The following is a 56893-nucleotide window of genomic DNA, read 5'->3' as shown; positions in this document are numbered from 1 at the left end:
CTCGCACCTCAGGATGACGGGACTAATAGCAACGCTGCTCAGGGAAGGATTTAGGGCTCGCGCGTCTTCACCGCGGCGACAGGAACGGAATGATCATCGGCACGCGGCGGCAATAGGCGCCGTAGGCGTCCTCGCCGAGCTCCTTCGACAGGAACACCTCTTCCATCCGGCCCTTCTGCCACATGCCGAGCGAGATCAGGATGGCGCCCAGGATCGTCGTCACCAAACCGATCGCGACGCCGGTGACGAGCATGCCGAAGATCAGCCCGGTGTAGATCGGGTGACGCACGATGCCGTAGGGGCCGGTGTCGATGACGCGGTGGTCTTCCTTGTGGGTGATGGTGTTGGACCAGAACTTTCCGAGATGAAGCCGTCCCCACCAGGCGAAGGCGATCCCGGCGACCGAGAGGACGGCGGCGATGGTGATGCCGGTGTTGCCGAGCACCCAGAGCGGCTTCCAGCCCATGACCTCCGCAATGAACGGCGTGTACAGGATGCCGCCGACCAGGATCGGCAGGCGGTAGCGCTGCGACTCCAGCGTCATGACCTGCTTCTTGGTCCGCCCCTGCCAGAACGAGGCGCCGACCCAACTGGCGAGAAAGGCGAGCCAGATCAGGGCCAGGAGCTCGGTCGGCCAGGTCGTGGTCCAGCCGCCCCAGGCGACGGACAGAAGCTTGCTGAAATCGAAGGACATGCGGAAAGGTTCTTTGGTTTGGGCGGACAGATCAGCTCGCGCGCGAGGACAGCGCGTGGTGCTCGATGGCGCCGGAGGGCTGCTGGCCGTTGCGGGCGAGCAGATGGGTGATGGTTTCGCGCAGGACCGGCTCGATCGGGCGCGGCGCATAGCCGAGTTCGGTGCGTGCCTTGCCGATCGACAGATCGCTGGCGGCGAGCGCGATGCGCACCCCTTCGGCGGTGCCGTTGGGCGGCTGGCGCGTGAAGTGGTCGGAGATGAACTCGAGCATGATCGCGGAGAACTCGGCGATCTTGCCGGGCACGACGATCGGAAACTGCCGGCGGCCGCTCATCGCCGACATCATCCGCAGGATCCGCCCGAGCGGAACACAGTCGCCGCCGAGAATGTAGCGCTGGCCGATGCGGCCGCGTTCCATGGTGAGCACGAGGCCCATCGCGACGTCGCGCACGTCGACGAGATTGACCAGGAAGTTGAGATGCGGCTGCACCTTCTTCTGCAGGAAGTACCAGAGCATCGCGGTCGGCGGCGTCAGATTGTGGTCGGCTGCGCCAATCGGCATGGTGGGCGTGCCGATGACGAGCGGGAAGCCCGTGGCAGCCGCCTTCGCGGCGTGATGCTCGGCAAGCGACTTCGACCTTGTATAGGCGCCCGGCATGGCATCGGCCGGCTGCAGCGCCTCTTCGGCGGCGATGCCCTTCAGGTCCGAATAGCCGAACAGGATCGATTCCGTCGAGCAGTGAAGGAAGCGCGAGACGCCGCGCCTCATCGCCGCCGCCAGCACGATCTCGGTGCCGCGGAAATTGACGTCGTGAAAGTCCTGCTTGTTGGCGACCCACATCCCGGGGAGGCCGGCGAGGTGATAGACCTGATCGGCGCCGGCGAGCGCAGCATCGACCGCGGCGCCGTCGAGCACCGAGCCTGTCACGTAGTCGACATCGGCATAGGGTGCGGCCGGCGGTCGCACGTCGAGCACGCGCACCCGCTGCCCCCTGCTGCGGAGCGCTTCTACCAGATGATGTCCGATGAAGCCGCTGCCACCGGTAACCAGTACGAGAGCCATGAAGAAGGTTGCTACTATTCCGCTTCGGGAAGCCTATCGGGTTGAAAGGGAGTTGGTCGGAAGAGGCGCGAGAATCGCGGCAAGGTCACGACGAAAACCCAGTGCAATGAATAATTTTGCCATGACGAACATTGGTCCAAGCAAAAGATGCGACGGAAACGTGAACAACGAGGCCTCGCGCCCCTCAAAAACCTTGTGGCCGATGGTCTGCGCGGCGAGCCCGAGCACGACCAGGGCGGCGAAGATGGCCCACATCGTCGAGATGCTGACCTGAGCCGCGATGGTCGACGCGATCGAAAACAACACGATGGAGACGGCCAGAATTCCGGTCCCGAGCGCCACGTCGAGCAGCAGCCAATAGATCAGAACCGGCAAGGCCAGGATCACCGCCAGGCTGACCTCGACACCGAACAGCGGCAGCTTGACCAGCGTCAGTGGCATCACCGCCCCGGTGAACAGCAGCAGGATGCCGACGACGTGCATCGCCGTGTTCCGTGGATCGCGATGGTACTCGACATAAACGGCAAGTTGGCGTTGAAAAAAGCCACCCATCTCGGTCTCATGCAGCACAGGGTCGGGGAAGGACGAACAGAGCCTATAGCACCTGATGGAGCGGTGCACAAACCGGCGCTTTTGTCGCGCAGGACCGTGCTGTCGCGCCCTGGGCCGGACCATAAAACGATCGGGACTTCAAAGGGTTCCCGCAGCGCTTGGGGTGCCCCGCTCAGTGCTTCTTGGCGGGCTTTTTCGCCGCAGGGGCGGGGGCGGCTGCGGGATGCGCCGGCACGTCTTCGGGCAGTTTGGCAAAGGTCAGGATTTGCAACTGGCCGTTGACCGCCGAAGTCGGTTTCGCGCGGTCGAGCAATTGTTCCTCACCGAGGCCGATCGGTTGAAGCCGCTTGGTCGAAATCTTGAACGTGTTGACCAGCACGTCACGGATCGCATCGGCCCGGCGCTGGCTCAGGATCGCGTTGGCCTCGCGCGTCTTTTGATTGGACTCGACATGGCCGACGATCAGGAAGGTGTAGGGCAGCAGCGAGGCGTGAACCAGCGCGTCTGCGATCCGGCCGACAGTTTGATAGGACTCCGGTTGGATGATCGGCGTGTCGGCGTCGAACTGGATCTGCGCGTTGAAGGCGGGCAGCCTGGCGAGGTCAGGTGCGATTGGCGGCCGGTTCACGGGACCCGGATCGTTCTTGATCCTGGCCTTGGCCCGCTCCATCACCTGTTGCTTCAGCGCAGGCAGGTCGACCTCGCCGGCCTCCTCGAAATGATTGAGCTTGCCGACGATGTCGTCGCGGGTCGGTGCCGTCTGCGCAGCCGCAGCGCCTGCGAGCAGAGCGAGGCCGAGCGCAACGCCGAATCCGGCGATGATGTGCCCTGACGCGCGCATCATCGATACCCCGCCTCGTCGACGGCCTTCAGGCAGTTGTTGCTGATGCCCTTGGGCGTCGAGACCAGGCAGGGGATCGACTTGCTGGTCTCCTTGGTCGAGCCGCCGCAGACCTTGACGATCTCGCGCTGGCAGGCGTTCGCGACCGCAACACGGGCCGCCACGCGCTTCTGGATCGCGTCGAACGCGGTGAGATAGTCGCTCTGGCACTGCTGGGAGAGCACGTCCCGGTTGCGCGACAGGCACTCCTTCAGGCGGGTGGAGTCCGGATTGACGCCGCGGCAATTGGCGACGATTTCTGCACTGCAGCTCTTGGCCAAGAGCCCGATCGAATCGCCGAAGCTCATGGTCTCCGCCGTCGCAAGCGACGGCATCCCCAATGCCAGTACGATCAGCGTGATGGAGCCCCGGACCATGGTTGCATCTGATACGGGGAAGTTCGCCATGGTCAAGGGCTGTTGGGGGGAGAACTGTCGAGAGTCCGGCCAGTGCGGCGAACAGTCCTCACTCCGCGGTATCGTCGCTGGGCGGAAATTCGATCAGGACGGCGGTGTGGTTCCGGATCGCGTCGGCAAATTCCGGATCGGCCTTGAGTCGGTCCAGCGTTCTCGGCGGCGGAAGCTGGCGGCCGCCCTCGATCAGCTCCTCCTGGTAGAATGCGATCGCCTCGGGTGCATTCTCCAGGGCCTCGTCGACGTCGTCGCCGCCGGAGATGCAGCCGGGCAGATCGGGAAACCACAAGCTGACGTCGTCAGGGCCTGCGTCCTCGATGATGGCAACGTAGTGAGGCATAACGGCCTCACGCCCGTTGCACAAAACTGTCCACGACCTTCTTCTCGCCGGCCTTGTCGAAATGGATGGTGAGCTTGTTGCCGTCGATCTTGGTGACGTGGCCGTAGCCGAACTTCTGGTGGAAGACCCGGTCGGAGAGCGAAAATTCCGAGGTCGTGCCGGTGGACTTGGCGACCAGCTCGCCTTCGATCGTCATCGGCCCGCGGCGGCGCGAGGAGAAGCTGCCGAAATCGGGACCTGATGACGGAGATGAGGAGAACGTGGCGGCCTCTTCCTCGAAGCCGCCACGCCCGCCGCCATTGCGACCGCCGCCCCTGTTGCGGTTGGCCTGGGCGCGCTGCCAGCCGGGCGTGGAGTAGGTCGATCCAAATGCTTCCATGTCGTCGAAGCGCGAGGCGCCGTAGCCGCCGGTGCCGCCCCAGGCCGAGCCGCCCTTGGATTCCGTGATCTCGACATTGGCCGCCGGCAATTCGTCGAGGAAGCGCGACGGGATCGTGGTCGACCAGGTGCCATGGATGCGCCGGTTGGTCGCGAAATAGATCATGGCGCGGCGGCGTGCGCGGGTCAGGCCGACATGGCCGAGCCGGCGCTCTTCTTCCAGGCCGGCGCGGCCCTGTTCGTCCAGCGTGCGCTGGCTCGGGAACAGGCCTTCTTCCCAGCCGGGCAGGAACACGTTGTCGAATTCGAGGCCCTTGGCCGAGTGCAGCGTCATCAGCGACACCGCGTCGTCCTCAGCGCCGCCCTCGCGATCCATCACCAGCGAGATGTGCTCGAGGAATCCTTGCAGGTTCTCGAACTCCTCCATCGAGCGCACCAGCTCTTTGAGGTTTTCCAGCCGGCCCGCGGCATCGGCCGAACGGTCCTTCTGCCACATCTCGGTATAGCCGCTCTCGTCGAGCACGATCTGGGCGAGATCGGTATGCGCGGTGACCTCGCGCTGGGCGCGCCAGCGATCGAACTGGGCGACGACGTCGCGCAAGGAGCCGCGCGCCTTTGGCTTCAGTTCATCGGTCTCGACCACGGCGCGCGCCGCTTCGAACAAGGGAATGCGCCGCTTGCGGGCATGGTCGTGCAGCAACTGGATGGTGGCATCGCCGAGGCCGCGCTTGGGCACGTTGACGATGCGCTCAAAGGCGAGATCGTCCGCCGGCGAATTGATCACGCGCAAATATGCCAGCGCATCGCGGATCTCGGCGCGCTCATAGAAGCGCGGGCCGCCGATGACGCGATAGGGCAGGCCGAGCGTGACGAAGCGGTCTTCGAACTCGCGCATCTGGTAGGACGCGCGTACCAGGATGGCGATCTCGTTGAGCTTCTCGCCCTGGCGCTGCAGCTGCTCGATCTCCTCGCCGATGCCGCGGGCTTCCTCTTCGGAGTCCCACGAGCCTGTCACCGTGACCTTCTCGCCCTCGACGTCCTCGGTGCGGAGCGTCTTGCCGAGCCGGCCTTCGTTGTGCGCGATCAAATGCGAGGCGGCCGCCAGGATATGGCCGGTCGAGCGGTAATTGCGCTCGAGGCGGATCACCTTGGCGCCCGGAAAATCGTGCTCGAAGCGCAGGATGTTGTCGACCTCGGCGCCGCGCCAGCCATAGATCGACTGGTCGTCGTCGCCGACGCAGCAGATGTTTTTGGTTCTCTCCCTCTCCCCGTCCTTCATGGGGAGAGGGGCGGGGTGAGGGGCTGCTTCCACGAGCTCGGCGCTGGGAGAGTCCCCCTCACCCGCATCGCTTCGCGATGCGACCTCTCCCCGCACGCGGGGAGAGGTGAAAGAGGGCGCCTGCGACAGCAGGCGCAGCCACAAATATTGCGCGACGTTGGTGTCCTGGTACTCGTCGACCAGGATGTATTTGAAGCGCTGCTGGTACTGCCGGAGAATGTCCGGATGCTCGCGGAAGATGCGGATGTTTTCCAGCAAGAGATCGCCGAAATCGGCGGCGTTCAGGATCTTCAGCCGCTCCTGGTAGCTCGCATAGAGCTTGCCGCCCTTGCCGTTGGCAAACATCGCCGCTTCGCCCGACGGTACCTGCGATGGCATCAGTCCGCGGTTCTTCCAGCCGTCGATCAGGCCGGCCAGCATGCGCGCCGGCCAGCGCTTGTCGTCGATGCTCTCGGCCTGCAGGAGCTGCTTGAGCAGCCGCACCTGGTCGTCGACATCGAGCACGGTGAAGTTCGACTTGAGCTGCGCCAGCTCGGCATGGAAACGCAGGATGCGGCCGCCGATGGAGTGGAAGGTGCCGAGCCACGGCATGCCCTCCACGGCGTGGCCGAGCATCTGGCCGAGCCGGTGCTTCATCTCGCGCGCGGCCTTGTTGGTGAAGGTCACCGACAGGATCTCGGCGGGGCGGGCGCGGCCCTGGCTCAGGATGTGAGCGATGCGCGTGGTCAGCACGCGGGTCTTGCCGGTGCCGGCGCCGGCCAGCACCAGGACCGGGCCGTCCAGCGTCTCCACGGCTTCGCGCTGCTCCGGATTGAGCCCGGTCAGATATTTCGGGCCCACCGAGGCGCGCGCACGCGCGGCGATGCCGCCGGCTGCGGGCTGGTGGTCGGGTACGCCTGTGATCTTGCTCGGCTCGGTCATGCGAATCATTTGGCCCCACGATGGCACCGCGGGGTGACGGGAGGGAGCCTTCATAACAGGGATTGTTGCCTATATGGGGCGGCCGGGAGAGGTTTTCCACGTGCGCGGGGGGCCGATTTGTTCCTTCGGCAGGCGCGAATTTCGCCGTTGTGCAGACCGGAACCATCGTTCCCGCGTCGAGATTGTCTGGGCAGGCGGCGCGGCCCAGCCGTGCCGAGTGACATCAAGACGAGGGTTTGACCATGCTGAGCTGGGTTGTGACGTTCCTGATCATCGCACTGATCGCCGGTATCCTGGGCTTTGGCGGCCTCGCCGGCGCGTCGATCGAAATCGCCAAGATCATCTTCTTCATCGCAGTCGTCCTGTTCCTGGTCTCGGCCGTGGTCGGCCTTGCCCGAGGCCGCAGGATCTAGCGTTACTTCTTCGAGGGCATCGCCACGCTGCGGCCGATGCCCTCGGGCCGCGGCACGGCGCTGTGAGCCTGCATCACGGCTGCAATGCGCTGGCTGATATCAGGCGGAAACGCCGCCACTTTTCGCGAGCCCATGTCGATGTGCAGCGACATGTTCTCGGAGGTGGCCGACAGCCAGCCCTCGGTGGCGTGGCGCAGCTCCTGGAACGTGTGCAGCCGCTTCTCGTCCGCTTCCAGCAGCCAGACCGAGACCTGGACGGGATCGCCGAGATGGATCTCGCGCAAATAGCGCACATGGCACTCGGCGGTGAAGGTCGAGCCGCCCCGCTCCTTCATGTAAGCAGGCCCGATCCCGAGCTGCAGCCACATCTGGTCGATCGCCCGATCGAACATCACGTTGTAATAGGCCATGTTGAGATGGCCGTTGTAGTCGATCCATTGCGGCTCGATCTGCATGATCGACGAGCGGAACGGCTCGGCGGGCTTCGAAGCGGCACTCTCCGGCATGTCTCATTCCCTGGCTATGCGTCCGGTCGCTTGACTTGACCGGCTTTATGTCCTTTGCCACGGTTTCTTCTCGTCGGGAGGACGATCCGTGGGTACTGTTATCACCAATAATCCGCCGCGGCCGGCGCCGAAAGCCCTTGCAAGCGCACTGGAGCAGCTTGCCGCACGCTTCGGCAACCGCCTCATCACCTCGCAGGCCGTCCGCGAGCAGCACGGCCATACCACGACGTGGATTCCAAACCAGCCGCCCGACGGCGTCGTCATGGCGCAGGAGACCGCCGACATCCAGGACGTGGTGCGGATCTGCGCCAAGAACGGCGTGCCCGTCATTCCCTTCGGCACCGGCACCTCGCTCGAGGGCCAGGTCAATGCGCCCGCCGGCGGCATCTCGATTGATCTGCGCGACATGAACAAGGTGCTCGCGGTCCATGCCGAGGACCTCGACTGCGTGATTCAGCCCGGCGTCACCCGCAAGGCGCTCAACGAGCATCTGCGCGACCAGGGCCTGTTCTTCCCGATCGATCCCGGCGCGGATGCCTCGCTCGGCGGCATGGCCTCGACCCGCGCCTCCGGCACCAATGCGGTGCGCTACGGCACGATGCGCGACAGCGTGCTGGCGCTGAAAGTGGTGCGCGGCGACGGCGAGATCATCACCACGGGGACGCGCGCCAAGAAATCATCGGCCGGCTACGATTTGACGCATCTGTTCGTCGGCGCCGAAGGCACGCTCGGCATCATCTCGGAGCTGACCATCCGCCTGCGCGGCATCCCTGATACGATCGCGGCCGGCGCGGTGTCGTTCGGGTCAGTGCACGGCGCGTGTCAGGCGGTGATCCTGGCGATCCAGACCGGAATTCCGGTTGCTCGAATCGAGTTGCTCAACGCGGCGCAAGTGAAGGCCTGCAATGCCTATTCCAAGCTGACGCTGCCGGAGACGCCGCTGCTGTTGATGGAGTTCCACGGCAGCGAGATCGAGGTCGCCGAGCAGTCCAAGGCGTTCGGCGAGATCGCAAAGGATTGCGGCGGTGGCGATTTCTCCTGGACCACCAAGCCCGAGGACCGCACCAAGCTGTGGCAGGCGCGCCACGACGCCTATTGGTCCGTGAAGGCGCTGCGGCCCGGCGACAGCATCGGCGTGGTCGCAACCGACGTCTGCGTGCCGATCTCGCGGCTTGCCGATTGCGTCAGCGAGACCGAGGAAGATCTGGAGCGCCTCAATCTGCTGTCGCCGATCGTCGGCCATGTCGGCGACGGCAATTTCCACTGCTCGCTGGTGTGCGACACCAACGATGCCGAAGAAATGGCGCGCGGGGAGGAATTCATGCATCGCCTGGTCGAACGCGCCCAGGCGATGGACGGAACCTGCACCGGCGAGCACGGCATCGGACAGGGCAAGCAGAAATACCTCAAGGCCGAGCTCGGCCCCGAGGCGCTCGACGCGATGCGCGCGTTGAAAAAGGCGCTCGATCCGCTAAACATCTTCAACCCCGGCAAGATCGTGCCGGAGGCGTAGCGCGCGGCATTGTCTTTCGTTTATGCTCGCTCCGTCACGGCGGAGCGAGGAGGTCACTTCGCCAGCTTGCGCACGGCCTCATCCACGCTGTGGAAGACGTGCTCCTTCGGCAGGACGTCGAACAATCTGAAGCGCTCGAAGGCGTCCTGCGCGCGCACCGATTCCAGCCGGGCCAGCGCGACCGTGACGCCTTGCGCCTCGCACACCTTGAAGACATCGAGCAGGATCTGCGCTGCGGTGAAGTCGATCTCGACCATGCCGCTGGCCTCCAGCACCAGCAATTGAGGCGCCGCCGTGCCGAGAACTTTTGTCACGTCGCCGCGAAAGCCCGGGGCGTTGAGGAAGGACAATGGCGCCTGCAGTCCGATCACGGCGACACCGGCGATGCGCTCGCCGGTGATGTGCGGATGCGCCGGCCACCAGATCGTGGTGCCCGGCACGCGCTCGAACTCGACCAGCCGCGCGCGCGTCGTGCTCCAGATGCCGTGCAGCAGCGACAGCACGATGCCGAGGAACGCGCCCTGCTGGATCGGCAGCACGATGATCAGCGCGGCGGTGGCCACGATCAGCAGGAATTCGCTGAACGACTGACGATAGATCGTCACGATCTGTTGCACACGGATGATCCGCAGCGCCACGAACAGCAGGATGCCGCCGAGCGCCGCGTCCGGCACATGGCGCAACAGTCCCGTTCCGAACGCGAGCAGCAGCAGCACGATCACCGCGGCCGCAAGTCCTGCGAGCTGCGATTGTCCGCCGGTCTCGGCGATGATGCCCGTGCGCGGCGGGCTTGCATTGACGGGAAACGCGCCGAACAGGCCTGACAGCACGCTGCCGGCACCGGCGCCGAGGAAGTCGCGATCGACATCGGCGGGCTTGTCGGGATCGGATGGGAACGAGCGCGTTGTTGCTGCCGTCTGCACCATCACCACGACAGTAATCACGAAGGCGAGCGAGACCAGATGCACCCAATGCGCTGGTGCGAGTTCGGGCAAGGTCAGTCGCGGCAGGGTGCCCGGCACCGTGCCGACGACGTTGACGCCCCGGCTCTCGAGACCGAGCGCGATCGTGGCCAGCGTCGCGCCGACAAGCCCGATCAGCGCGCCGGGGATTTTTGCGCTGATCTTCTCGGAGATGAACACGACAGCCAGAACGCCGAAGCCGATGCAGAACGTGACGGGATTGCTGCGGCCGATCTCGCTTGCGAGCACGCCGATGCGATCGAGTGTCGGGCCCCCAGGTGTTTCCAGCCCCAGCACGCCAGGCAATTGCGAGACGATGATGTGGACGGAGATGCCGGCGAGGAAGCCCACCATCACCGGCATCGATAGGAGATTGGCGATGCCGCCGAGACGGAACGCGCCGCCGGCGAGCATCATCGCGCCGACCATCAAGGCCAGCCCGATCGCCAGCCCCTGATATTCAGGCGAGCCGGTGGCGGCGAGCGCGGCAAGCCCGCCGGCGAAGATCGGCGTGATCGTGGAATCCGCGCCGCAGGACAGGAAGCGGTTGCCGCCGAGCAGCGCAAATCCGAGCGAGCCCGCCATGAAGGCGAAGAAGCCGATCTGCGGTGCAAAGCCGCCGAGCCGCGCGGTCGCCATTTGCTCCGGGATCGCGATGGCCGCGAGCGTAAGTCCGGCCATGAGATCGCCAGGCAGGGAATAGGACGCGAGCGATCGGAACAGCGGCCATGCGTGCTTGGCGCGAGCGTCTAGCGGCATCAACGAAAATCTCCGGATCCTGAGTCGGTCGATCAGACTACAGCATTTCCGGAAGGGAGGCAGGCGGCGGCCTCTCCGTCGTCATTGCGAGCGCAGCGAAGCAATCCAGAATCCCTCCGCGGAAAGACTCTGGATTGTTTCGCTGAGCCTGTCATCGGGCCGCGCTTCGCGCGGACCCGGTGGCTCGCAACGACGGAGGACAGATTGTCCTCCGTGTCGCGGCGCGGGCGGTCAGTACCTGCCGCGGCCGTAGTCGCCGCCGCGTCCCATTCCACCGCCACGGCCGCCCATGCCCATTCCCATGCCGAGGCCAATTCCGATTCCGACGCCGATGGCTTCGGGCGGCGGGCCGGGAGGCGGCGCACGCTCGTAGACGACTTCGTCAGGCGGCGGCCGGCGCTTCGGCGGGGTGTCGACGACCTTGCGCTTTGGCGGGGTGTCGTCGACGCGTTTCTTGATGACGGGGGCAATTGTCGGGTTGATCGGCGTCGCCGGCGGCGTCGGCGTCGAGCAGGGACAGGTCGGCGCCATGGCGACCGCGACCGGCGTCGCTGCGGCCACCACCGGCAAGGCATAGTTGCGGTTCTGCACGCGGAGCAGGAGACGGCGCGCCGTCGCGGCGAGATCGCTGCTGCCCCAGTTCGCGAGATAGGCCTCGTAGGAGGCGCGGGTATTGATCGCCACCGCGCGATCCCATGCCAGCATCTGGCGCCGGCGCTCCAGCACCGTACGCAGGCGCGGCGTATAGGAGGCCTGGGCGTAGAGCTCGATATAGGCCTGATAGGCCTCCACGGTGTCGTCGGCGATCACGAGATCATAGGCGGCCCTGGCGTCCTTGCCCTGCAGATCCTTGCGCCAGTCCTCCACGCTGCGCGGGGCGCTGGCGAGCGCCATCGCATTCGCGCCCGGAGCGGGCGGCTGACCGCTGCTGTCGCCGAAGAACTTGAAGTCGGTCGTCAGCGACGAGCTTTCCCAGGGAATCTGGCGCCCGTCGGTGGATTGCGCCACCGCGATGCGGATGCGTTTGAACACTTCCTCGATCGGCAAATTTGGTTGCTTGGCGACGCTCAGCGCCGCCGTGGTGTAGGGGCTGTCGGCGCCGGAGCCGTCCTCGGCTTCGGCACCGGGCGAGGTCGAGTAGGAGATGAAGGAGCCGGGCGCGCCCGCCTTGGTGTCGACGATGGCGAGCCCATGGCCTGCGCCCGACAGCGCCGGGAAGGGATTGTTGCGGCAGGCATCGAGCATGAAAATGCGTGCCCGCGTCGGCAGCGCGCCGAGCGTGTTGAGCAGATCGTTTAGCCGCACGCCCTGCAGCGGAATGTCGGCCTCGCGCTTGGGATCGAGATCAACAGGCACGAGATAGTTCTCGCCGTCGATCTGCAGCCCGTGGCCGGCATAAAACACCAGCGCGACGGTGTCGGCGCCGCTGGCGCTGACCTTGCCGGCGAAATCCGAGATCGCCTGGCGCATCTCGTTCTGCGCGAGGTTCGGCGCCGAGGTGACGGTGAAACCTGCATTGCCGAGCAGCTCGGCCATGCCTTTGGCATCGTTGGCGGCATTGGGCAGCTCCGGCACCGTGCGATAGGCGGATTGGCCGATCACGAGCGCGAGCCGGGCTTCGGCCGCGGCTTGCGTCGGCGTCGCCAATCGGATGAGTGCAAGCAGGGCAGAGGCAAGAATCAAATTGCGAAGGATTGGACGGCGCATGAGATCACCTCCATCGGCAATGGGCGCGAGGATGTCACCTTTTCTAATGGTCCGCCACGACGCCGTCTGTGCGCTAGCTCACGGACGGGCGTGCGGCAAAATGGGGCAGCGCCTCTGCCGGAGCCGACACTTTGCGCCGGAGGATGTCAGAACAGTCCGCGATCCCAGGGTGCAACGGGTGCAAAGCGTGCGGCGAGGAAATCGATGAAGGCGCGCACTTTCGCCGGCGGACGGCGATCGGGCAGGTAGACCGCATGCACCGCAGAGGACTGCATCTCCGGCTGGTCGAGCGGCAGCGCGACCAGCGTGCCGGCGCGCAAATCATCGGCGATGATGAAGGTCGGCTGCCGCGCAAGGCCGACGCCGGCCAGCGTCGCCGCCCGCAGCGCATCGCCATTGTTGGCGCGCAGGTTTCCGGACACCTGGACGCGGATCTCGCCATCCGCGCCGAACAGCCATTCCGCCGCGCTCGCCTGCTGCGAAAGCGTGTAGCCGAGACAATTATGTGCGGCGAGGTCGGCGACGCTGCGCGGCGTCCCGTGTTTGGCGAGATAAGAGGGAGCGGCGCAGACGACGAGGCGGTTCGGTGCCAGCTTGCGTGCCACCATGCTGGAGTCGCGGAGCTTGCCGATGCGGATCGCGAGGTCCCAGCCTTCCTCGGCGAGATCGACGAGACGATCGTTGAGGCCGAGTTCGATCGTGACCTCGGGGTGGCGCTCCGAGAATTCGGCGATGAGAGGGGCGATCTGCCGTGTGCCGAACACCACCGGCACATTGACCCGCAACAATCCGCGCGGCTCGACGCGCTCGCGTGCGACCGCCGCGTCGGCCGTCTCCATGTCGGCGAGGATGCGCTCGGAGGATTCCAGATAGAGCCGGCCGGCCTCGGTGATCGACAGCCGCCGCGTGGTGCGATGGAATAGCTTGGTGCCCAGTCGCGCCTCCAGCGAGGCGACGTGCTTGGTCACCATGGTCTGCGACAGGCCCATCGCCCGGGCCGCGCCGGACAGGCTGCCGCTCGCCGCCACCTTGGCGAAGACTTCCAGGCTGGTGAGACGGTCAAGCATCTATCTCACTCTATGAGTGTGAGGTATATTTCCAAAATAGCAGATTATCATTCCCCTGAGAATAGATCATAAGCCGTCCAACAATGGAGACCGCCATGATCGATTCCCGTACCGCTCCCTATGCCGCGCTGGTGCTGCGCGCGACGCTGGGTGCCCTGTTCCTGGCCCATGCCAGCCTGAAACTGTTCGTTTTCACCCCCGCCGGCACCGCAAAGTTCTTCGGCAGCCTCGGCTTCCCGCCCGAGCTGGCCTACCTCGTGATGACGGTCGAAGTCCTCACCGGCATTGCCCTCATTCTTGGCGTCTGGACCCGCTATGCGGCGCTGGCCGGCATTCCGGTCCTGCTCGGTGCCATCTTCTCGGTGCACGCTGCGGCCGGCTTCTTCTTCACCAACCCGAAGGGCGGCTGGGAATTTCCCGCCTTCTGGGCAATTGCGCTGGTCGCACAGGCGCTGCTCGGCGACGGCGCCTTCGCGCTGCGGCCCTCGCGCGATGTCGAGGCGGCAAATGCACAGCTGAGCGTCGCACCGTCGCGCTGATTTCATTGATCGCTGAAATGCTGAAGCTGCGGGGTCCCGGTCCCGCAGCTTTTTGCTGCGCACCCATCAATCTGCGTTCGGCATCGATCCATACCTGAATTGGATCGATCTGCGCCAATCCTGCATGGCCCGCCGTTCGAGCGCGCTGCGGCATGCGCGAGAACCTCGGGAAATACAGGCGTTCCGCTGCGATTCCCGCCGGTGCGCCTGCCGCTCGCGCACGCGCACCGCTCGGGCCGCACGCCTTGCCTGCCCCGTCGCTTTGGCCATACTCTCCGCGCAACAGGCCGTGGCGAAGATCGCGGCCGCCAACAAAAATATCGGGGAGAGACACCATGACCATCGTGCCCGTCAGCCGTCGCACGTTCATCAAGTCGTCGACGGCGGTCGCTGCCGGCCTCGTGCTCTCTCCGGCCATCATCGGTCGCGCTGAAGCCGCGACGCTGAAGCTGAAATGCTCCTCCTCGCTGCCGAACGATCCCAAATTCGCCAACGGTCGCGTCTACTACGACAACCTCGTCAAGAATCTGAAAGGCAACGGGCTCGGCGAGCAGGTCGAGGTCGCCTTCTTCCCGGATAACCAGCTCGGCCAGGAAATCGACGTCATCAATTCGGTGAAGCTCGGCGTGATCGACCTCATGGTCTCGGGCTCCTCGATCTCGGCCAATCTGGTGCCGCTGGTCGGCACCTACGATCTCGGTTTTCTGTTCTCGAGCTTCCCGCAGCAGACCAAGGCGTTCGACGCCGGTGCCGCCAAGCCGATCGAGGATGCGCTGCTCAAGGGCAGCAACATCCGCATCATCGCCTGGGCCTATAATTTCGGCTCGCGCAGCGTGCTTGCCAAGAAGCCGGTGAAGACGCCGGAGGATCTCGCCGGCCTCAAGATCCGCACCCTGCCAAATCCCGTCATCACCGAATGTCTGCGGCTGATGGGGGCCGCCGCGACGCCGCTGGCGTTCGGCGAAATCTACACGGCGCTGCAGGCCGGCGTGCTCGACGGGCTCGAGCACGATCCGCCGACGATCCTCGCCAGCAAGTTCTTCGAGACCGCGAAGTTCTATGCCCTGACGCAGCACAATTTCTCGCCGCTTGCGATCTATTTCAGCGACGCGACCTTCAACCGCATGGATCCGAAGTTGCGCGAGGGCTTTCTCGACGCCGCGAAGAAGGCCGCGGCCGACACGCGGACGCACGGGCTTGCGGTCGAGAAGGAGGCGCTTGCGGCCCTGACGGAGAAGGGCGTAACGGTCGCCGAATGCGACCGCGAGGCCTTCAAGAAGCGCGTCGCGCCACAGACCGAAAACTTCATCAAGGCGCGGCCGGAGTCCAAGGCCGTCATCGACATCATTCGTTCGACGCAAGCCTGAGATGGCCAAATCCGAGATGGCGATGACCGGCGCCTTGTCCTTCGCGGGCGGCCGCCACGGCAGCATCGCGCTGTTGCTCCGCTGCAGCGACGCGATCGCGGCCATCTTGCTGGCTGCCGATCTCGCGGTCGTCTGCGGCTCGGTGCTGCTGCGCTTCTTCTTCAACGCGCCGGTCGAATGGTCCGACGACGTCGCGCGTGGCCTGATGGTCGGATCGGCCTTCTTCGGCGCGGCGAGCGCGCTGGCGCGCGGCGAGAATGTCGGCGTGTCGTTCTTCCGCGATCTGTTGCCGGCGCGGCTGCGCATGCTGGTCGACGCGATGAGCGCCGTGCTGGTCGTGCTGATCTCCGGCTACGTCGCCTACAACGCGATCAAGCTGGGCTCGCTGACCGCAGGGCAGACCACCGGCTCCGGCCTGCCGCTGGAGCTCACCTTCTATCCGATGGGCATCGGCGCGCTGTTCATGACGGTGTTCGCGATCGATCATCTCTGCGGGCGGCCGTTGCCTGACATCGTCAGGGGCCTCGTCGCGGTCGCCGTCGTGACCGGTCTCTATCTCGCCTGGGATTACCTGTCGCCGTCCTCGGTGCCGTCGGCGGGCACGCTGATGCTGATCGGCTTCTTCGCCACGCTGTTCGGCGGCTTGCCGATCGGTTTTGCCCTGGCGCTGGCCGCGCTGATCTTCATCTGGGTCGAGGGCGCGCTGCCCGGCGTCATCTTCGCCCAGCAGATGGCGCGCGGCATCGACAATTTCGTGCTGTTGGCCATCCCGTTCTTCATCCTCGTCGGCTATCTCATGGAAGCCAACGGCATGTCGGTGCGCCTGATCGAGCTGCTCCAGCGCGCTGTGGGGCGCATGCGCGGTGGCCTGAACGTCGTCATGGTGGCCTCGATGGTGCTGTTCTCGGGCATCTCAGGCTCGAAGATGGCCGATGTCGCGGCGGTCGGCTCCGTGCTGATCCCGGCCGCGCGCCGCTCGAAGCAGAATCCGGGCGGGGCGGTGGCGTTGCTCGCGGCATCCGCGGTGATGGCGGAGACCATTCCGCCTTGCATCAACCTGATCATTCTCGGTTTCGTTGCAAACCTCTCGATCGGCGGCCTGTTCATGGCGGGGCTGCTGCCGGCCGCGCTGATGGCCGCGGTCCTGATCGCCTTCTCGATCATATCAGGCAAGACGCCTGACAACGCCGAGGAGGCCGAGCCGCAGATGCCGGTCTCCGGCCTGTGGAGCGGCGCGATCGCCTCGTTCGGCCTGATCTTCATGATCTTCTTCGGCTTCAAGAGCGGCTTTGCCACCGCGACCGAGATCTCCGCCTTCGCGGTCGCTTATGCGCTCGTGGTCGGCAGCGTGGTGTTCCGGGAGCTCGGCTTGAAATCAGCAGCACATAGTTTCGTCCAGGCGGCGACGCGCGCGGGGCTGGTGCTGTTCATCGTCGCCGCCGCGCAGTCGCTGGCGTTCACGCTGACCTTGCAGCAGGTGCCGCACGCCGTCGGCGACTTCATGCTGGGCCTGTCCAAGACCTCGGGCGTCTGGCTGTTCATCCTGCTCGCGATCGCCGTGCTGATCGTGATGGGCTCGGTGCTGGAAGGTGCGGCCGCGCTCATCATCTTCGGGCCGCTGCTGCTGCCGGTTGCCGTGCAGCTCGGCATCGATCCGCTGCATTTTGGCGTCGTGCTGGTGATCGCGATGGGGATCGGGCTGTTCGCCCCGCCGCTCGGCCTTGGGCTCTACGGTGCCTGCCTGATCGGCAACGTGCCGATCGAGCGAACGGTGAAGCCGATCCTGGGCTATCTCGGCCTGTTGTTCCTCTGCCTGCTCGTCATCGCCTTCGTGCCGTGGCTCTCGACCGCGTTGCCGCGCGCATTCGGCTACTGAAGGAGTCCTGCCGTGAAAGTCCTGTTGGCTCACACGCCGGAGATGCGCCGCAATTATTACGGCGATCGCAGCCTGAACGGCCTGCGTGCCATTGCCGATGTGATCCTCCACGAGGGTGATCAGGCCCTCGACGCGGTGAACCTCGTCAATGCGGCCAAGGACGCCGACATCATCGTCGCCGATCGCATGACCGAAGGCCGCGGCGAAATCTTTGCGCAACTGCCGCGTTTGCGCGCGTTCGTCCGCTGTGCCGTCGACATCCGCAATGTCGATGTCGAAGCCGCCTCGCAAGCCGGCGTGCTGGTGACCCGTGCCGGCCCCGGCTTCGTCCAGGCGGTGGCCGAGCTCGCCGTCGGCTTCATGGTCGATCTGTCGCGTGGCGTGTCGCGAACCACCGCGGACTACCAGGCCGGCCGCAAGCCGGAGGCGCGGATGGGCCGCCAGCTCGCCGGCAGCACGATCGGCATCATCGGCTATGGCAGCATCGGGCGCTATCTCGCCGAGATCGCCAAGGTGCTGCGGATGAAGGTGCTGGTCGCCGATCCCTTTGCCACTGTGAGCGACAGCGCGATCAGGCAGGTCGGTCTCGACGAGCTGCTCGCGTCGTCCGACTATGTCGTCTGCCTCGCCATTGCCAACGAGCAGACCGAGAAGCTGATCGGGGAGGCGGCGCTGGCGCGCATGCAGACGCATGCCGTGTTCGTCAATCTCTCGCGCGGCAATCTGGTCGACGAGGCGGCGCTCGCCAGGGCGCTGCTGGAGAACCGCATCGCCGGCGCGGCGATGGACGTCGGCCGTGCGCCCGATCAGATGCCGACGCCGGAGCTGGCGAGGCTTCCCAACGTCGTCGCCACGCCACATGTCGGCGGATTGACGCCGCAGGCGATCGAGTACCAGTCGCTGGAGACAGTGCGGCAGGTCGAGGCCATCATCAAGGGCGAGGCCCCGGTCGGCGCCGTCAACGCCGAGCGCTGGACGCGGCGGCCCTGAGCGCCCCTACAGCCGGTCGACCGCCTTGAAGGTCCCGTCCTTCTGGATCACCGTCAAGAACACCTTGGGGGGCGTGTCGAGGGCGCGCGCGCCGACGGTGACGATGCTGCCGCTGATGTCGAAGCGTCCGGTATCTTTGATCGCGCGCAAGAGGCCCGCGCGGGTCGGGTTCGGTCCGGCTTTTTCCAGCGCCGCTGCGGCGAGACGGCCGGAGAGATAGCCTTCGAGCGATACGAAGTCCGGTGTCAGCGTCGGATCGAACGCCCGCTGGGCCGCCTGATAGTCGGCGACGAGCTTGATCGAACGATCCCAGGGAAACGGCACGACCTGCGCGACGACGACGCCCTCGGCGTCCGGGCCGAGCTCCCTGGCGAGCGCAGTGGCGCCGACGAAGGAGATGTTGACGAAGGTCGGATAGACGCCGTTGCGGTGCGCGAGCTTGATGAACTCCGCGCTCGGACCGTAAGTTCCGACCATGACGATCGCCTCGGGTTCGGCGCGCTTGATGGTGCGCCAGGCTGTGGTGACCGCACGGGTGTTGCGCTCGAAGGTGCCTTCGGCGGCGAGTTCGAGCCCGCGCCTGGCAAGGGCGTTCTTCACGCCGGCGAGCCCGTCGCGACCGAACGAATCGTCCTGGTAGAAGATGCCGATCCGGGTGAAATGGCGATCCTCGGTGAGGTGCTTGACGAGGGTCTCGGTCTCCGCGCTGTAGCTTGCACGGATGTTCACGACGTTCGGCAGTTCGAGGTCGCGCAGGAATTCGGCGCCGCTGAATGGTCCGATGAAGGGGATGTTGCGCGCGCTCGTCAGGGGGATGGTCGCCATCGCAGTCGGCGTGCCCACCGCGCCGATCAACGCGAACACCTTGTCGTCCTCGATCAGCTGCAGGGTCTGCGACACCGAGCGGTCGGGATCGTAGCCGTCATCGCGGCTGATGAGCTGGAGCTTGCGGCCATGGACGCCGCCCTTGGCGTTGATCTCGGTGAACGCCGCGACGATGCCGCGCCGCATGTGCTGTCCGAGCATGGAGGACGGGCCTTCCAGCGCCGCAGCCTGGCCGAACAGGATCGCATCCCCGCTGACACCGACCTCGTCGCCTCTCGCCGGCAGCGTTGCCGCCGCGAGCAACGCGGCGGCAAGCGCCGTGCCTATCGCTGCGCGCGGTCGTTTCATGAAAGAGCTCGCCGGATCCATGCGGCTACGATAGGTCCGGGGGCTGAACAGCGCGCTAACTATCGCCGAGCCAGCGATCCGTAGGATTCCGGGTAAATGCGGCAATCGGCTACCAGATTCCTCCAACGCACAGGTCAATCGTTAACTAAGCCTCCCGATGCTCGGCCTGACGGTTCCAATGTTGTGCAGTTCTTAACCGCGATCCTTGTCCGATAGCTGCCACGGTGGCTCAACCCTAAGTTCGGCCGCCGCGCCGAGGGGACGTGTGGGATCGAGATGGGCGATCGCGATCAGATTGATCTGGATCGAAGGCGTATGACCGGACGGGGGCGTGTTGCGTCGCTGCTCGGGCTGTGTCGTCCTGCGCTGGTCGCGGCTGCCCTCGGCCTGCTGTTCTCGCTCGCGGGCGCGGCTGCGGTCGCGCGCTGGGAAGACCGCGTCAACAAGATCGAGTTCGAGAACGCCGCCGAAACGCAATCCATCGTCATGCAGAACGGCATGAACGAATATATCAGCCGGCTCGAGGCGCTGCGAACCCTGTTCGAATCCTCCAACGAGGGGGTCACGCGCAGCGAGTTCGAGACGTTCAGCGGCCGGCTGTTCGAGCGTTATCCCGGCTTGCTGCGGATCAGCTGGTTGCCGCGGATCAGCCGCAACGAGCGGGCCGAATACGAGGCCGCCGCGATTGGCGACGGCGTGTCCGGCTATCGGATCAAGACGCTCGACGGCAACGATCTCGCCACCGCGCCGCAGGGCGAGGAATATTACCCCGTCTTCTATTCGACGCAGCCGAAGACGTCCCCTGTCTACGGCATCGACTACATGAGCATGCCCGGGCGCAGCGAGGTGCTTGCGCGCGCCCGCGACGACGATCACATCACCGCGATCCGCACCGAGCTCTACGATCGGAACGGTGCCGGTCAGCTGCCGAACGTGCTGGTGATCGTTCCCGTCTATGCCAAGGGCACGTCGCGCGACACCGTCGCCGATCGCCGCCGCAACATCTCCGGCTTCGTCGTCGGCATCTTCGACCTGCCTCTGCTGATGCAGGCCATCCGCCTCAGGACCGGAGCGAGCCCCGCCGTCAGCGTGAACGTCTATCAGCCCTTCAGCGCCCGCATCGTCAGCCTGGAGGACCTGCTGCCCGACTACGCCTCCGTTTCGGCCGCGCCGCAATCGATGCGCGACGTCGCGCGCGGCCGGCACTGGTCGGGCGGCCTCAAGATCGGCGATACCGACTGGCAGGTGCGGGCGGTTCCCACCGCCGGCGGCCCACTCGAGACGACCTATGATCGCGCAGGCGCCGTGCTGACCGTCGGCATGCTGCTGACGCTGTCGCTGTCGACCTATCTGATGCTCGCGAGCCGCAACTCGCGGCGGCTGTCGCTGGCCAACCGGCGCGTGCTGGAGCTTGCACAGACCGACGTGTTGACCGGATTGCCGAACCGCGCCTTCTTCCTCGGCCGGCTCGACGAGCTCAACAGCCGCCTGACGGAGGGCGGCGCGAGCTTCTCCATCCTGATGCTCGATCTCGACCGCTTCAAGAACGTCAACGATTCCCTCGGCCATGGTGCCGGCGATGCGCTGCTGCGCCTCGTGGCGCAACGGCTGAAATCCGCGATACGCGCCACCGACGTGCTGGCGCGGCTCGGCGGCGACGAATTCGCCATCATCCAGGAAGGCTCCGAGGACCAGCGCGCCTCTTCGACCGAGCTGGCGATGCGGATCGCCAGGCTCGTGGCGGAGCCGTTCCCTCTGCCGGGTCATCGGGTCGAGATCGGCACCAGCATCGGCATCGCGATCGCGCCGGATCACGGATGCGACCAGGAGCAACTGCTCAAGAAGGCCGACCTTGCGCTCTACCGCTCGAAATCGGCGGGCCGCAACTGCTTCACGATCTATGACGAGGCGATGTCGGCCGAGCTCGAGGCACGCAACACGCTGGAGGGTGATCTGCGCGACGCCATCGCGCGCTGCCAGCTCGAGGTGCACTATCAGTCCTTCATGGATGCAAGCACCGGTGCGCGGCGCGGCTTCGAGGCGCTGGTGCGCTGGCGGCATCCGGTGCGCGGGCTGATCCCGCCGGATCAGTTCATCGCGCTCGCCGAGGAGACCGGGCTGATCGTGCCGCTCGGCGAATTCGTGCTGCGCCGTGCTTGCGCCGATGCGGCGGCCTGGCCGTCAGACCTGATGGTCGCGGTGAATCTGTCGCCGATCCAGTTCAAGGAAGCCGATCTGTTCGAGGTCATCTGCGCCGCCTTGCGCGATTCCGGCCTGTCGCCGCAGCGGCTCGAGATCGAGATCACGGAGTCCGTCCTGCTCGAACGCGGCACCGAGAACCACGCCTTCATGGAGCGCCTCAAGAGCATCGGCATCGAGCTCGCGCTGGACGATTTCGGCACAGGCTACTCCTCGCTGAGCTATCTCACTGCGTTTCCGTTCGACAAGATCAAGATCGACAAATCCTTCATCCGCAACCTCACGCATCAGCCGCGCTCTTCGGCCATCATCTCCTCGATCGTGACGCTGGCGCGCGGGCTCGACATGTCCGTCACGGCCGAGGGCGTCGAGACGCAGGACGAATTCGAGCGGCTGAAGGCGCTCGGCGTCAATTTCGCGCAAGGCTATCTGTTCGGCCGCCCGCTGCCGATCGACCGGATCGAGCTTGACGGGTCCGCCGCGGGCTCGCAGCGCGACGCGGCCTGAGCGAGACGCTCGAGGGGCATTCGCGAAAATCTCTTGACCCGCCCGCGCCCGGATGGTCCGAAGGATCGTCCAGGGATGAAATAAAGAAAAATGCGACTTCCGTTCTTCTACGGCTGGGTCGTGGTTGCCGTGACGTTTGTCACCATGGCCATCGGCGTCAATGCGCGCACCTCCTTCTCGCTGTTCTTTCCGCCGATCCTCTCCGAATTCGGCTGGGAGCGCGGCGTCACCGCGGGCGCCTTCTCCTTCGGTTTCGTCGCCTCGGGCGTGGCCAGTCCGCTGATCGGCCGGCTGATGGATCGCGCCGGACCGCGCGCGGTGATGGAACTCGGCGTGGTGCTGATGGCCGGCGGCCTGCTGCTCGCGCCGCTGACCAGCCAGCCCTGGCATCTCTACCTGACGATCGGCGTCATGGTCGGTGCCGGCTCGGTGTGTCTCGGCTATTCCGGCCAGTCGCAGTTTCTGCCGAACTGGTTCATCCGCAAGCGTGGCTTTGCCATCGGCATCGCCTTTGCGGGCGTTGGCATTGGTTCCATGACGCTGCTGCCATGGGTGCAGCACCTGATCGAGCAGGCTGACTGGCGCACCGCCTGCACCGCAATGGGGCTGATGATCCTGATCGTGCTGGCGCCGATCAATCTGCTCCTGCACAAGCGTCCCGAAGATATCGGCCTGCAGCCGGACGGCGATGCCGCACCGGCCGCGGGGGCCGCGAAGCCGGTCTCCAACATCGTCGATCCGGTCTGGGTCGCCACCGACTGGACGTTGCGGCGGGCGGTTGCGACCGCGCGCTTCTGGTGGATCGCGCTCGGCTATTTCTGTGGTCTGTACATCTGGTACGCCGTGCAGGTGCACCAGACCAAATTCCTGCTCGACATCGGCTTCAGCCCTGGTGTTGCGGTGTGGGCGCTCGGTGCCGTCAGCCTGCTTGGCATTCCCGGCCAGATTTTGCTCGGTCATGTCTCCGACCGGATCGGGCGGGAATGGGTCTGGGCGATCAGCTGCGCCGGCTTTGTGATCTGCTTCTCGGCGCTGATCGCGCTGAAGTACCAGCCCTCGGTCTGGCTGGTCTGGCTGATGGTGTTCGCGCAGGGCGCGCTCGGCTACGGCCTCACCTCGATCATGGGCGCGGTGGTGTTCGAGATCTTTGGAGGGCGTCACCAGGGCAGCATCTTCGGCATGATCATGCTCGCGGCGCTGGCGGGCGGGGCAGCCGGCCCTTGGCTGACGGGCCTGCTCTACGACCGGACCGGCGACTACACGCTCGCCTTTGCCATCGCCATCATCGTCAGCCTGCTCTCGGCGCTGTCGGTCTGGCAGGCCTCGCCGCGCCAGGTGCGGGCTGTGGCCGGCCGGCTGCACCGGCTTCAGGCCGCAAAATAAAGCGTTCTGGAGCGAACTGGATACCGGTTCGCGTCGGGAACAGAGCTAGACGGCAGTTCCTCCTGCACCGCATTACCGCTGCAGCTTTCGCGGAATGTTAAGTATGTCGCGGCTTGGCGGGACACGAGGGCGCAGCAACAACGTCTTGGACACCATCGAAGCATAGCTTGGGGCCGATTGCCGTATCTTCCCGATGTTGCCGGGTCCAACGATGCCTGCCTCCGACGCCCCCGTGACCGAACTGCCGGACGTACTTCGCGCCGCGCTTGAATGCGCCGACGATGGCATCGTCATTGTCGACGCCGCGCATCGCATTACCCATTTCAACGCCGGCGCGGAGCGGATCTGGAAGCTTGCGCGTGCCGACGTCCTTGGTCACGACGCCGCAATTCTCACTCTCAAATGCCTTCAGGCCGATCCGGTCGCGGATTTTCGCGACGAGATCAGCCTGGTGCGGCGCGACGGCAGCCGCATCAAGGCGGCGATCACGCTGTCTTCCGTGACTGTCGGCGGCGCGGCCCATCACATCGTGTTCGCGCGCGACGTCACCGCGGATGCCGAGCGCCGCGTCAGGATCGGGTTGCTTCACGCCGTCTCGGACCAGACCAATCGTGCAGTCATCATCGCCGACGTCGAACAGAGGATCGTCTACGTCAATTCGGCGTTCACCGCGCTGTTCGGCTACACCAGCGCCGAGGCCGAAGGACGCCACGCGCGTGAGCTCATTGCCGGCTGCCATACCGATACCAAGGCCGTAGCCCGCCTGGTCAAGCGCCTGATGCATGATGGCCGCCGCGGCGAAGCCGAGGTGCTGGTCTACGACAAGGACGGCGAGGAGATCTGGGTCAGCGCCCGTCTCGACGTCTTCCGCGACAAGAAGGGACAGGTCAAGCATATCTTCGCCCTGCTCGAGGACATCACCGAAAGCCGTCAATTGCGCTCGCTGCAGCAATTGATCATGAGCGCGCTCGCCGACGAGGTGCCGATCAGCGACATCGCCGACCGGCTATGTCGCCGCGTCGAGGAGATCGCGCCCGACGTGGTCTGCTCGCTGCTCCATGTCGACGCCGCCGGCTTGATTCATCCGCTCGGCGGCCCGAGTCTGCCCGAGGACTATTCGCGTGCCTTGGACGGCATCGCGATCGGCCCCAGTGTCGGCTCCTGCGGCACCGCCGCCTTCTATGGCGAACCGGTGCTCGCGACCGATCTCGATACGGATCCGCGCTGGCAGCCTTACAAGGCCATGCCGCTGGCGATCGGCCTGCGTGCCTGCTGGTCGACCCCGGTCAAGGCCAAGGACGGTCGTGTCATTGCGACGTTCGCCTTTTATTATCGCGAGCCGCGCGCGCCGAGCAACTGGCACCGCCGCATCGTCAATGCCTGCGTCGATCTCGCCGCCTTCGCGATCGAGCGCAAGGAGGCGCGCGCCGAGATCGCGCGGCTCGCCTATCACGACATCCTCACCGGCCTGCCGAACCGCGCGCAGTTGCGGCACTTGATCACGACCGCGATCGACGCCTGTCCGACCGGCGGCCATGTCGCGCTCGCCTTTCTCGACGTTGATCATTTCAAGGACGTCAACGACACGCTCGGCCACGCCGCCGGCGACGAGTTGCTGATCCAGCTCGCGCAACGGCTGCGCGATCAGATCGGGCCCGATGACATGCTGGGCCGGCTCGGCGGCGATGAATTCGTCATCCTGCTGCCGCACCGCAATGCCGAAAGCGCCGAGCGCGTCGCGGCCGGAATCACGGAAGCGCTGGCCGCGCCCTTGCGGCTCGGATCGAAGCTGATGCCGATGTCGGCCAGCATCGGCATCAGCCTCTATCCCGACCACGCCACCGACATCGACACGCTGATGCAGCAGGCCGACGCCGCCATGTACATGGCCAAGCAGGCCGGCCGTTCGACCCACCGCATGTTCAGTGCGGAGATGAACGGGCTCACCGAGCAGCGGCTGGCAATGATCGCAGCGCTCCGGCGCGCCATCGCCGACAATGGGCTAAGCCTGTTCTATCAGCCGCAGATCCGCAGCTGCGACGGCGCCATCCACGGCGTCGAGGCGCTCGCGCGCTGGCACGATGCCGTGCTCGGCGACGTCTCGCCGGCAAAGTTCATTCCGCTCGCCGAGGAGTGTGGTCTGATCGAGCAGATCGGCCTGTGGTCGGTGCGCGAGGCCTGTCGGCAAATGGCGACCTGGCGGCGCGCCGGGCTCAACATTCCCAGCGTGTCCGTGAACTTGTCGCCGCTCAATTTCCGCAACGTCGCGCTGGCCGCGCGGCTGCAGGACGTCCTCACCGAATACGCGCTGCCGCCGGATGCCTTGATGCTGGAGATCACCGAAGGCACCTTCATGCAGGACGGCGCGGCGGCGCTGGAGACGATGCATGCGATCCGTGAACTCGGCGTCGGACTTTCGGTCGACGATTTCGGCACCGGCTATTCCAGCCTCAGCCGGCTCGCGCATCTGCCGATCCGCGAATTGAAGATCGACCGCAGTTTCATGCGCGACATTGAACGTGACGCGGGCGCGCTCGCGATCGCCACCGCCGTGGTGCGCGTCGGCCAGGGTCTTGGGCTGACCGTCGTTGCCGAAGGCGTCGAGACCGAGGGCCAGCGCAAGATGCTGGCCGGGCTCGGCTGCGACGTCGTGCAGGGTTTCCTCTACGCTCCCGCGCTCGCGCCCGTTGCCTTCGAGCGCTGGCTGATCGAGCACTGCGCCGAGCAGGCCAAGGCGATGCTGCGCCGGCTCGATGTCAAGCCGGCAGTGCGCGACGCGGCGAAGCGGTCGGCGTAAGCATATCTAACGTCTGTCTAACGGGCGCGATGGCATTGATGCCAACATTTGCCAGCGCTGAGGTTCTGTCGTGGAAGGACGTGGGACCGGCCGAACTTGGGGCGACTATTCAGGAAGCGGAGCGCGCACTTCCGCAATATGAGATGGTCGTAGAGAACTCCGACCGCCGCCAAGCGAGATTCCAGTTGTGGATGGCTCCCCACGCTGGCAAGATCGAGCATATTGCCGGATTTTATCGGAGCATGTTTCATGAAATTGATTGCCGCCGGGTGCGCCGGATTGTTGCTGGCTGTGTCGTCCGGAAATGCCGCTGAACTCAAAACGTTTGCCACGATAGCGGTGGAATCGACGTTCGAGGATATGGTGCCGAAGCTCGAAGCGGCCACCGGCGACAAGCTCGTTATCTCCTGGGCAACGGCGGCGATGCTGTCCAAGCGTGTGCAAGACGGCGAGGCGGTCGATGTCCTGATCCTGACCAAGCCAGCGCTTGAAGGCCTCGCCAAGGATGGCAAGGCTCAGGTTCAGCCGGACTCGGTGTTTGCAAGCACAGGCATCGCAGTCGCCGTCAAAGGCGGAGCCGCGAAGCCCGACATTTCAACGCCGGATGCTTTCAAGCGGGCACTGCTGGAGGCAAGATCGGTGGCGTTCAGCGACCCCGCAACCGGTGCTGCGAGCGGTGTCTACATTGCGAAGCTGATGGAGCGGCTGGGCATCGCTGACGAGATCAAGCGCAAGACGAAATATCCTCCAGCCGGAGGCTTTGCGGCGACCTTGTTGGTAAATGGCGAGGCCGATCTCGCGATCCAGCTGGAACCCGAGATTGTTTCGGTTCAAGGCGTTGAAAAGGTCGGCAGCCTTCCGGCTGAACTGAACAACGTCACGGTTCTGGCGGCGGGCCTGGGCAAGGATACCAAGAACGAAGAGGCAGGACTGCGGGTGATCAAGTACCTGCACTCACCTGAAGCGGTTGCCGCCTTCAGGGCTCACGGTGTTGCACCGGCAGCAAACTAGTCGTCCGCAACTCAATCCGTCCCCAGCCCCGTGCGCCGCCGCAAATCCGTGATCGCGCGCAAAAAACTGTCGGCCGGCGTCGTCTCGGGATCGATCAGCCGGTGCAGGCGAAAGCCGTCTTCGAGGGCGAGCACGACCGAGGCCATCCATGGCGGGTTCAGCCTCTCGCCGTTGCCGCTGTCCTTCAACGTCGCCTCGACGATGTCGGCGATCAGCTTGCGCCGCGCGCGCAGCCGCTTCGCGAGCTCCGGCCGGCGCTTCTCGGCCCGCGCGACGAACAGGATCATCTCGATATGCAGCAGCGGCGAGCGGGTGAGAGGATCCTGCCGGCCGCGATCCATCGTTTTCAAGGCCGCGATGAAATCGTCCAGATTCCTGTGCTGCGCCAGGATCTCCATGTTGCGCCGGATCGATTGCTCGACATGGTCCTCGAGCATGGCGAAAATCAATTCGTCCTTGCTCGCAAAGTTCGAATAGAACGCGCCGCGGGTGTAGCCGGCTTCCGCCGCGATCGCCTCGATGCTGGCGCCGGCGATGCCCTCCTGCTCGAATACGCGCGCGGCCGCCTCGAACAGCGCCTCGCGCGTGTCGTCCCTGGTCGGCCTGGTTCTCACCCTTGACATCGGGCCAGTTTACGGCACAATGCAACTCGATACAACAATGTATCGAGTTGACAAGCTCGATCACGTCTTCGCAAGGGATGGTTACGCTGGAGCGTCGCGGCTGCGATCAGCGTATCGTGTCATGCGGCAAGCAAGGTGAGGTCACCATGAACGAGCAAGTGCAACCCGCTGGTGGGCCGCTGTTCAATCCCCTGTCGCCGGACTTCATCCGCGATCCCTACCCGCATTACGAGCGGCTGCGCACGCTCGATCCCATCCATGTCACGCCATTCGGCCAGTTCGTCGCCAGTCGTCACGCCGATGTCAGCCTGGTGATGCGCGACAAGCGCTTCGGCAAGGATTTCGTCGAGCGTACGATGCGCCGCTACGGCCCCGACATCATGAAGGAGCCGGTGTTCCGCAGCATGGGGCACTGGATGCTGCAGGCCGATCCGCCCGATCACACCCGCCTGCGCGGCCTCGTCGTGAAGGCATTCACCGCCCGCCGCGTCGAGGACATGCGGCCGCGCATCCAGGAGATCGTCGACCAGACCATCGATGCGGTGATTGACCGCGGCCATATGGACCTGATCGAGGATTTTGCCTTCCGCCTGCCCGTCACCATCATCTGCGAGATGCTCGGAATCCCCGAAGACCATCGCGAGGTCTTCTACAAGAGCTCGCGCGACGGCGGCCGGCTGCTCGATCCGGTGCCGATGACGCCGGAGGAGATCGCCAAGGGCAACGCCGCCAACATGATGGCGCAGATGTATTTCCAGCAGCTGTTCGAGCTGCGCCGCCGCTCTCCCGGAGACGATCTCACCACCCAGCTGGTGCAGGCCGAGGAAGACGGCAACAAGCTCAGCAACGAGGAGCTGACGGCGAACATCATCCTATTGTTCGGCGCCGGCCACGAGACCACGGTTAACCTCATCGGCAACGGCTTGCTCGCGCTGCATCGCAATCCGGATCAGCTCGCGCTCCTCAAGTCGCGGCCGGACCTGATGGTCAATGCGATCGAGGAGTTCCTGCGCTACGATTCGTCCGTGCAGATGACCGGCCGCGTCGCGCTGGAGGAGATCGACGATCTCGGCGGCAAGAAGATCCCGAAGGGGGAAACCGTGCTATGCCTGCTCGGCTCGGCCAATCACGATCCGGCGGTTTACCCCGACCACCCCGACCGGCTCGATATCACGCGCCCGAACGTCAGGCCGGTGTCGTTCGGCGGCGGCATCCATTTCTGCCTGGGCGCTCAATTGGCGCGCATCGAGGCCGAGGTCGCCATTGCCACGCTGCTGCGCCGGTTGCCGGATTTGCGCATCGACGACGTCGAAAACCCGCAATGGCGCCCGACCTTCGTGCTGCGCGGCCTGAAGCAGCTTCCGGCGAGCTGGTGAGGGCTGTGTGTACGGCTCGTGAGCAGGGCCTGGCGCATTAACCTCCGCGCGCAACAGTCGCTGTGACTTCGCCACACTTCCCCCTATATAAGGGGCAGTTCCGGCGCGCCTGAAGCTTGGTTTGTCAGCTTGGGTTTGACCCGGGTGCCGGCTTGGCCGAGGGGAGACCCGTGCAGACGACGCTGCTCGGATTGGCGATTGCCTTTATCTTGGCGCTGCTGGCCGCGCTGATCGGGCCGTATTTCGTCGACTGGAACCAGTTTCGGCCCCAGTTCGAGGCGGAGGCGACCCGAATCATCGGCGTGCCGGTGCGCGTCGCGGGCGAGCTTGACGCGCGGCTGCTGCCGACGCCGACGCTGCGGTTGCGCTCGGTCACCTTCGGCGGCAACAACGATCTCGGACGGCTGCGCGCCGACAAGCTCGACGTCGAGTTCAGCCTGGGCTCCCTGATGCGGGGCGAGTGGCGCGCCACCGAGCTTTCGGTCGGCGGCATGGCCGTGGATCTCGGCCTCGACGCCAAAGGCCGGGTCGACCTGCCGTCCACCGCGAGCGGCACCTTCAACCTGGCATCGCTCGCCATCGAGCGGCTGAACCTCACCGGCCGCGTTGCCCTGCATGACGCGGCCAGCCGTTCGACGCTGGAGCTCAACGACATCGTGTTCTCCGGCGACGTGCGTTCGCTGGCCGGCGCGGTGCGGGGCGACGGCAATTTCACCGTCGCCGGCACGCGTTATCCGTTCCGGGTCTCCTCCGGTCCCAGCGCCGATGGCAGCGCCACCCGCCTGCACCTCAACATCGACCCCGGCGAGCGGGCGATCCTGGCCGATCTCGAGGGCGTCCTCGCCTTCGACAACCGCCAGCCGAAATTCGACGGCGCGCTGACGCTGGCGGTGTCGCCCGCGAAGAAGCCGGGGGAGGCGGGGTCGTCGCCCTGGAAGCTCACCGCAAAGCTCAAGGCCGATCCCGCCGGCGCCAAACTCGACCAGGTCGACGCGAGCTTCGGCGCGGAAGACGCCGCGTTCAAGGTCGGCGGCGTCGGCGACCTCAGGTTCGGCGCCTCGCCGCAGCTTCGCGCGGTGCTGTCGGCGCGGCAGGTCGATGCCGACAGGCTCGCGGGGCGCGACGATGCCGAGCCGCTGCGGATCTTGCCGGCGCTGCGCGCGGGACTTGCCGCCATCCCGCAGGCGCCGATCCCGGCGCAGATCGAGTTCAACGCCGACCAGATCATGCTGGGCGGCCGTCCGCTCCAGAACATCACGACCGAGCTTCAGACCGATGGCCGGTCCTGGACCTTCCAGCGCTTCGAGCTGCGCGCGCCCGGCATGACGCAGCTCTCGCTCAACGGCGCAACGCCCGGCGCCGACAGCTTCAGCGGCCGTCTCAGCGTCGAGTCGTCCGATCCGGACACGCTGGTGGCCTGGCTGCAGGGCCGCAACGAGATCATCAGGCGCAGCACGCGGCCGCTGCGCCTTGCCGGCGACGTGACCATCGCTGCCAATCATCTCGCCATCGACAAGCTGAAGGCCGACATCGAAGGCGGCGCGGTCGAGGGCCGCATCGCCTTCGTGCAGACCGGCGCCAGCAAGGGCTCGCGCATCGATGCCGACCTCAAGGCGGACCGGCTCGACCTCGATGCCGCCGCGAGCTTCGTCCGCGCGCTTGCAGGTCCAAAGGGCGAGTGGCCGGAGGAGGCAAAGCTCTCGCTCGACATCGGTCGGGCGATCTCGGCGGGACAGGAGCTGCGGCCGTTCGCGGCAAAGCTCGGCTACGGCCCGACCTCGCTGTCGCTGGAGCAGTTGCGGTTCGGCCAGGCCAGCGGCGTGACCACGGAAGCCTCAGGCAATTTCGATCGCACCAGGGCCACCGGCAAGCTCGCGCTGAAATCGTCGGCCAATTCGCTGCGTGATCTCACGGCGCTGCTGGAGCCGATCGCGCCGGCGCTGCGCGCGCGCTTCGATGCGATACCCGTCTTATCAGGCGCGACGCGCCTGACGCTCAACCTCAGCCTCGACAAGAACACCGAACATGCCGATCGCAGCGATGCGCGCGCCATGGTCGAGCTCGACGCGCCGCAGCTGAAGGCCAGCGCGACGCTCGCCGCGCAGGCGCCGGTGGCCGCGGTCAACGGCATCGACATCGACAAGCTGCGCGACAGCGACTTCACGCTGGACTCGAAAGTCTCGACGCCGCAAGCCGCTTCGCTCACGGCGCTGCTCGGCCTCGATCGCATCGTGGCCGCGGGCGAGGGCGCCTCGCAGATCGAGGGCAGGCTGAGCGGTGCGTGGCGCAGGCCTTTGCAATTGAACGCAAAGCTCAGCGGCGGTGCCCTGGATGCAGATGCGCAAGGAAGCGTCGACTTGTCGGCACCGGAGCCGAAGGCGAACGTCAATCTGCACCTACGCAATGCCAATCTGGCGCCGCTGTTCGGGACCGCTCCGGCCGACAAATCAGCGCAGATTGTCAGCCTGTCCTCCCGCCTCATGCTATCGGGCAGTCGCCTGACCCTCGACGATCTCGACAGCACCGCTGCGGGCTCGCATCTGCGCGGTCATCTCGCGGTGACGCTCGATCAGGACGTCGACGGCGAAGTCGGGCTCGACACGCTCGATCTGGCGCCAGCGCTCGCGCTGGCCGTGGGCGCCGCCGGGCATGACAGTGGCGAGCCGCTGAGCGCGGGCCTCATCAGCGGCTGGCGTGGCCGCGTCGCGTTCCAGGCCTTGCGCGGCAGCCTGCCTGGCGGAATCGAGATGCGTCCCTTCAGCGGCACGCTCCGCAGCGACGGCCAGTCGCTCGCGCTCGATGCGCTCAAGGGCGGCCTCGGTGGCGGCGAGATGACCGCAAGCCTCGATGCGCGCAACGGCGGTAGCGGTCTGGCGCTCAATGCGCATCTCGATCTCGCCAATGTCGATGCGGCCTCGCTGCATTATCGCGATTTGGCGCTGCCGAAGGGGCGCATCTCGGCGCAGATGACGCTGACGAGCCAGGGCCGCAGCGTCTCGGCGCTGACGGGTGCGCTCGCCGGCAACGGCACGGTGACGCTGGACTCGGCGGAGATCGGCGGTCTCAATCCGCGCGCCTTCGAGGTCGCGATCCGCGCCAGCGACGGCGGGCAGGTGAGCGACGACATCAAGCTGCGTCAGCTGGTCGAGCCGGCGCTGTCGGCGGCTCCCATCACGATCCCCTCCGCGCAGATCGCGTTCACGATCCGCGATGGCCGGCTGCGTGTCGGCGCAACACCGCTGGAAGCGAAGAACGCGCGCGCCATCGTCTCCGGCGGTTACGACATTCCAGCCGACCAGGCCGATATCCGCGCCAGCCTGACGCCGATCATGACCGGCCTGTCCGGCGCGCCGCCGGAGATCCAGCTGTTTGCGGCAGGTCCCCCCGACAAGCTCAGCCGCTCCGTCGATCTCACGCCGCTGTCGTCGTGGCTTGCGGTGCGCACCATCGATCGCGAGACGCGGAGGCTCGATGCCATCGAGCGCGGCGAGCCGCCACCGGCGACCGCCGCGTTGCCGACGCTGGTTTCGCCCGAGCCTGGACCCGAGCCATCGCTGACCGACGTGCCCATGCCCGGCCGCGATCCGCGGCGCGCGCCGCAAAAGCCCAAAGCTGAACCCAAGGCTGAACCCAAGGCTGCGCCGACGCCGAAACCGCCGCTTGCCGCGCCTGCGGTGCCGAGCCCACCGCTGGCAAGTCCACCTCTGGCAAGTCCACCTCTGGCAAGTCCACCCCTGACACGTCCACCCCTGACAAGTCCACCGCTGGCAAGTCAGCAGGCCGCGCCCTTGCCGCCGCCGATCGAGGTGAGACCGGCGCCCGGCCCCCCGCCCGCAAAGCCCCGGCCGAAGCCGCCGCTGGTGCTGACGCCGCAGAATCCGTAGGGCGATGTGCCCACCTCGCCCCAGCGGGCAGAGGCGAGAACCTTACGCCCCGGTAACCACGCTCGCTCGCATTTGAACGAATTCTCGTCGGCAAAACTGATGTGACGGTTTTACTGGATTCTCGCGTTTGATCCCTAGCGTTGGCCCCTGAGGAATTCGAAAGTCCTGCCCGCACAGGCAGGAAGGCGCCAACGAAATTCCAAGAATTGGGGTTAGCGAGATGGACGGAGCGAAAACGCTTCTACAGGATCTGGACGACGCAATCGCGCGTGGCACCGACGAAAGCCGGGCGAAGGCGTTGTGGCATGCGACCGATCTTCTGATCACCGGTCGCTACGTCGACGACGAGATCAGCATGTTCGGGGAGGTCATCGGCCGGCTCGCCGACGAGATCGAGGTTGCCGCGCGGGCGCAGCTCTCCGAATTGATGGCCGGCTGCGATCACGCGCCGCTCAACGTCATCGAGAAGCTCGCGCTGGACGACGAGATCGAGGTCGCCGGTCCCGTGCTGCGCGACTCCGCCAGGATCGGCGAGAAGGTGCTGGTCGAAAGCGCCATGACCAAGGGTCAGGCGCATCTGCTCGCGATCTCCCAGCGTGAAGCGATCGGCGAGGCCGTGACCGATGTGCTCGTCAAGCGTGGTAACCAGGAGGTTGTCACCTCGGTCGCCAGGAACGAGGGCGCGCGCTTCTCCGGCTCGGGCCTGCTGCACATGGTCCGCCGCGCGGAGGGCGACTCGATCCTTGCCGAGCAGCTCGGCCTGCGCAAGGACGTGCCGCGCCACATCTTCCAGCAGCTCATCTCCAAGGCCTCGGAAGACGTCCGCCGCCGGCTCGAGACCGAGCGCCCCGAGATGATGGCGCAGATCCAGAGCTCGGTGACCGACGTCACCGGCGATCTCCAGTCCAAGTTCGGTCCGTCCTCGCGCAGCTATTTCGTCGCCAAGCGCGTGGTGACGACGCAGTACCGGCAGGGCAATCTCAACCAGGTCTCGATTTCGAACTATGCGCGGCAGCACCGCTTCGACGAGGTGCAGATCGGCCTGTCGCTGTTGTCGGCGCTGCCGGTCGACGTGATCGAGCGCGCGCTGATGGACCGCAACCGCGAGATTCTGCTGGTGCTGTGCAAGGCGCTCGACTTCTCCTGGGATACGACGATGTCGCTGTTGTTCCTCGGCGCCAAGGATCACCTGATCACGGCGCGCGAGCTCCACGACAACGAGCGCGATTTCGGCCGGCTCAAGATCGAGACGTCACGCAGCATTCTGAAGTTCTACCAGTCGCGCAAGAACAGCGCCGGCGCCGATCCCGCGACGGGTCGTCAGCCTGAGCTCCAGGTTCACTGAGCGGGAAATCGAGGGAGTACTTGCCAATGTTGCCTCAATTCGGCACCGCAGTTCGCAAGAACAAGGGCCTCACCAAGAGCCTCGTCGCCGAGACCGTCGGAGCGGCTCCGGAGAAGGCCACGGTCGACGCCGCGTGGCTCGTGCTGGAAGCCGCCAACGATCTCGGCGACCACGCCGCGATCGAAGCCTGCCGCCGCGTCATCGACGCTGAACTGAACGGCACGGTCGCCGCCAGCGCGGATACCGATCTCGTGGTGGGGTATTTCCGGTAAGGAGCGGGGAATCGTCGGCCCTGCAGGATGGGTTTCGCTTCCGGTCGACCCATCCCGCGTGTTCTGGAGTTGGTGGCTCGGCTCTCGAACCCGAGGCTGCTCTATTCTCGCCGCGCCGGTTCGTTCAACGAACCGCAGAAATGCCCAATCAACGGGACCAGCGCGTCGGGCGATTCCAGCATCGACAAGTGCCCCGTGGCTGGCAGCACGTGCATGACGGCTTGGGGAACACGTGACAGCAACTCGGCTTTCAGCAGTTCGGGGCTGTCGACCCGGTCCAATTCGCCTGCGATGACGATGGTGGGAACGTTGATCGCTCCGACCTCAGCGGTGATGTCTTCCAGGCTGGTGGCTCTCGGCCAGGCAATTTTCGCCGGAGGCGCACCGCGCAGGCTATCCCTGATCACCTGTTCGCGGTCTTCGGCCAGGAGTGGCTTGGCCGTCAGCACATGGTCTATCGCCGCCTCAACCGTTTCACGCGAGGCATAAGATCCAGCCATCATCTCTCGCGCCTCCGCCGGCATGGTCATGGGCTGAGGCGGAGAGGGCGCAACCAGAACGAGGCCGGCCAGACCCGCGGGCCGACGCGAGGCCATCAGCTGGGCAACCTTGCCGCCCATGGAATGACCGATGAGCACGTAGCGCTTCAGGTTGAGGGCCCGGATCACACCTTCGGCATCGGCCGCCAGATCTGCCAAGGCGTAGCCATCCTCCGGCGCGTCGGACTCGCCCCAACCCCGATGATCAATGGCAACGGTGTGGAAGCGAGGTACCAAGCCCGCAGTGACGTATTTCCATGTGCGGGATGACCCACCCCAGTAGTGCAAAAAGACCAGCGTCAGATCCCCGCCACCCCGCTCTTCGACATGGAGTTTCAGGCCGTTCGAAGCAAGTTTCATTGTGAGTTCCCTTCCAAGCCAACCTTGAGTTCGGCGGACATGGAAGAGAAGTAGGCGGGATGGCTCAGGTCGATAATTGCCTTTGTTTTATCAGTATCTAATAACAAGATTATCAGATGCGGAGGCATTATGGATCGGCTCGTTAGTATGGCGGTGTTCGTTGCGGCGATCGAAGAGGGCAGCCTTGTCAGTGCCGCGCGACGCTTCGGCCTTTCGCCTTCGATGGCGGGCAAGCATGTTGCCGCCATGGAGGAGCAACTCGAGGTCCGACTGCTTCAGCGCACGACGCGCATGCTGAAGCCCACCGATGTGGGAGAGGCCTACTACCTGCGTTGCAAGCAGATATTGGATGACTACGATGACGCGAACGCGGAAGCGCGGGAGTTGCAGCAAACGGTCCGCGGTATCCTGCGCGTTGCCGCGCCGACCACCTTCGGTGCGATGCATCTCGGCAGCGTTGTGGCGAGCTATTTGGCCGCGCATCCAGATGTCGCGGTCGAGACCATGCTGAGCGACCGCTACATCGACTTGCTGGCGGATCGTATCGATGTGGCCATTCGCATCGGCCGATTGGAGGATTCCGACCTCGTGGCTCGACGGCTCGCGCCGTGCCGTATGGTATTTTGCTCGGCGCCATCCTTTCTATCGCATCACGGCGTGCCTCGAACAGTTGAGCAACTGCGCAAGGCTCCGCGGCTCGCATTTAGTGAAGCGGTTTCAGCCGGGGATTGGATGCTCACGGATTCTGACGGCCTAGTACACGTGATCGATGGCCCGGTACGGCTGGCCGCGAACAACATGCAAATGCTGCTGTCCGCGGCGTTGGCGGGAGCGGGCGTGGCATATGGACCGAGCTTCGTATTCGCCGAGGCGGTTGCCGCCGGGGCCCTCCAGCTTCTGATGTCGGACTATAAGACATCCGAACTGGCGATACATGCCATCTACCCGACCAAACGGTACACCTCCCTGAAACTTCGTCGGTTTGTCGAGCATCTGAGCACGAGCTTCGGAGACATGCCACCTTGGGATGATCTTCTGCTGAGAGCCAGCTCAGTGAAGCGATGAGGCGCTTGGTTCAAGAGCACCCACCCGCATCGCGGTTGGATCGAGTGGGGCTTCGCCGAAACTCATGAGCGCGGGTTCGTGCAATCCTGCGGACTTATGGGTCGCAACGATCTCGGCGACCACGCCGCGATCGATGCCTGCCGCCGCGTCATCGACGCGGAACTGAACGGCACGGGGTGGCGGCTAGCGCGGATACCGATCCCGTGCTCGGGTATTTCCGGCAGCGGGGAATCGTCAGCCTTGCAGGATGAGTTTCGCCGTGCTCGACCCATCCTGCGCTCCGTGTTTGCGCAAGGCCCCTTTTCGCATGGGGTTGCTTTGGAGAACACATCGAGGCGAATATGTGTTATCTTACCACTAGGGATAGCATGCGCAGTCCCTGGACTCGGGAGAGATAGCCATGAAGGCCTTCGTGTTCTTCCTCGTCGGGCTCGCTGCTGCAGCCCTTTCAATGTCGGCAGCAAACGCTCAAAACAAATGTTCCTGGAGCGGCGGCACCATTTCCTCGGTCCCATGTGCCAAGCGTTATGCCGTCAATTACGAAGCCTGTCGAAAATACGTCATAGAGCGTGGCACGAGCCCGGCCGACGCCATGTGGTGGTGTACGAGTCAGGGTTACACCAAATAAGGCGACGCCGCGCAGGCCAGGCCCGACGATTGACGCCGACCACGTACGAGAGGCCGTTTCCGCGCGCGGCCTCTCGTGCCGTCTGCCAGCGCGTCCGGTGCTGCATCTCTACCTTTGCGCTCATGTCTGACATGATGTAGCCTCCGCTTGCGGACGCCGGAAGGCGGCGCGGGCAATGGGGTTTGGAGCAGTCGCTATGGGGCGGCGTATCTTCCTTGTTGGTGGTGCGGCGCACGTGCGCAGTTGGTCCGCGCGTTGTCCTTTGCATGAAAATTTCCAGAACGCTTCCGGTGCTGCGAGCAGCAGCGCCATCGGTGGTGCACGATTGCTGATTGCCTGATAGTGGCGGCACTGACGCCGTCATGATTGAAAGCTTCACGCTGATTGGAGCCGATGATGAAATTTGATGTGCGCGTATCCTTGATTGCCGTCGCAACCCTTCTCGCCACCTTCCTCGTCGCATCGGCCCAGGAAAAACCTCAGGAAAAACCTCAAGACAAGCCGCAAGAACAGCCCCAAGGAAAATCTCAAGACAAGCCGGCGGCGGCTGGTCCGATCCATCTGCAACAGGGCTGGAGCGAGGCGACCGTCGATCGCTGGCATTTCATCTCGCAAGGAACGGCGCTGATCCCCTACGAATGGTTCGTCGCACTGGAGCAGCCGGGGCAGCAAGCCGGGCAAACCGCATTGATCAAGGCGCCCGAGAATTTGCAGCGGCTGGGTTTTCTGACCGAGCCGGTCAGCGCGACCAATCCGGATGGTCTGGCCATCGGTCTGTACAGCACGCCGGTGGATATTCCCGACGGCAGGCACGCGTGCTGGAAGGGCAACTGGCTCGGCCTCGGCTGCGCCGGCTGTCACACCGGGCAGGTCAGCTACCGCGGCCAGCAGATCCGCATCGAAGGGGGGCCGGCCCATATCGATATCGATGCGTTCGTCGGTCAGCTGGTCGGGTCCATCACCGCGGTCCTCCAGAACCAGGACGGAGCCGCGCAGCGCTTCATGGCGCGGGTGAAGGCGCCGCCGGCCGACGTGCAGAGCGGGTTGCAATGCTTCGGCGGCGTCTTGCAGGCGGCCGCCAGGTTCAATCAGGTCGTCGGCGGAAATTCCGGCGACACGGCGGGCGGGGCGGGCAGGCTGGATGCGCACGGGGCCGGCCTGAACCAGCTTCTGGCCGGGCCCTTCAGGCTCATGACCGATCCGGCGGACTTCGGCGAGACCAGGAACTACGCGCATCTGACCGCGCCGGTGCGATATCCGGCGCTGTGGGACACGCCGCGCTTCAGCTGGGTGCTGTACAACGCCTCGATCCGTCAGCCGCTGACACGCAATATCGTCGAGGCGCTCGGTGTGCTGGCGCCGATCAAGCACGACGCCACGATGATCACGCCCGACGTGATGCATGGGATTCAGATGGAGAATGTGGTCTGGGGGCAGCGCAGGCTGATGGATCTGCGCTCGCCGCGTTGGCCGGAAGCCATTCTCGGCGGGCTTGACCAGAAGCGGGCGCTGCGTGGCCAGCTCGTCTATCTCAGCGCCTGCGCGAACTGTCACGAAGCTGCGCCCGGCGAGGCCGCTTCGGGGTCTTGCAGCGAGATCCAGATCCCGCTGGTCGATCTGCGCAAGGTCGGCACCGACCCCGAGCAGGCGACGACGTTCAATGGCCGCAGGATCGCGCTGTCGAAGATTGGCGGCCCGGACGCGATGTCCAATTACAAGGCCGCCGAGGCGCTTACCGGAAACATTGCCGCGCAGTGGATCGCGCGCTCCAAGGACAACGCGGCTGGCGCCGCCGAGATCAATTGCGGCCGTCCGAACCAGTTCAGGGCGCCGCTCGCCTACCGGGCAAGGCCGCTCAACGGCATCTGGGCGATGGCGCCCTACTTGCACAACGGCTCGGTGCCGTCGCTGCATGATCTGCTGCTGCCGCCGGGCCAGCGGCCGAAGACCTTCTATGTCGGCAATTGGGAGTTCAACCCCGATATCGTGGGATATGACATGAAGGCGCAGACGCCGGGGGCGTTCCTGTTCGACACCACCATCCGCGGCAATTCCAATGCCGGACACCTCTACGGAACCGACATGACCGAGGACGATCGCAACGCGCTGATCGAATATCTCAAGACGCTGTGAGCCGCCTCAGTCCTTGCGGCAGGTGAAGCAATAATAGGGGCAGCTGCCGTCGGCGAAGGACGCATGCAGCTGCGTGCCGGGAATGCCTGCGAATTCGTGCGACACGCCGCGCAGCAGCCGCGGGACAATCTCGGCGGCAAGCGCGGTGCGCCGCGCGCCGTCGAATTCGAGCGCGCGCGCGACATTGGCGGTGATGTCGTCCTCGCTGACGAGATGCAGGCGCGACCGGGCCAGGGATTGGCGCGGATAAACGTCCTTTGACGGATCCTCGAAGCACGCCATCAGAAAAGCGCCGCCGGGCCTCAGCACGCGGTGGACCTCGTCCAGAAAGCGTCCCATGTCGCCGTAATGCTGCGCGCTCTCGACATTGACCACGACGTCGAAGCTCTCGTCCGCGAACGGCAGGCTGAGCGCATTGCCGAGGCGGAATGCGAGGTTGCCCTGATCGGCATAGCGCGCCTTGTTGAAGCGGATGGCCGGCTTGCAGATGTCGAGCCCGGTGTAGCTCTTCGGGCCGAGATAGCGCGCGATATAGGAGGCTCCGCCGCCGCGACCGCAACCGACCTCGAGCACATCCTTGCCCTCGATCGCAGTCCCGGACACCACGTGGTGGTAGAGTTGGATCGCGTAGCGGTCGGGCTCGTCGACGGCCTGCAGCGCAATTTGCGCGCCATCGAGCGAAGCATAGCCGTAGTTGAGGAACCGGATCGCGGCGTCCCGGTCGAGATTGCTCAGCAGGGAGTACCAGGCATTGGTGAAAAGCTGGCGCGCGGCGCGCGAATAAAACAGTTTTACGACGGCCTGATGGACCGGGCTCGCCGTCGTCGGATACGGATCCTGCTTCACGGATGAGTACTCTCGCGCGAAATGGGGGAACGCTTCCACCATCGAGCATGAGCCAGTGCTTGCGATGCGTCAACAATGGCGACGCTTGCCTGCCACGATTGACTTCATTCCGACGGCAGATATATCTTAGGTTTAGTATACATAATGCTGGACCGCGCGTGATGACTGGGCAGGTTGCTGCCTGGTTGGAGAAGGTCGGCCTCCCTCAATACCTGAAGTCCTTTTCCGACCACGGCATTGATTTCGACATTCTTTCCGAGATTACGGATCGCGATCTCGCGACCATGGGTGTCATGCTCGGGCACCGACGCAGGCTGCTCCGTTCGATCGCCGAGCTGGACGTTCCGAAGGCGCGTCCGCTCGCACCGATGATCGATGCGGGCGCCGAGCGCCGCCAGCTCACGATCCTGTTCTGCGATCTGGTCGGCTCGACGGCGCTGTCGCAGCAGTTCGATCCCGAGGAGATGCGCGGGATCCTGCAGGCCTATCGCGAAGCCGCGACCGCGGTCATCGCCGGCTATGACGGCATCGTCTCGCGATTGGTGGGCGACGGTATCCTGTCCTATTTCGGCTACCCCTCCGCGCACGAGGACGATGCTGAGCGCGCGGTCCGGGCCGGGCTCGAGATCAGCACCGCCGTCCAGGCGATCGACGTGCAGCCGGGTCTGCGGCTCGAGGTCCGCATCGGCATCGCCACCGGGCTCGTCGTCGTCGGCGATTTGATCGCCAAGGGCGCTTCCAGCCGGCTCGAGGTGATCGGCGAGACGCCGAACCTCGCGGCGCGGATGCAGACCCTTGCCGATCCCGGCTCGGTCGTCATCGCGGCCTCGACGCGCCGCCTGCTCGGCAATCTGTTTCAGCTGCGCGCGCTCGGCACGCGCGCGATCAAGGGATTCAGCGAACCGGTCGATGTATGGGCAGTGGAGCGGGCTTCGCCGCTGGCGAGCCGCTTCGAAGCCTATCACGCCGCGGGCCTTGCCGGCTTCGTCGGCCGCGAGCAGGAGCTCGCGCGTCTGGCCGAGTGCAAGCAGCGGGCCTGGCGCGGCCACGGCCAGGTCGTGCTGATCTCCGGCGAGCCCGGCATCGGCAAGTCGCGGCTATCGGAGCATTTCCTGAGCGAGCGGGTCGGCACCGAGCCGCACATCCGCCTGCGCTACCAGTGCTCGCCGCATCATCGCGCCAGCGCGCTCTATCCCGTCATCACGCAGCTCCAGCGGGCGGCAAGGATCGGTGCCGGCGACAGCAATCTGCAGCGGCTGCGCAAGCTCGAGGCGCTGCTCGGGCGCAGCGATTTGAAGGCGCCGACGCTGGTGCCGCTGTTTGCGGATCTCTTGTCGATCGCCACCGACGGACACTATGCGCCGCTGGACTGGACGCCGCAGCAGCTGCGACGCAACACGCTGGCCGCGCTGATCCAGCGCCTGCAGCGCCTGTGCACGGAGGCGCCGGTGGTCTGCATCGTCGAGGACCTGCACTGGGCGGATGCGAGCTCGCTCGAACTGCTCCACCTCGTGGTCAGGCTGGCCGACCAGCTTCGGCTGCTGCTCGTCCTGACCTTCCGCGACGAATTCAAGCTGCCCTGGATGGGCCCGGCGAATTTGACCACGCTGGAGCTCGGGCGGCTCAAGGAGACCGAGGTCCAGCGCATGATCGCGGACGTGATCGGAAGCCGCGCGGTTCCGTCCGAGCTGGTCACGCAAATCGCGACGCGGACCGACGGCGTCCCGCTCTTCGTCGAGGAGCTGACGCGCACAGTGCTCGAACTCGGCGTTCTCGAAAAGGGCGCCGGCGGCCGCTACCGGATCGCCGGCAGCCTGCCGCGGCTGTCCATCCCAACCACGCTCCAGGATTCGCTGATGGCGCGGCTCGACCGGCTCGGGCCGGCGAAGGAGGTCGCGCAAATCTGCGCCGTCATCGGCCGCGAATTCTCCGACGTGCTGCTGCGCGCCATCGCCGACAGGGACGATGCGGAGCTCGATCTCCGGCTTGCCCAGCTCGAAGGCGCCGAGCTGATCTTCCGCAACAGGTCCGCGGGCGAGGGCGTCTATGTGTTCAAGCATGCGCTGGTGCAGAACACGGCCTATGAGAGTCTGCTCCGGAGCAGCCGGCGGCGCCTGCACGAGCGGATCGCAGCCGCACTCCAGGAGACATTCACGCACATCGCCGCCGTCTCGCCCGAAATCGCCGCGCATCATTTCACGCAGGCAGGTCTCGTCGAGGACGCCGTGGAATGGTGGGGCAAGGCCGGCGACCGCTCCTTGCGCAGCTCCGCCTATCCCGAGGCGATCGCGCATCTGACCAAGGCCATCGGCCTTGCCGAAGGGTTGAGCGAGAGTCCGGCGGGGCAAAGCCGCCGCCTGCAATTGCAGATCGCGTATGGCAACGCGCTGATCGCCACGCGCGGCTATGGCGCGCCGGAGACCTCGGTTGCCTTCGCCCGCGCGCGCGAGCTGGCCTCAGGGCTGAGGGGCGCGCCCGAACGGTTCGCCGCCACCTACGGCCTGTGGGTCGGAAGCCTGGTCCGCAGCGAACTCGGATCGATGCAGGAACTGGCGCAGGCGTTTCTCGAGGATACCGCCGACCGGCCCGATGCGCCGGAGGCGGGGATCGCGCATCGGGTCTGCGGCATGACGCGCTGGTTCGAGGGCAATTTCGTCGATGCCAGGCGGCATCTCGAACAGGCGCTCACGATCTACCGCGACGAGCACGATCGCAACCTTGCGTTCCTGTATGGCCATGATTACGGCATCGCGGCTGCGATCTACCTCGCGCTGGTGCTGTGGCCGCTCGGCGCGGTCGATCGCGCCGAGCAGCTGGCGCAGGAGGCGATCCGCCGCGCCGCCGACAGCGGCCATGTCGCGACGATGGTCTACACCCATTTCCACAAGATCGTGCTGGAGGCGATGCGCGGTAATCCCAAAGGCGCAAGGCCCCATGTCGACGCCGTGATCGAGCTCAGTCGCGAGCACAGTCTTCTGCTATACACGCGCGCGGCAAAATTCTGGAACGGCTGGATCCGTTGCCATCTCGGCGAGCCGGCGGCCGGGCTTCGGGAGATGGAGGAGTCGATCGCGCTGCCCCTGGTCGGAAAGATGGCAACCGGCCTCTATGTGCCCTTGACCTGGACGCTGCTGGCCGAAGCCAAGGCGTGCGAGGGGCGGTTCATCGAGGCGCTCGCGATTCTCGACGAACAGCTCCTCGAGGTGGAGCGGACGGGACAGGAATGGTTCACGCCGGAGATCCAGCGCCGCCGCGGCGAGCTGCTGCTGCGCAAGGATTCCCTCGATATCGTCGCCGCGGAGACGGCCTTCACCCAGGCCATGGCGACGGCGCGGGCGCAGCAGACCGCCACCTTCGAGCTGCGCGCCGCGCTCTCGCTTGCGAGACTTTATCAGGCGAGCGGAACGGATGCGCAGGCGCGCAGCGTGCTCGGTCCCGTGCTCGGGATGTTCACGGGCGCACAGGGATTGCCGGAAATTTTCGAAGCACGCGCGGCCATGGCGCGGTCCAGCACGACAGGCCCATGCGCAAATCCATGCGATTGAAGACATTCCTGTACTTCGCCGATTTCGTGTTCTACCCCCTGGCGAGCGCCGCGCTGGTCGGGGTCGCCTTGCTCTTGAAGGAGCCGCTGCGCTGGGACGAGGCCGCGTTCGGCTTCGCCTGCGGGCTGTTGCTGTGGAGCCTCGCCGAATACGTCATTCACCGCTTCGCCCTGCATGGTCCGGCCTATCTCGCCGCCCTGCACGACATGCACCATGCCGATCCGCGCGCGCTGGTCGGCTCGCCGCTCTGGCTCAGCCTCGGCTCGATCTGTCTGGGATCGCTGGCGCCGGTGTGGCTGCTGGTCGGGTTCGGCAGCGCCTGCACCGTCACCGCGGGATTGATGCTGGGTTACATCTATTTCGGCGCGCTTCACCACGTCATTCATCATCATCGCCTGAAGCGCGGCGGCTACCTCTGGCGCCTGAAGCGCCGCCACACGCGCCATCATTACGGCAAGCGTCCCTGCAATTTCGGCGTGGTCACCAGCATGTGGGATCGTGTGTTCGGGACCTATTGTCCCGAATGACCGCCGAGGCCTTGCTTCATCTCTCCGCGGCGAGGAGAGGCGAAGCCATCAACCGCAGTTCCAGATCGCGCCGATCGGCGTCCGCGTCCAGCACGGACCGAAGCTGCCGCCATTGTAACGGGGGCCGCCGAAGCCGGGCCGGCCGAAATAATGCCATTCGCCGTCGAAGTAGCGGTAATAGCTCGGCACCGGATCGATATACCAGGGGCGCTGGTTTTCGCGCGCGTAGCGCCGGAAGCCGTTCTTCTGCATGTAGATCGGCTGGCTGTTGCTCAGCGGCTGGCGATAGCCCGGCAGGAAACCGTAGCCATGCCAAGCCTGCTTGGGCTTTTTCGCGACAGGCTCGGCGGGCGCGGTGACCGGCAGCAGCGACAGCAGGGCAGCAACAAATAGACATAGAAGGCGGGACATGGTTCGACCATAGACAGTCGATGGCGGGAAAGCCATTCAAATCAGAGTGGGATCGTGAGAAAGCCAAAAACGCGTGCTGAACTCGATGCACCTCGGAACAAGCATCGCGCCGGATTGCTCGCCAGTTAATGACAGACGTATTGGGACCGCCTTCGATCCTGATCGCGGAAGACGAATATCCGCTCCAGGGCGTGATCGAGATGGTGCTGGCGGAAGCCGGCTTCGCGACCGACATCCTCGCATCCGGCGAGGAGGCGATCACGGTGTTCGTCGCGCGCGGGAAGACGCACAAGGCGCTGGTGACCGACGTCAATCTCGGCGGCAAGTTGAACGGCTGGGATCTCGCCCGGCGAATGAGGGAGAAGGATCCGGCTCTTCCGGTCGTGTACATCACGGGCAGCGCCGGCGCCGCTCTGTGGAAATCGCAGGGCGTGCCCAACAGCGTGCTGCTTGAAAAGCCGTTTCATCCCGATCGGCTGATCGCGGCGCTCATGCAGCTGTGAGCCGCCGGCATGCGATGCCTCATCGGCTGATGCGGTAGATCACGACGTCCTCGCCATGATGCGTCGTGATCTTCTCGAACAGTTGGCTTTTTCCAGCACGCGCCGCGATGCGCGATGTGCGACGAAGACGAGACCGATCAGGGACGGCAATTGCAGCCGCGCCAGGCCCATCTCGGTCAACGTGGTCGCGATCTCGCTCGCAAGCCCCCGGCCCCAGAACTCGCGCCTGAACGTGTAGGCGATCTCGATCTCGTCCACGCCGTCGACAAGGATGTGCCGGATACCCGCCCGTCCGGCAAACGCGCCGTCCGTCGTGCGCAGGACCCAGAGCCCAAAGCCGTGCTGATCCCAATGGGCCATGTTGGATGCGAGATAGGCCTTGGTCACCTCGGCCGAGCGAACGCCGCCGAGATAGCGGGACACGTCGGCACCGAGATGCAGGGCGACGAGGTCTTCGAGGTGACTTTCGTTCAGTCGCTCGGCGGTCAGCCTCGTCGTGCTGAAGCGGTCCATGATGACTATTGCTCCGGCATCGCAAGTCTCAACTCCGACAAGAACGTCACCGGCGCGATCCCGGCACGTTTTTGAAAGGCGCGCACCAAGAACTCGCTATATCCCTCGGCATCCAGTTCCGGGACGCTCCCGATCTGCCGCGATCCGCGGCCATGAGACGACGTTACCACGAAATGCCGGGGCATGCCGTTGGCTACGAGTGGACGCAATTGGAAGTCACCCCCCATTTGGGGAGACGGCCTGACGATTGGTTGATGCATCATTGCGTGCATTCGTTCAATTTCAGGAGGCGTCTTTGAAAAGGATCATTCTGTCGGCTGCCGCGGCGGCATTTTGGGTCGGTCAGGCCTCGGCGACATCTATTTCCGTCTACGACAACTTCGCCGACACGGGCACCGACATAACCTTCGCTGGCTCGCCGTCAGCCACCGGAACGGCAAACTTCTCGGGCAGCTCGTTTCTGTATGATTGGAGTTTGCCGGGGACGGTGGGAGGCAAGAGTCCCGCTGACAGTTTCGCCGCCGACTTCTCCGGGAGCTTCACCGTCGGATCGTCGGGCCCGCACGTCCTCACGCTTGGCTCGGACGATGCCAGCTATCTCTACGTCGACGGCGTTCAACAGATCGCCCGGCCCGGACCGAATAGCTACGACACGACCAGCGCGACACTGGACCTCGGCGCCGGATCACATACGTTCGAGATCAAATATGACAACGTGATTTGCTGCGGGGCTGCCGTCAGTCTGGACGTCGGCGATGGAGCCATCACCGCGGCCGTTCCAGAACCCTCGACCTGGGCCATGATGATGCTCGGCTTCTGTGGCATGGGCTTCATCGCCTACCGACGTCGCGATTGGCCGGCGCTCAACATCGCCTGATCATGGCCTCTAATCGCAATTCGAGAGACCGCCTACGGGCGGTTTTTCGTTCTTGAATCGCGCGTTCCCTGCGGGAATGAATTGTCACGGCGGTCGTCGGAACGTCTCAGCCGGGCGGTGAAGACGTTCCGGCGTTTTCGAGTGCCGACATTCCGTCTGGATTTCGGTCGTGTCCAAAACAGGGCGTTCGCGCCAGCTTCCGCCTTGGCGCGAACACAAGGTTTGGCGGCCCCGTGAGGACAGCGGATGTCGTTCAGGAACATCAAGAGCTCAATGCCGGCCTTGACCTTCGGCGATACGCCAATGAGCCGATGCCTGCAAAGCCCAGAATCATCATGGCCCAGGTCGATGGCTCCGGTACGGCGCCGACGTTACCCGTCAGAAACTGGCCGCTGTCCGATGTGAACGACACGCCATCCGGAAGTGAACCGAAGCTCAGAATTCCGGTATTCGAAAGGTCGCAAGTCCACGAGCCCCTGCAGTTGGTGTCCAGCCTCGCTCCGATGTCAATCGTTGAAATGCCTGATGGGATGTAGAGAGTTGCGCCGATCGTGGCATCCAGAAGCGAGGCGGTCGAATGGTCTACGAGCGTCGCGGATGGCGCGGCGCCGCCGTTGTCAGTGAACGCTGTGTAGGGACCGCCTTCGCCTTGGTATTGGTAGTGCGCGTAATAATCGGTGAAGGACTGTGGACCGCCTCTCAAGCTGATCAGCTCGACGGCTCCGGGGCCGCGTGAACTATAGAACTGAAGAAACGCATCTGCCCAATGCCGGTCTCCGGGATTTGGACCGGCGAAGGTGCCGTGCACTGAGAACGAAAGCGCCAGGCTGACGGCGCTTCCCGATGTATTCTTGAAGGTGACGTTGTCGCCGATGGATCCACTTGCGCCGCCCGAAGAGGCCTGGGTGCCGTGAGGGTCGTTGGGAGACACGTTGAGATGGATCGCCCCGGTCGAAAGACTAACAGATGCTGATGAAGTCGTCGCGTCGGGGGTTCCTGCGGTCGTAAAACCATTTTGGCTAATCTGAAGTGTGGGTGCATAAGTCGTCCCTCCCGCCGTGATGACTGCAGTTCCATTCGAACTGCCGCTCGTGCTCTGGTTGTACGCAATATCCGAGGGGGAGCCGTTCGTGATGGTTTCGTTGCTGTAGTTGGATTGCTGCCCGCCCGCCGTCACGGCCTGAGCGGAAATGCTGGCGACCGTCCCGGAAAGAACGGGTTCAGCCAACACAGGCGAGATATCCGCAATCGCGGCGAAGCAAAAAACACCGATTGGGCCGACCGTTGAAATCTTCATAATACGTCCTCGCTGATTTCCATGGCACCATACTGAAATAAGTCCGCGGTCGTGGCGCTGAGCGAGCCGCTCGCGGTGGTCTCGCTGTTTTTTCGCCGCCAAGATTGCGCCCGAAACCAAGGTTGGACGCGTCGATCGCGGACGCTGCAAGCGGCAGCATTGCGGCTGCAGACCGGCAGTCTCCAACAGCGTAACCGGCGGCAGCGCGGGCGTTCCTACCCATTCGGAGAGGTCCTGCCAGAAATATGATGCGGCCAGCTGGAGCGGCCCGGCACGGCGCTTCAGGAAGGACGCCCGGTGCGTTGACCGTCGCGCCTACCCAATCGGGTAGTCGGCCGGGGATTAATCGGTTGATCGGGATGAGGCCGTGGCATAGCCTACGGGCGTTTGATGCGATTATTTTGCGGTCGAGCGATGATTTCCATCCGTGATCTCGCCCCAGCCATCGAGAAACTCCAGGACGCCGCGATGCTCGGCGAAGGCTGGGCCGACGCACTCGAGTCCATCGCAAGAGCGGGAGGGGCGAGGGGCGTCGTGCTCATGCACAACCGCAACCGCAAGCTGGTCGCCGCCGTCACCAACAATGAGATCAAGGACGCGGTCGGACAATATCTGTCAGGCGGCGCCCCCAAGAATTCCCGGCAGCTACGGGTCAGCCACGACGTCGGATCCGGATTCCGGATTGATCAGGACGATTACAGCTCCGAAGAGATCGCGCGCGATCCCTATTATCAGGAGTTTCTGCGCCCCATTGGCTTCGGCTGGCACGCCAACGCCCGGATCAGCATGGAGAACTCCGACGAGATCGCGATCGGATTCAAGCGCGATCTGAAGCTCGGGCCCTATGAGGACGCGGACAGGCAGGCCCTGAATCTCCTTCTGCCGCATATCCGGTTTTCAGCGCGGGTCGCCCAGTATGTTTTCGAGGCGGAGACGCGCGGGCTGGTGCGCGGACTGCTCGGGCGCGGCAACCCTCTGCTCGAATTCGACGGTTGGGGCCGGGTCAGGCGGGAGCACGGAACGTTCGACATGTCGGGGCCGCTGCAAATCGCTGCCGGCCGGGCCCGTACTGCCGATCCCGCCGAGCAGCGCAACTTCGATGAACTCGTCTTGAGAGCTGCCAACGCGCGACAGCTCCCGGGAGCGATATTGATCCACGACCGCACCGGAAGCCGCTTCGTCTTCCAGGTGCTGCCCGTCCGTGGCCGGGCCCGCGATGTCTTTCACGCGACGACGGCCGTCGGCCTTCTGATCTCTCAACCCAAGCGCCATGCCGTCAACTTCAATCGCGACCTGGCAATAGAGCTGTTCAGCCTGTCCGCGCGCGAGGCCGAAGTCGTCGGGCTGATCTGCCAGGGCCGCTCCCTGCGGGAAATATCCGGCACGCTGGGGGTCGTGCCTGATACCGTGCGCTATCACCTCAAGTCGATCTTCGAGAAGACCGGGACCCATCGTCAGGTCGATCTCGTTGCCCTGTTCGCAGGCTTGGCGAGCGCGCTCACCACGCTTGTTCGTTGAGCGAGCCGCCGTCACTTCAATTCCGTGTCTCACTTGAGGGGTGCAGTCCAGCACTGTCACCGTAATACGGGTTTTTGGAACGCCAAACCGTCATTGCGTCCGAATGTTTGCAGCGTGATGGGTTTCGCTCCGCTCTATCCCTCCTGCGAACCTCCGCCGACGCAAAAAGGCCTCGCCGAAGCGAGGCCTCCTTGTTTCACTGTGCTGGCACGAACCAATCGTCGTCCCAGTGATTGCGGCGGATCACGAGGCCGCGGTCGTAGTCGCGGTCGTGGTGGTACCAGCCATGATGCCAGCCGTGATCGTGCTCGTAAATGCGGGCCCGCGGGCCGTAATAATCGTCGCGGTCGCCGCCGACATAGACGCCGAACCCGGCCGCGTTGGCGATGGTGGGGGCACCGATTGCGAGTGTCGCAACTGCCGCAAGAGCGCAAGTCAGCTTCCTCATCTGTTCCTCCTCCTTCTGCATCGTCGGTGAGTCAACCGATACCGCCACGGGCCCGTTGCAGGAACCGACAAGAAACTTTCTTGAATGGCTGTTCAGGTTTCATGCGGCGGAAGGACTTCAGCAGGAATTGGAACGTTTGGCGTCTGCATCGAGCCGCAGGTTCGATCTTGCCGCACCCAAAGCCGCCGCCAACTCTTCGATGTGGTAGGGTTTGGCCAGAATCTGGATGCCCGCCATCTGCGCCTCGTGAACCGAGGCTTCGGCGTAGCCACTGGTCAGCAGCACCGGGATGTCGCTGCGTCGTCGCTTGACCTCTCGCGCGAGTTCGACTCCGTTCATGCCGCCAGGCATCATGATGTCCGAGAAAATAACGTCGACGGAGCGGCCATCGGCCAAGGCACCGAGCGCGGCGGCCGCACTGGCCGCCCGGGTGACGTCGTAGCCGAGCTGAGCGAGCATCTCGCCGACCAGCGCTGCAACCTCGTCGTCGTCCTCGACCAGCAGGACCTGGCCCTCGTTGATCTTCTTCGGCCGCGCCTTGTTGAAGTCGATCAGGTGCCGGTGCTCCGAAGGCAGATCTTTGGAGCGCGGCAGATACAGCTCGATGCTGGTGCCCCGGCCGATCTGCGATTTGATCCGGACCGCTCCGCGTGACTGGGTCGCAAAGCCATGGACCTGGGCAAGCCCGAGCCCGGAGCCCTTGCCGACCTCCTTCGTCGTGAAAAATGGCTCGAAGACCCGCGACAGGATCTCCGGGCTCATGCCGACGCCCGTATCGACGACGGATAGCCGGACGAAGTCGCCCGAGATGTCCTCCTCGTCGAGATCGGGCAGGTTCTCGCCGCGCACCACGATCGTGCCGCCATTGGGCATGGCGTCACGCGCGTTGACGGCCAGATTGAGAATGACCAGTTCGAGCTCTCCGGGATCGACCTCCACCGGCCAGAGCTGGTCCGGAAAATCGAACTGGACATGGACGTCGCCGCGCAGGCTGCGATCGAGCAATTCGCGCATTCCGCCAATCTGCATGGCGACGTCGACAGCTTCGGGGCGAAGCGTCTGGCGGCGCGAAAACGCCAGAAGCTGCCTGGTCAGGCTGGCACCGCGCTGCGCGGCCTGGGTCATCCCATCCATCAAGCGGCGCCTGCGATTCGGGTCGGTCTGGCGGTCGAGCATGTCGAGGCCGCCGGAGATCACCATCAGCAGATTGTTGAAATCATGGGCCACGCCGCCGGTGAGCTGGCCAATGGCCTCGATTTTCTGGGCCTGGCGGAGCGTCTCCTCGACACGCGCACGCTCCTCCATTTCCAGGCGCAACTGCTCGTTGGTTTCTGCCAGCGCGCGCGTGCGCTCGACCACGAGTTTTTCGAGCTCCTGGGCGGTCTGCTCGCGTGCGGCGAGCAGGGCCCGGATCTCATATTGGCGTCGCCGCGCCCGCAACGCCGATTGAATGGCGCTGGTCAGCGTCATCGACTGCACCGGGCGCTCCAGCAGCGAGACGTTGCGAAGCAGCGAGACGAGGCTCCGGCGCCAGGCCACGACCGACGGCTGCTCGGCGTGGCTGGTCAGGACGACGAAGGGCAGGTCGGACCAGGGCGGCTGGCTTTCGATCCATTGGGCCAGCGGCGCCGTGTCCTTCCCGAACAAGGCTTCTTCAGCCACGAACACGGCGCCGACGCCGGCCGCCATCTCGCTGACGAGGTCTGGCAGAGTGCGGCAGTTGATCGCCTCGAGGTTCGAGCTGCGGAACAACTCCACCGATGCTGGCCCGTCGCGCCCGATTGGAGCAAAGACGAGAATGCGGTGATCCGGCCCGGCGCTCATTCAATGGTCCCGTTCGGCAGGGCGGGCCCGGTATATTGTGGTGTACCGGAAAAGATGCCGCTGAAGTCCTTGAGCGGCGGCCCCAGCTTGACGCCGCTGCTGGTGAGTCGAAATTCGCGGATCGCATGCTCGTGGTTGCCGCTGCGCTTCTTGACCACCGAGAGCGCGCGCCGCACCATTCCGCCGAGCTCGAAATAGCGCAGCATGAGCACGGCATCGCTGAGATAGCTGATGTCGAGGTTGGAATAGGTCGGCCCCATCAACCCGTGCTGGGCCAGGATCAGAATGGTCAGCACGCCCTGCTGGGCGAGATAGCTGAGCAGCTCGTGCATCTGCAGGATGAGGAAACGCTCGTCCGGCATTGCGTTGAGATAGCCGTTCAGACTGTCGATGATGACGATTTGGGCATTGTCGCGTTCGACGCTCGCCCTGACATTGGCCGCGAACTCGCCCGGCGAGAGCTCGGCGGGATCGATTTGCTGAAAGCGGATGCGACCCGACTGGATATGCTTCTCGAGATCCAGCCCCAGCGTCCTGGCTCGCGCTTCGACGGTGCCACGGCCCTCGTCGAACGCGAAGAATACTGCGTGCTCGCCGCGTTCCGCCGCCGCGATCGCATAGGTCAGCGCCACCGAGGATTTGCCGACGCCGGCAGAGCCGATGAGAAGCGCGTTCGTTCCGCGCTCGAGGCCACCGCCCAGGAGCTGATCGAGTTCTGCACTGCCGCTCGGCGTGAAGTCCCCGACGAACGATCTGTGGTGCTCGGCTGCAACCAGGCGGGGGAAGATCTCGAGGCCACCTGTCTCGATGATGAAGTCGTGATAGCCGCCGCGAAAACGGATGCCGCGCATCTTGATCACGCGGAGCCGGCGCCGCTCCGCGCCATAGTCGATCGCGAGCTGCTCGAGCATGACGACGCCGTGCGCGATCGAATGCAGTTGCAAATCGTCTTGGGACGAAGACAGGTCGTCGAGCAGGACGACCGTGCAGTTGCGGTTAGTGAAGAAGTGCTTCAGGGCGAGCACCTGGCGCCTGTAGCGCAACGGGTTCTGGGCCAGCAGGCGCAGTTCGGACAGGCTGTCCAGCACGACGCGGGTCGGGTTGAGCCGCTCGACCTCCCTGAAGATCAGGCTGGTGGTCTCGCTCAGCTCCATCTCGGCGGGATGAAACACCGTGAGTTCGCGCTCCGGATCGAGCGTCGTTTCCGGCGGCACCAGCTCGAAGATGTCGACCCCGTCCAGCGACCATCCGTGCCGCTGCGCGACGACAGTCAGTTCGCGTTTGGTTTCGGAGAGCGAAATGTAGAGCACGCGCTCGCCATCCCGTGCCCCGCGCAGCAGGAACTGAAGCGCTATCGTTGTCTTGCCGGTTCCGGGCCGCCCCTCGTAGAGATACATCCGGTTGGGGTCCAGGCCGCCGCCGAGGATGTCATCCAGGCCGTCGCTGCCCGTCGAAATTCGCAGCAAATCAGTCATAGTGCTGCCTGAAGCAGCCTTGGATGAACCGGTCATTGAAGCCCCTCTCTGCGCTCTGAACCCGCTATCTGCCCCGAACCTCCAAAGGGGTGGGCTGGGACATAATGGTCCCACAATTGGAACTCGCGAGCGGCGGACGAGTTCCCGGCTTCTCGTGCGCGGGTCCCGGCGCAATCGGACGGGAATGGCCTGTGCCCAGTCGGTCCACAATTGAACACAAGCCGCTCCGAGAGCGTGCTGGCCGACGGGAATTACGGTGACGGTGCTGGACTGCACCGTCACCGTAATTCAACACAAGCAGCTTGGCAATTTTTTGAGAGTCGGGTGACCATGCGGAGGCCCTGCGTGTTCGACACACGCGTTCCGGAACTCAATCTTGTAGTGCCTGCCATAACGCTTCGATGATTTTCATCGACGCATCGTCAGGATGGCAAGGTCGGCCACATGCCGAGAGTATTAGCTTATCGTTACCTCGCCAAAGGCCATATCGATTTCGAATTAGAGTTCCGAGTCCGAAATATAGCGATATGAGTTGATCCTTCTTCGTGGTCTTGATCCGCATTCGTTCCGCGAGGGGAATGCGCGGGAGAAGATCCTGAACGGTCTCATGCACAGTGGCCGGCCAATTATTTGGACCAAGCTCCGTTGAGGCTGGGGCAGCCCGAGGGGTATCCACCGGGCCCAAGAGCAAGACGAGAAGAATCGTGCCAATTGCGAGAGAGCGACAGGGAGTCATCGCAAATTCCCAGCCCATGGCAATGCGCTCATTTGGCTACCTCTGCCGACATCGTGCTTCCGGTTCGCGACAGCTCCACTTCTGAATCAGGAGACCTTAACTGAGGGCCAACCAGCCATGGAGAAAGCGGCGTCATAGGGTTGCTAGGACCTGGTTCAGTTATCCCGATAATTGAGACATTCCCTTGCAGCGGGCGGTCAGGCACCGGGGTGTATTTATAGATCGCACCGCTTGAACTTGCCATATAGGAGGGCACGCCCTCATAGTCGCTCACTTGCTTATCCGCTGTAGAATAGCTCTCATTTACGCCGGGAGAAGGGCTGGGCGGATGGGTGTGATACATGCCGGCATTAATTCCGAATGAATGTAGCAGTGTTAGCACGCTGTTGCCCGGATCGGAGGAGGCACCCGTACCCTGATTGGGGGCAGAGTATGAATAGCTTCCGAAGCCAAACCAAGTTTGATAGAATTACGGTGACAGTGCACTAAACACGATCATTCATCCTCCGCCGACCGCTTGGGTCCGCGCTTGGCCGGCTTGAGGACGCGCCCGGTCTGGCGTTCGAGACGAGCGAGGAAGCGGTTGTCTCCGAGAGGGCGGCCGATGCTCTCCGCCGAACGCAGCGCTTCGAACAGATCGGCTTCAGGCTCGGTTGCCAGCAGATCGGCGAACTCAGGAAACCGGTCGCGGATCGGCGCCAATGCGGTCAGGCCGTCGTCCTTGCCGCGCAAGTGGGCGCGCGTGCTCGACCAGCGCCAATCCTGCGCGCGCTGCACCAGGCGCGCCCGCACCGGGTTGAGGGAGACGTAACGCAGAGCCGCGGCGAGATGGTCTTCGTCCATGGCGACGGCGCCGAACCGGGCTTGCCAGAAATGGCCGGTGCGCTTGCGTCGCGCCTGGATCGTCCCGGCATAAGCGCGATGCACGCGCACAAGCGCGCGGCGCAGCCCGTCGGGGTCGGACGGCACCAGGATGAGGTGCACGTGGTTCGGCATCAGGCACCAGGCCCACACCTCGACCCCGGCATCCCGGCAATTCGCCGCGAGCAGATCGCGATACAGCGCATAGTCGCCGTCCTCGAAGAACGTGCGGGCACGGCCGTTGCCACGCTGGGTGACATGGTGGGGATGGCCTGGGATCACGACACGAGCAAGACGAGCCATGCCGCATCATGGTCACAAGAAGCGCGCTGCCTAGAACCGTGCTTTCTCACGTGTCGGGCATATTCCACTGTCACTACGGTACGCTTCAGTCCTATTGACCTTAAGGCGCAGGATGAGAAGAGGCATCACGACCAAACAACGATATGGCCGTCGGCGTCGGTAAACTGCAGGGCTTCAGGTCCTCGGTAATCTGAATCGTTCATTCCAATCTGGAAGACGTGGCCGCCATCGAACTCCAAAGTAAAGGCACGGCAATCCTTCAGTTCAGCGGTTACAACTTTCTGAACAAATTGCTTGAGAGAAATCTCGTCGAGCTGAGGCTTTATAACTCGGTTAAAGACATTCAAAACGCCTCCATCGGTGAAGCATATTTGGACATAGTCATGCACGACTGACGCCGATTTCACCCGTCTACCGATGAAATGCGTTGTCGGCTTCATTGCAGGCTCGATTACTGTATTGGGAAGTGACTTTGAGAATTCGGCAGCGTCCGTCCGGTGTATGGGTCAACTCCCTGCTTACCGACATTTTCGTACTTGATATAGCCATTCGGATCACCGAATTAAGGTGACAGTGCACTAAATTCGCATGCCACTCCTCGCGGCCGGGATCATCGACCCGCTTGATCGCTCTAATTTTGTAAGCTGTCGGAAATTGACGGTTTTTCCATCGTCCTGCCACAGGTCATCCTTGAGATGCCTGTCACTGCAATTATCGTGTCTCACTTCAGGGGTGCAGTCCAGCCTGGGATCACGACACGAGCAAGACGAGCCATGCCGTATCATGGTCCCAAAACCGGGCGAGCGTCAATTTGGTGCACTGTCACCGCAATTCCAGTTTTAAGATTTACCTCTAACGATCTGTCATCCATTATCTTCAACCTAATCAAATCCACGCCGTCCCGAGCAAAATCTTCAACCAGACCTGTGTGCACACTCCATTTGATGTCTCCATCAGGTGAAATGGAGTCAATTCCAAGCTGGTGCAGCACAATGCATTCGCCGGTCGAATCGACCTCTAGAAATTCGTAGACGATTCCATTCAACTCTTTCGAGTATTCGACTTTCTCCGAGGCGAGATCCAGTTTAGTTACTGAACTATCGAACGCCACGATCAATTTAGACCGCGGCTCAAGCCATGTGACCAAAGGTGCACGATGGCCGGTTGAAAAAATGATAATTCTACAATCATCGTAGTGGGGCGGAAGTTCTAGATTGTAAAAGGTGTTCGCCTCTTCGGGAGACGGCTTTAGGACGACGACACGCTTGTCGCGTAGACGGTCGAGCATCTCTGAGCGAGAACTCCATTCCTTGACCACGATTTGATCCGCTTTCGTCATCGCGCCTCTAAGAGATACTTAAGTAGCCGGGAGGATGGGTTAAGTTCTGGCGAAACCGATCGCTTTGTTTGGTGATGGATTCGCGCCATGACTGCGTATCGTTGCGACGCGCTCCCGGTGGGCGATCAGTCTTTGACAGCCACGATTACGGAGAGCGGAGACGGGTTTCGCAACGGCTCAACCCATCCTACGAGCTGTAATTGTCGTGTCTCACTTAAGGGGTGCAGTCCAGGACTGTCGCCATAATATCATTGATAAGTCATCTCCAGGGTCAGGAGGTAATCTCAAAGCCGATTTCTACGTCACCACGACCCAACGCGCGGCGTTCTTCGCAGGCTGCGGCGATGGCGCGACTT

Annotated in this window: 45 protein-coding genes and 3 pseudogenes; 22 read left to right on the top strand and 26 right to left on the bottom strand. The window is 64.4% G+C overall.

Annotated features, from left to right (window positions below; genetic code table 11):
* Nucleotides 1–67: 67 nt before the first annotated feature.
* From G8O24_RS32670 to G8O24_RS32640, 7 genes are all read right to left on the bottom strand, one after another.
* A complete protein-coding gene (locus G8O24_RS32670) occupies nt 68–694 on the bottom strand; it encodes a methyltransferase family protein (protein ID WP_188106570.1) in 627 nt (208 codons plus the stop codon).
* A 31-nt stretch (nt 695–725) separates the two neighbouring features.
* Nucleotides 726–1757 carry an NAD-dependent epimerase/dehydratase family protein gene (locus G8O24_RS32665; protein WP_188106568.1) on the bottom strand — a complete coding sequence of 344 codons (1032 nt, stop codon included), beginning with the start codon at nt 1755–1757 and terminating at the stop codon, nt 726–728.
* A 33-nt stretch (nt 1758–1790) separates the two neighbouring features.
* A complete protein-coding gene (locus G8O24_RS32660; RefSeq protein WP_188106578.1) occupies nt 1791–2309 on the bottom strand; it encodes an Mpo1 family 2-hydroxy fatty acid dioxygenase in 519 nt (172 codons plus the stop codon).
* Nucleotides 2310–2481: 172 nt separating this feature from the next.
* Nucleotides 2482–3150: an OmpA family protein gene (locus G8O24_RS32655; protein WP_188106576.1), complete on the bottom strand. Its 669-nt coding sequence runs from the start codon at nt 3148–3150 to the stop codon at nt 2482–2484.
* The gene (locus tag G8O24_RS32650) at nt 3150–3566 is read right to left on the bottom strand and encodes a hypothetical protein (protein ID WP_188106566.1); all 417 of its coding nucleotides are present in this window, start codon (nt 3564–3566) and stop codon (nt 3150–3152) included. Before G8O24_RS32650 ends, G8O24_RS32655 begins: the two co-directional genes overlap by 1 nt.
* An 88-nt stretch (nt 3567–3654) precedes the next feature.
* Nucleotides 3655–3942 carry a type II toxin-antitoxin system HicB family antitoxin gene (locus G8O24_RS32645; RefSeq protein ID WP_188106564.1) on the bottom strand — a complete coding sequence of 96 codons (288 nt, stop codon included), beginning with the start codon at nt 3940–3942 and terminating at the stop codon, nt 3655–3657.
* Between the two features lie 7 nt (nt 3943–3949).
* Nucleotides 3950–6529 (bottom strand): ATP-dependent helicase, encoded by a 2580-nt coding sequence (locus tag G8O24_RS32640; protein ID WP_188106563.1) that lies wholly within the window; start codon nt 6527–6529, stop codon nt 3950–3952.
* A gap of 233 nt (nt 6530–6762) precedes the next feature.
* On the opposite strand from G8O24_RS32640, the gene G8O24_RS32635 reads away from it, so the two are divergent.
* A complete protein-coding gene (locus G8O24_RS32635) occupies nt 6763–6933 on the top strand; it encodes a DUF1328 domain-containing protein (protein ID WP_188106561.1) in 171 nt (56 codons plus the stop codon).
* A 2-nt stretch (nt 6934–6935) separates the two neighbouring features.
* Here the strand turns inward: G8O24_RS32635 and G8O24_RS32630 are convergent, their stop codons facing one another.
* Complete coding sequence (locus G8O24_RS32630; protein WP_188106559.1) at nt 6936–7439, bottom strand: thioesterase family protein; 504 nt, start codon at nt 7437–7439, stop codon at nt 6936–6938.
* Between the two features lie 88 nt (nt 7440–7527).
* Here G8O24_RS32630 and G8O24_RS32625 point away from each other — a divergent pair, with 88 nt between their 5' ends.
* A complete protein-coding gene (locus G8O24_RS32625) occupies nt 7528–8952 on the top strand; it encodes an FAD-binding oxidoreductase (protein WP_188106557.1) in 1425 nt (474 codons plus the stop codon).
* 53 nt (nt 8953–9005) lie between these two features.
* Here the strand turns inward: G8O24_RS32625 and G8O24_RS32620 are convergent, their stop codons facing one another.
* From G8O24_RS32620 to G8O24_RS32610, 3 genes are all read right to left on the bottom strand, one after another.
* On the bottom strand, nt 9006–10673 hold the full coding sequence (locus G8O24_RS32620) for a SulP family inorganic anion transporter (RefSeq protein ID WP_188106555.1): 1668 nt from the start codon (nt 10671–10673) through the stop codon (nt 9006–9008).
* Between the two features lie 231 nt (nt 10674–10904).
* Complete coding sequence (locus G8O24_RS32615; RefSeq protein WP_188106553.1) at nt 10905–12380, bottom strand: caspase family protein; 1476 nt, start codon at nt 12378–12380, stop codon at nt 10905–10907.
* Nucleotides 12381–12526: 146 nt separating this feature from the next.
* Entirely contained in the window at nt 12527–13447 is a 921-nt protein-coding gene (locus tag G8O24_RS32610) for a LysR family transcriptional regulator (RefSeq protein WP_188106551.1), read from the bottom strand.
* Nucleotides 13448–13542: 95 nt separating this feature from the next.
* Between G8O24_RS32610 and G8O24_RS32605 the strand changes: the two genes are divergently transcribed.
* From G8O24_RS32605 to G8O24_RS32590, 4 genes are all read left to right on the top strand, one after another.
* Nucleotides 13543–13986 (top strand): DoxX family protein, encoded by a 444-nt coding sequence (locus G8O24_RS32605; RefSeq protein WP_188106549.1) that lies wholly within the window; start codon nt 13543–13545, stop codon nt 13984–13986.
* A 335-nt stretch (nt 13987–14321) separates the two neighbouring features.
* A complete protein-coding gene (locus G8O24_RS32600) occupies nt 14322–15353 on the top strand; it encodes a TRAP transporter substrate-binding protein (RefSeq protein WP_188106548.1) in 1032 nt (343 codons plus the stop codon).
* A 1-nt stretch (nt 15354) separates the two neighbouring features.
* Nucleotides 15355–17229, top strand: coding sequence for a TRAP transporter large permease (locus tag G8O24_RS32595; protein ID WP_244646114.1), 1875 nt, complete (start codon nt 15355–15357; stop codon nt 17227–17229).
* A 12-nt stretch (nt 17230–17241) separates the two neighbouring features.
* Nucleotides 17242–18219, top strand: a complete 978-nt coding sequence (locus G8O24_RS32590) for a hydroxyacid dehydrogenase (protein ID WP_188106546.1) — start codon at nt 17242–17244, stop codon at nt 18217–18219.
* A gap of 6 nt (nt 18220–18225) precedes the next feature.
* Here the strand turns inward: G8O24_RS32590 and G8O24_RS32585 are convergent, their stop codons facing one another.
* Nucleotides 18226–19392 (bottom strand): ABC transporter substrate-binding protein, encoded by a 1167-nt coding sequence (locus G8O24_RS32585; RefSeq protein ID WP_188106544.1) that lies wholly within the window; start codon nt 19390–19392, stop codon nt 18226–18228.
* A gap of 315 nt (nt 19393–19707) precedes the next feature.
* Between G8O24_RS32585 and G8O24_RS32580 the strand changes: the two genes are divergently transcribed.
* From G8O24_RS32580 to G8O24_RS32565, 4 genes are all read left to right on the top strand, one after another.
* Complete coding sequence (locus tag G8O24_RS32580) at nt 19708–22098, top strand: bifunctional diguanylate cyclase/phosphodiesterase (protein ID WP_244646113.1); 2391 nt, start codon at nt 19708–19710, stop codon at nt 22096–22098.
* A gap of 90 nt (nt 22099–22188) precedes the next feature.
* A complete protein-coding gene (locus G8O24_RS32575) occupies nt 22189–23481 on the top strand; it encodes an MFS transporter (protein ID WP_188106540.1) in 1293 nt (430 codons plus the stop codon).
* A 211-nt stretch (nt 23482–23692) separates the two neighbouring features.
* Nucleotides 23693–26278, top strand: coding sequence for an EAL domain-containing protein (locus tag G8O24_RS32570; RefSeq protein WP_188106538.1), 2586 nt, complete (start codon nt 23693–23695; stop codon nt 26276–26278).
* Between the two features lie 249 nt (nt 26279–26527).
* Nucleotides 26528–27289 carry a molybdate ABC transporter substrate-binding protein gene (locus G8O24_RS32565; RefSeq protein WP_188106536.1) on the top strand — a complete coding sequence of 254 codons (762 nt, stop codon included), beginning with the start codon at nt 26528–26530 and terminating at the stop codon, nt 27287–27289.
* Nucleotides 27290–27300: 11 nt separating this feature from the next.
* On the opposite strand, the gene G8O24_RS32560 is transcribed toward G8O24_RS32565, so the two are convergent.
* The gene (locus tag G8O24_RS32560) at nt 27301–27912 is read right to left on the bottom strand and encodes a TetR/AcrR family transcriptional regulator (protein WP_188106535.1); all 612 of its coding nucleotides are present in this window, start codon (nt 27910–27912) and stop codon (nt 27301–27303) included.
* A gap of 146 nt (nt 27913–28058) precedes the next feature.
* Between G8O24_RS32560 and G8O24_RS32555 the strand changes: the two genes are divergently transcribed.
* The 4 genes from G8O24_RS32555 to G8O24_RS32540 all read left to right on the top strand — a co-directional run bounded on the left by G8O24_RS32555 (nt 28059) and on the right by G8O24_RS32540 (nt 34789).
* Nucleotides 28059–29288, top strand: a complete 1230-nt coding sequence (locus G8O24_RS32555) for a cytochrome P450 (RefSeq protein WP_188106533.1) — start codon at nt 28059–28061, stop codon at nt 29286–29288.
* Between the two features lie 170 nt (nt 29289–29458).
* Entirely contained in the window at nt 29459–33172 is a 3714-nt protein-coding gene (locus tag G8O24_RS32550; RefSeq protein ID WP_188106531.1) for an AsmA family protein, read from the top strand.
* 220 nt (nt 33173–33392) lie between these two features.
* On the top strand, nt 33393–34517 hold the full coding sequence (locus G8O24_RS32545; RefSeq protein ID WP_188106530.1) for a DUF2336 domain-containing protein: 1125 nt from the start codon (nt 33393–33395) through the stop codon (nt 34515–34517).
* 26 nt (nt 34518–34543) lie between these two features.
* Nucleotides 34544–34789 (top strand): hypothetical protein, encoded by a 246-nt coding sequence (locus G8O24_RS32540; RefSeq protein ID WP_188106528.1) that lies wholly within the window; start codon nt 34544–34546, stop codon nt 34787–34789.
* A gap of 101 nt (nt 34790–34890) precedes the next feature.
* Here G8O24_RS32540 and G8O24_RS32535 read toward each other — a convergent pair whose 3' ends face one another.
* On the bottom strand, nt 34891–35688 hold the full coding sequence (locus G8O24_RS32535; protein ID WP_188106527.1) for an alpha/beta fold hydrolase: 798 nt from the start codon (nt 35686–35688) through the stop codon (nt 34891–34893).
* Nucleotides 35689–35817: 129 nt separating this feature from the next.
* On the opposite strand from G8O24_RS32535, the gene G8O24_RS32530 reads away from it, so the two are divergent.
* The 3 genes from G8O24_RS32530 (at nt 35818) to G8O24_RS32520 (ending at nt 39514) form a co-directional block, all read left to right on the top strand.
* A complete protein-coding gene (locus tag G8O24_RS32530; protein WP_188106525.1) occupies nt 35818–36753 on the top strand; it encodes a LysR family transcriptional regulator in 936 nt (311 codons plus the stop codon).
* A gap of 400 nt (nt 36754–37153) precedes the next feature.
* Complete coding sequence (locus G8O24_RS32525; RefSeq protein WP_188106524.1) at nt 37154–37381, top strand: hypothetical protein; 228 nt, start codon at nt 37154–37156, stop codon at nt 37379–37381.
* Between the two features lie 396 nt (nt 37382–37777).
* Nucleotides 37778–39514: a di-heme-cytochrome C peroxidase gene (locus G8O24_RS32520; RefSeq protein ID WP_188106522.1), complete on the top strand. Its 1737-nt coding sequence runs from the start codon at nt 37778–37780 to the stop codon at nt 39512–39514.
* A 6-nt stretch (nt 39515–39520) separates the two neighbouring features.
* Here the strand turns inward: G8O24_RS32520 and G8O24_RS32515 are convergent, their stop codons facing one another.
* Complete coding sequence (locus tag G8O24_RS32515; protein ID WP_188106520.1) at nt 39521–40360, bottom strand: class I SAM-dependent methyltransferase; 840 nt, start codon at nt 40358–40360, stop codon at nt 39521–39523.
* Nucleotides 40361–40419: 59 nt separating this feature from the next.
* On the opposite strand from G8O24_RS32515, the gene G8O24_RS32510 reads away from it, so the two are divergent.
* Nucleotides 40420–43905 (top strand): AAA family ATPase, encoded by a 3486-nt coding sequence (locus G8O24_RS32510; protein ID WP_188106519.1) that lies wholly within the window; start codon nt 40420–40422, stop codon nt 43903–43905.
* Nucleotides 43884–44432, top strand: a complete 549-nt coding sequence (locus tag G8O24_RS32505) for a sterol desaturase family protein (protein WP_244646111.1) — start codon at nt 43884–43886, stop codon at nt 44430–44432. Before G8O24_RS32510 ends, G8O24_RS32505 begins: the two co-directional genes overlap by 22 nt.
* 48 nt (nt 44433–44480) lie before the next feature.
* Here the strand turns inward: G8O24_RS32505 and G8O24_RS32500 are convergent, their stop codons facing one another.
* Complete coding sequence (locus tag G8O24_RS32500; protein WP_188106517.1) at nt 44481–44843, bottom strand: hypothetical protein; 363 nt, start codon at nt 44841–44843, stop codon at nt 44481–44483.
* Nucleotides 44844–44971: 128 nt separating this feature from the next.
* Between G8O24_RS32500 and G8O24_RS32495 the strand changes: the two genes are divergently transcribed.
* The gene (locus tag G8O24_RS32495) at nt 44972–45346 is read left to right on the top strand and encodes a response regulator (RefSeq protein WP_188106516.1); all 375 of its coding nucleotides are present in this window, start codon (nt 44972–44974) and stop codon (nt 45344–45346) included.
* 19 nt (nt 45347–45365) lie between these two features.
* On the opposite strand, the pseudogene G8O24_RS32490 reads toward G8O24_RS32495, so the two are convergent.
* A pseudogene (locus G8O24_RS32490) lies at nt 45366–45859 on the bottom strand (GNAT family N-acetyltransferase).
* Nucleotides 45860–46106: 247 nt separating this feature from the next.
* On the opposite strand from G8O24_RS32490, the gene G8O24_RS32485 reads away from it, so the two are divergent.
* Entirely contained in the window at nt 46107–46736 is a 630-nt protein-coding gene (locus G8O24_RS32485) for a PEP-CTERM sorting domain-containing protein (protein ID WP_188106514.1), read from the top strand.
* Nucleotides 46737–46998: 262 nt separating this feature from the next.
* Here G8O24_RS32485 and G8O24_RS46400 read toward each other — a convergent pair.
* A pseudogene (locus G8O24_RS46400) lies at nt 46999–47097 on the bottom strand (PEPxxWA-CTERM sorting domain-containing protein); the annotation flags it as partial.
* Nucleotides 47098–48447: 1350 nt separating this feature from the next.
* Here G8O24_RS46400 and G8O24_RS32475 point away from each other — a divergent pair.
* Nucleotides 48448–49551 carry a helix-turn-helix transcriptional regulator gene (locus tag G8O24_RS32475; RefSeq protein ID WP_188106511.1) on the top strand — a complete coding sequence of 368 codons (1104 nt, stop codon included), beginning with the start codon at nt 48448–48450 and terminating at the stop codon, nt 49549–49551.
* 196 nt (nt 49552–49747) lie between these two features.
* Here G8O24_RS32475 and G8O24_RS32470 read toward each other — a convergent pair whose 3' ends face one another.
* The 8 genes and pseudogenes from G8O24_RS32470 to G8O24_RS32440 all read right to left on the bottom strand — a co-directional run bounded on the left by G8O24_RS32470 (nt 49748) and on the right by G8O24_RS32440 (nt 56537).
* The gene (locus tag G8O24_RS32470; protein ID WP_188106510.1) at nt 49748–49999 is read right to left on the bottom strand and encodes a hypothetical protein; all 252 of its coding nucleotides are present in this window, start codon (nt 49997–49999) and stop codon (nt 49748–49750) included.
* 117 nt (nt 50000–50116) lie between these two features.
* Nucleotides 50117–51823 (bottom strand): ATP-binding protein, encoded by a 1707-nt coding sequence (locus G8O24_RS32465; protein WP_188106508.1) that lies wholly within the window; start codon nt 51821–51823, stop codon nt 50117–50119.
* Complete coding sequence (locus G8O24_RS32460) at nt 51820–53334, bottom strand: ATPase domain-containing protein (RefSeq protein WP_202988789.1); 1515 nt, start codon at nt 53332–53334, stop codon at nt 51820–51822. Before G8O24_RS32460 ends, G8O24_RS32465 begins: the two co-directional genes overlap by 4 nt.
* Nucleotides 53335–53668: 334 nt before the next feature.
* Nucleotides 53669–54034 carry a DUF6794 domain-containing protein gene (locus tag G8O24_RS45725; RefSeq protein ID WP_368736636.1) on the bottom strand — a complete coding sequence of 122 codons (366 nt, stop codon included), beginning with the start codon at nt 54032–54034 and terminating at the stop codon, nt 53669–53671.
* Between the two features lie 28 nt (nt 54035–54062).
* Nucleotides 54063–54467, bottom strand: a pseudogene (locus tag G8O24_RS45720) (hypothetical protein); the annotation flags it as partial.
* A gap of 62 nt (nt 54468–54529) precedes the next feature.
* Nucleotides 54530–55198 carry a transposase gene (locus tag G8O24_RS32450; protein ID WP_188106505.1) on the bottom strand — a complete coding sequence of 223 codons (669 nt, stop codon included), beginning with the start codon at nt 55196–55198 and terminating at the stop codon, nt 54530–54532.
* 125 nt (nt 55199–55323) lie between these two features.
* Nucleotides 55324–55638, bottom strand: a complete 315-nt coding sequence (locus tag G8O24_RS32445; protein WP_188106503.1) for a hypothetical protein — start codon at nt 55636–55638, stop codon at nt 55324–55326.
* 341 nt (nt 55639–55979) lie between these two features.
* Nucleotides 55980–56537, bottom strand: a complete 558-nt coding sequence (locus G8O24_RS32440) for a hypothetical protein (RefSeq protein ID WP_188106501.1) — start codon at nt 56535–56537, stop codon at nt 55980–55982.
* Nucleotides 56538–56893: the final 356 nt, after the last annotated feature.

Source organism: Bradyrhizobium campsiandrae (assembly GCF_014529705.1).
Taxonomy (GTDB): Bacteria; Pseudomonadota; Alphaproteobacteria; order Rhizobiales; family Xanthobacteraceae; genus Bradyrhizobium; species Bradyrhizobium campsiandrae.
This window is presented reverse-complemented; position numbering and strand designations above follow the sequence as displayed.

Bases quoted from the DNA above. Each gene is read 5' to 3' on its own strand.
- G8O24_RS32670 (WP_188106570.1), bottom strand. From the start codon at position 694: ATGTCCTTCGATTTCAGCAAGCTTCTGTCCGTCGCCTGGGGCGGCTGG.
- G8O24_RS32665 (WP_188106568.1), bottom strand. From the start codon at position 1,757: ATGGCTCTCGTACTGGTTACCGGTGGCAGCGGCTTCATCGGACATCAT.
- G8O24_RS32660 (WP_188106578.1), bottom strand. From the start codon at position 2,309: ATGGGTGGCTTTTTTCAACGCCAACTTGCCGTTTATGTCGAGTACCAT.
- G8O24_RS32655 (WP_188106576.1), bottom strand. From the start codon at position 3,150: ATGCGCGCGTCAGGGCACATCATCGCCGGATTCGGCGTTGCGCTCGGC.
- G8O24_RS32650 (WP_188106566.1), bottom strand. From the start codon at position 3,566: ATGGTCCGGGGCTCCATCACGCTGATCGTACTGGCATTGGGGATGCCG.
- G8O24_RS32645 (WP_188106564.1), bottom strand. From the start codon at position 3,942: ATGCCTCACTACGTTGCCATCATCGAGGACGCAGGCCCTGACGACGTC.
- G8O24_RS32640 (WP_188106563.1), bottom strand. From the start codon at position 6,529: ATGATTCGCATGACCGAGCCGAGCAAGATCACAGGCGTACCCGACCAC.
- G8O24_RS32635 (WP_188106561.1), top strand. From the start codon at position 6,763: ATGCTGAGCTGGGTTGTGACGTTCCTGATCATCGCACTGATCGCCGGT.
- G8O24_RS32630 (WP_188106559.1), bottom strand. From the start codon at position 7,439: ATGCCGGAGAGTGCCGCTTCGAAGCCCGCCGAGCCGTTCCGCTCGTCG.
- G8O24_RS32620 (WP_188106555.1), bottom strand. From the start codon at position 10,673: ATGCCGCTAGACGCTCGCGCCAAGCACGCATGGCCGCTGTTCCGATCG.
- G8O24_RS32615 (WP_188106553.1), bottom strand. From the start codon at position 12,380: ATGCGCCGTCCAATCCTTCGCAATTTGATTCTTGCCTCTGCCCTGCTT.
- G8O24_RS32610 (WP_188106551.1), bottom strand. From the start codon at position 13,447: ATGCTTGACCGTCTCACCAGCCTGGAAGTCTTCGCCAAGGTGGCGGCG.
- G8O24_RS32605 (WP_188106549.1), top strand. From the start codon at position 13,543: ATGATCGATTCCCGTACCGCTCCCTATGCCGCGCTGGTGCTGCGCGCG.
- G8O24_RS32600 (WP_188106548.1), top strand. From the start codon at position 14,322: ATGACCATCGTGCCCGTCAGCCGTCGCACGTTCATCAAGTCGTCGACG.
- G8O24_RS32595 (WP_244646114.1), top strand. From the start codon at position 15,355: ATGGCCAAATCCGAGATGGCGATGACCGGCGCCTTGTCCTTCGCGGGC.
- G8O24_RS32585 (WP_188106544.1), bottom strand. From the start codon at position 19,392: ATGAAACGACCGCGCGCAGCGATAGGCACGGCGCTTGCCGCCGCGTTG.
- G8O24_RS32580 (WP_244646113.1), top strand. From the start codon at position 19,708: ATGACCGGACGGGGGCGTGTTGCGTCGCTGCTCGGGCTGTGTCGTCCT.
- G8O24_RS32575 (WP_188106540.1), top strand. From the start codon at position 22,189: ATGCGACTTCCGTTCTTCTACGGCTGGGTCGTGGTTGCCGTGACGTTT.
- G8O24_RS32570 (WP_188106538.1), top strand. From the start codon at position 23,693: ATGCCTGCCTCCGACGCCCCCGTGACCGAACTGCCGGACGTACTTCGC.
- G8O24_RS32565 (WP_188106536.1), top strand. From the start codon at position 26,528: ATGAAATTGATTGCCGCCGGGTGCGCCGGATTGTTGCTGGCTGTGTCG.
- G8O24_RS32560 (WP_188106535.1), bottom strand. From the start codon at position 27,912: ATGTCAAGGGTGAGAACCAGGCCGACCAGGGACGACACGCGCGAGGCG.
- G8O24_RS32555 (WP_188106533.1), top strand. From the start codon at position 28,059: ATGAACGAGCAAGTGCAACCCGCTGGTGGGCCGCTGTTCAATCCCCTG.
- G8O24_RS32545 (WP_188106530.1), top strand. From the start codon at position 33,393: ATGGACGGAGCGAAAACGCTTCTACAGGATCTGGACGACGCAATCGCG.
- G8O24_RS32540 (WP_188106528.1), top strand. From the start codon at position 34,544: ATGTTGCCTCAATTCGGCACCGCAGTTCGCAAGAACAAGGGCCTCACC.
- G8O24_RS32535 (WP_188106527.1), bottom strand. From the start codon at position 35,688: ATGAAACTTGCTTCGAACGGCCTGAAACTCCATGTCGAAGAGCGGGGT.
- G8O24_RS32530 (WP_188106525.1), top strand. From the start codon at position 35,818: ATGGATCGGCTCGTTAGTATGGCGGTGTTCGTTGCGGCGATCGAAGAG.
- G8O24_RS32525 (WP_188106524.1), top strand. From the start codon at position 37,154: ATGAAGGCCTTCGTGTTCTTCCTCGTCGGGCTCGCTGCTGCAGCCCTT.
- G8O24_RS32520 (WP_188106522.1), top strand. From the start codon at position 37,778: ATGAAATTTGATGTGCGCGTATCCTTGATTGCCGTCGCAACCCTTCTC.
- G8O24_RS32505 (WP_244646111.1), top strand. From the start codon at position 43,884: ATGCGCAAATCCATGCGATTGAAGACATTCCTGTACTTCGCCGATTTC.
- G8O24_RS32500 (WP_188106517.1), bottom strand. From the start codon at position 44,843: ATGTCCCGCCTTCTATGTCTATTTGTTGCTGCCCTGCTGTCGCTGCTG.
- G8O24_RS32495 (WP_188106516.1), top strand. From the start codon at position 44,972: ATGACAGACGTATTGGGACCGCCTTCGATCCTGATCGCGGAAGACGAA.
- G8O24_RS32475 (WP_188106511.1), top strand. From the start codon at position 48,448: ATGATTTCCATCCGTGATCTCGCCCCAGCCATCGAGAAACTCCAGGAC.
- G8O24_RS32470 (WP_188106510.1), bottom strand. From the start codon at position 49,999: ATGAGGAAGCTGACTTGCGCTCTTGCGGCAGTTGCGACACTCGCAATC.
- G8O24_RS32465 (WP_188106508.1), bottom strand. From the start codon at position 51,823: ATGAGCGCCGGGCCGGATCACCGCATTCTCGTCTTTGCTCCAATCGGG.
- G8O24_RS32460 (WP_202988789.1), bottom strand. From the start codon at position 53,334: ATGACCGGTTCATCCAAGGCTGCTTCAGGCAGCACTATGACTGATTTG.
- G8O24_RS45725 (WP_368736636.1), bottom strand. From the start codon at position 54,034: ATGACTCCCTGTCGCTCTCTCGCAATTGGCACGATTCTTCTCGTCTTG.
- G8O24_RS32450 (WP_188106505.1), bottom strand. From the start codon at position 55,198: ATGGCTCGTCTTGCTCGTGTCGTGATCCCAGGCCATCCCCACCATGTC.
- G8O24_RS32445 (WP_188106503.1), bottom strand. From the start codon at position 55,638: ATGAAGCCGACAACGCATTTCATCGGTAGACGGGTGAAATCGGCGTCA.
- G8O24_RS32440 (WP_188106501.1), bottom strand. From the start codon at position 56,537: ATGACGAAAGCGGATCAAATCGTGGTCAAGGAATGGAGTTCTCGCTCA.